33 protein-coding genes (2 of these 33 running past the window's edge) are annotated in these 57671 nt (G+C 36.4%); 8 read left to right on the forward strand and 25 right to left on the reverse strand.

Features of this window, described 5'->3' with window-relative positions:
- The 12 genes from ACFFU9_RS11485 to ACFFU9_RS11540 all read right to left on the reverse strand — a co-directional run.
- A protein-coding gene (locus ACFFU9_RS11485) for a hypothetical protein (protein ID WP_379861585.1) crosses the window boundary here: on the reverse strand, positions 1-882 show its beginning. 1368 nt of this gene lie to the left of the window's left edge; only the first 882 of its 2250 coding nucleotides appear in the window; the start codon lies at positions 880-882; its stop codon lies off the left edge, out of view.
- 49 nt (positions 883-931) lie between these two features.
- Complete coding sequence (locus ACFFU9_RS11490) at positions 932-2347, reverse strand: sulfatase (protein ID WP_379861586.1); 1416 nt, start codon at positions 2345-2347, stop codon at positions 932-934.
- A 47-nt stretch (positions 2348-2394) separates the two neighbouring features.
- The gene (locus ACFFU9_RS11495; protein ID WP_379861587.1) at positions 2395-3996 is read right to left on the reverse strand and encodes a sulfatase; all 1602 of its coding nucleotides are present in this window, start codon (positions 3994-3996) and stop codon (positions 2395-2397) included.
- A gap of 32 nt (positions 3997-4028) precedes the next feature.
- Positions 4029-4946: a glycoside hydrolase family protein gene (locus ACFFU9_RS11500; RefSeq protein ID WP_379861588.1), complete on the reverse strand. Its 918-nt coding sequence runs from the start codon at positions 4944-4946 to the stop codon at positions 4029-4031.
- 49 nt (positions 4947-4995) lie between these two features.
- Entirely contained in the window at positions 4996-6435 is a 1440-nt protein-coding gene (locus ACFFU9_RS11505) for a glycoside hydrolase family protein (RefSeq protein WP_379861589.1), read from the reverse strand.
- A 4-nt stretch (positions 6436-6439) separates the two neighbouring features.
- On the reverse strand, positions 6440-7966 hold the full coding sequence (locus tag ACFFU9_RS11510) for a hypothetical protein (protein ID WP_379861590.1): 1527 nt from the start codon (positions 7964-7966) through the stop codon (positions 6440-6442).
- Positions 7967-8085: 119 nt separating this feature from the next.
- Positions 8086-9210 carry a sulfatase-like hydrolase/transferase gene (locus ACFFU9_RS11515; RefSeq protein ID WP_379861591.1) on the reverse strand — a complete coding sequence of 375 codons (1125 nt, stop codon included), beginning with the start codon at positions 9208-9210 and terminating at the stop codon, positions 8086-8088.
- A gap of 68 nt (positions 9211-9278) precedes the next feature.
- Positions 9279-10637 (reverse strand): sulfatase, encoded by a 1359-nt coding sequence (locus ACFFU9_RS11520; protein WP_379861593.1) that lies wholly within the window; start codon positions 10635-10637, stop codon positions 9279-9281.
- A gap of 84 nt (positions 10638-10721) precedes the next feature.
- The gene (locus ACFFU9_RS11525) at positions 10722-12146 is read right to left on the reverse strand and encodes a sulfatase family protein (protein ID WP_379861594.1); all 1425 of its coding nucleotides are present in this window, start codon (positions 12144-12146) and stop codon (positions 10722-10724) included.
- Between the two features lie 182 nt (positions 12147-12328).
- Positions 12329-13969: a RagB/SusD family nutrient uptake outer membrane protein gene (locus tag ACFFU9_RS11530; protein ID WP_379861595.1), complete on the reverse strand. Its 1641-nt coding sequence runs from the start codon at positions 13967-13969 to the stop codon at positions 12329-12331.
- A 22-nt stretch (positions 13970-13991) separates the two neighbouring features.
- Positions 13992-16931 (reverse strand): SusC/RagA family TonB-linked outer membrane protein, encoded by a 2940-nt coding sequence (locus ACFFU9_RS11535; RefSeq protein ID WP_379861596.1) that lies wholly within the window; start codon positions 16929-16931, stop codon positions 13992-13994.
- Between the two features lie 10 nt (positions 16932-16941).
- Positions 16942-18150, reverse strand: a complete 1209-nt coding sequence (locus ACFFU9_RS11540) for a glycoside hydrolase family protein (protein ID WP_379861597.1) — start codon at positions 18148-18150, stop codon at positions 16942-16944.
- 93 nt (positions 18151-18243) lie between these two features.
- Here ACFFU9_RS11540 and ACFFU9_RS11545 point away from each other — a divergent pair, with 93 nt between their 5' ends.
- Positions 18244-22458, forward strand: a complete 4215-nt coding sequence (locus ACFFU9_RS11545) for a hybrid sensor histidine kinase/response regulator transcription factor (RefSeq protein ID WP_379861598.1) — start codon at positions 18244-18246, stop codon at positions 22456-22458.
- Positions 22459-22487: 29 nt separating this feature from the next.
- Here ACFFU9_RS11545 and ACFFU9_RS11550 read toward each other — a convergent pair whose 3' ends face one another.
- From ACFFU9_RS11550 to ACFFU9_RS11595, 10 genes are all read right to left on the reverse strand, one after another.
- Positions 22488-26510, reverse strand: a complete 4023-nt coding sequence (locus ACFFU9_RS11550) for a hybrid sensor histidine kinase/response regulator transcription factor (RefSeq protein ID WP_379861600.1) — start codon at positions 26508-26510, stop codon at positions 22488-22490.
- Between the two features lie 19 nt (positions 26511-26529).
- Positions 26530-28368: a metallophosphoesterase gene (locus tag ACFFU9_RS11555; protein WP_379861601.1), complete on the reverse strand. Its 1839-nt coding sequence runs from the start codon at positions 28366-28368 to the stop codon at positions 26530-26532.
- Positions 28369-28377: 9 nt separating this feature from the next.
- Positions 28378-30231 carry a Ca2+-dependent phosphoinositide-specific phospholipase C gene (locus ACFFU9_RS11560; RefSeq protein WP_379861602.1) on the reverse strand — a complete coding sequence of 618 codons (1854 nt, stop codon included), beginning with the start codon at positions 30229-30231 and terminating at the stop codon, positions 28378-28380.
- Between the two features lie 50 nt (positions 30232-30281).
- Positions 30282-31697 carry an alpha-L-fucosidase gene (locus ACFFU9_RS11565; RefSeq protein WP_379861603.1) on the reverse strand — a complete coding sequence of 472 codons (1416 nt, stop codon included), beginning with the start codon at positions 31695-31697 and terminating at the stop codon, positions 30282-30284.
- Between the two features lie 115 nt (positions 31698-31812).
- Positions 31813-34353 carry a glycoside hydrolase family 3 protein gene (locus ACFFU9_RS11570; RefSeq protein ID WP_379861604.1) on the reverse strand — a complete coding sequence of 847 codons (2541 nt, stop codon included), beginning with the start codon at positions 34351-34353 and terminating at the stop codon, positions 31813-31815.
- Between the two features lie 41 nt (positions 34354-34394).
- On the reverse strand, positions 34395-35726 hold the full coding sequence (locus tag ACFFU9_RS11575; RefSeq protein ID WP_379861605.1) for an alpha-L-fucosidase: 1332 nt from the start codon (positions 35724-35726) through the stop codon (positions 34395-34397).
- 10 nt (positions 35727-35736) lie between these two features.
- Positions 35737-38055, reverse strand: coding sequence for a GH92 family glycosyl hydrolase (locus ACFFU9_RS11580; protein WP_379861606.1), 2319 nt, complete (start codon positions 38053-38055; stop codon positions 35737-35739).
- A complete protein-coding gene (locus tag ACFFU9_RS11585) occupies positions 38055-40118 on the reverse strand; it encodes a glycosyl hydrolase 115 family protein (RefSeq protein ID WP_379861607.1) in 2064 nt (687 codons plus the stop codon). Before ACFFU9_RS11585 ends, ACFFU9_RS11580 begins: the two co-directional genes overlap by 1 nt.
- 76 nt (positions 40119-40194) lie before the next feature.
- Positions 40195-41829, reverse strand: a complete 1635-nt coding sequence (locus ACFFU9_RS11590) for a RagB/SusD family nutrient uptake outer membrane protein (RefSeq protein WP_379861608.1) — start codon at positions 41827-41829, stop codon at positions 40195-40197.
- A gap of 19 nt (positions 41830-41848) precedes the next feature.
- A complete protein-coding gene (locus ACFFU9_RS11595) occupies positions 41849-44914 on the reverse strand; it encodes a SusC/RagA family TonB-linked outer membrane protein (protein ID WP_379861609.1) in 3066 nt (1021 codons plus the stop codon).
- Positions 44915-45172: 258 nt separating this feature from the next.
- Here ACFFU9_RS11595 and ACFFU9_RS11600 point away from each other — a divergent pair, with 258 nt between their 5' ends.
- From ACFFU9_RS11600 to ACFFU9_RS11615, 4 genes are read left to right on the forward strand one after another with little or no spacing between them, the layout of a single operon-like run.
- Positions 45173-46549: a 3-keto-disaccharide hydrolase gene (locus ACFFU9_RS11600; RefSeq protein WP_379861610.1), complete on the forward strand. Its 1377-nt coding sequence runs from the start codon at positions 45173-45175 to the stop codon at positions 46547-46549.
- Positions 46550-46566: 17 nt separating this feature from the next.
- Positions 46567-47916, forward strand: a complete 1350-nt coding sequence (locus ACFFU9_RS11605; RefSeq protein ID WP_379861611.1) for a Gfo/Idh/MocA family protein — start codon at positions 46567-46569, stop codon at positions 47914-47916.
- 54 nt (positions 47917-47970) lie between these two features.
- The gene (locus ACFFU9_RS11610) at positions 47971-49176 is read left to right on the forward strand and encodes a Gfo/Idh/MocA family protein (protein WP_379861612.1); all 1206 of its coding nucleotides are present in this window, start codon (positions 47971-47973) and stop codon (positions 49174-49176) included.
- Positions 49169-51007, forward strand: coding sequence for an alpha-L-rhamnosidase-related protein (locus ACFFU9_RS11615; RefSeq protein ID WP_379861613.1), 1839 nt, complete (start codon positions 49169-49171; stop codon positions 51005-51007). The genes ACFFU9_RS11610 and ACFFU9_RS11615 overlap by 8 nt, the downstream gene beginning before the upstream one ends.
- Positions 51008-51248: 241 nt before the next feature.
- Here the strand turns inward: ACFFU9_RS11615 and der are convergent, their stop codons facing one another.
- Positions 51249-52553, reverse strand: a complete 1305-nt coding sequence (gene der, locus ACFFU9_RS11620; protein WP_379861614.1) for a ribosome biogenesis GTPase Der — start codon at positions 52551-52553, stop codon at positions 51249-51251.
- A gap of 171 nt (positions 52554-52724) precedes the next feature.
- On the opposite strand from der, the gene ACFFU9_RS11625 reads away from it, so the two are divergent.
- Positions 52725-53231, forward strand: a complete 507-nt coding sequence (locus tag ACFFU9_RS11625) for a GTP-binding protein (RefSeq protein WP_379861615.1) — start codon at positions 52725-52727, stop codon at positions 53229-53231.
- Between the two features lie 110 nt (positions 53232-53341).
- Here ACFFU9_RS11625 and era read toward each other — a convergent pair whose 3' ends face one another.
- Entirely contained in the window at positions 53342-54223 is an 882-nt protein-coding gene (gene era, locus ACFFU9_RS11630) for a GTPase Era (RefSeq protein ID WP_379861616.1), read from the reverse strand.
- Between the two features lie 124 nt (positions 54224-54347).
- Positions 54348-55067: a BamJ family beta-barrel-assembly machinery protein gene (gene bamJ, locus ACFFU9_RS11635; protein ID WP_379861618.1), complete on the reverse strand. Its 720-nt coding sequence runs from the start codon at positions 55065-55067 to the stop codon at positions 54348-54350.
- A gap of 172 nt (positions 55068-55239) precedes the next feature.
- Here bamJ and ACFFU9_RS11640 point away from each other — a divergent pair, with 172 nt between their 5' ends.
- Positions 55240-56136, forward strand: a complete 897-nt coding sequence (locus ACFFU9_RS11640; RefSeq protein WP_379861619.1) for an SMP-30/gluconolactonase/LRE family protein — start codon at positions 55240-55242, stop codon at positions 56134-56136.
- A 147-nt stretch (positions 56137-56283) separates the two neighbouring features.
- Positions 56284-57671: the 5' portion of a DNA primase gene (dnaG, locus tag ACFFU9_RS11645; RefSeq protein ID WP_379861620.1), read on the forward strand. 571 nt of this gene lie beyond the right edge of the window; 1388 of the gene's 1959 nt are visible here — the first part of the coding sequence; its start codon is at positions 56284-56286; the stop codon falls past the right edge of the window.

The raw sequence follows: 57671 nt of genomic DNA on the forward strand, positions 1-57671 counted from the left end.
AGGTGAAAATCGGGCAGCCGAAACAATATTTGGCGATAAAATGATATTCCCTTCCTCGATATCCCATGGTTTTTGGCTTTCTGTATTACGAGAATCACCATATAGCAAAATCCTTCCAAAAGGCGCTACCGCATAGCCATACATAAACTCTTTTAGCCCAACAATTCCTGGGTTTGTGTAATACTCATGATAACCCATATACTCCATGATATCTGGTGTCATATTTTTAACAGCACGTTCAATAGAATTCCACCGTTGTACACAGTAACCATTACCGGCCGGCGACACACCATCATTAGGCATATAATGCTCTGACAACCCGATATCAAATTCTTTTTTAGCCTTTTTAAATTCAGTTTCATCTCCAATATATTTGTAATATAACATGCGCATGGCCCAACCATGAGGATCCCATTTACCTATTACTAGGGCCATACTCTTCGCCTCTAGCCAACTTTCATATTCAGAAAGTACAGCCGCATCCAAATCGTATCGTATAACATCCAGTGCCAAAAGGGCATAAAACAATTCGTGTGAGCGTACAGAAGACGTCGCAGCACCTGTTCCAATCTCCATAGTTCGGATTCTGGTCTCGAATTTATCTTTAATACCCTGAATATATTTACGCTTATTTGCTGGATCAAGAATATAGGCAAGTGCATTGGCTCCCATAACATCTCTAGTTTCACCATCGCCTTGGTTTGCTATAGTAATAGCACTCACTTTCATAGCGCTGAACATCTTTGATGTCTTTGCTAATTTTCTCCAATATGAATAATCTGTTGTATCTATGATGTTTCCAGAAAAGCCCCGTAATGGCAGGAGTGCAAGACAAAAAAGGAACACTAGAACTAATTTGGATTGGACATTGGTTAGTTTCATATTGTTATTATTATATAATTAATCAGCTTTTAAGATTAGAGCTTTGTCTCTATTTGGACTCCTCGTAACCCAATATCACATCAGGTTTCTGAAGCAATCCATGCATGTGTTCGATAATATCTTTATATTTATTATTCGTTGAATGTATCAAGTTGTTCCATTCATTTGGGTCGTTTTCGTGATTGTAAAGCTCTTTAGAGCCATCAAAATATTCTGTAAATCGATAAGAGCCGTATTTCACAGTCGCATATTTCGCTCTTCTGAACGTGTAAGCGGGGTATTCCCATTTAAAATCGGGGTTTTTCATCAGAGGAACTAAGCTATGGCCTTCGATTTCTTTATTTTCAGGAAGGCTGCATAGTTCTAATAATGTGGGGTAAAGGTCTATTAGTTGAACATTAGCTTCAACCGGTTTTGTTGAACCGGATCTTGGATCCTGGATAATAAGTGGAACTTTAGTTGAACGATCCCACGCGGTATGCTTTTGAAACCTGCTTTTTTCTCCCATATGAAACCCGTGATCTGACCATAAAACAACAATGGTATTATCTCTATATGGGCTGTTTTCTAAGGCATCTAATATTTTTCCAATTTGAGTATCTGTAAAAGTAACGCAAGCCATATAGGCCTGAAGCATCTTTCGCCATTGATTATTCTTAATCGCCCAGGGCACATCGGGATAAGAATTCCAAACCGCTTCAGCCGCTTTAGGAATATCATCATAGTCGTCTTCTTTGTAAGGCGGAAGTTCGATATCATCAAGCGGATACATGTCTAAATACTTCTGTTGAATATATAAAGGCGTATGCGGACGTAAGAAACCTGTCATCAAGAAAAACGGTTTGTCGTGGTCCTTTGAAAGTTGATCTACAGCCCATTCAGCAGCTTTATAATCACTCATTTCATTTTCCGGTTTACTTATAGGCCCCCAATCCAGAAGTCCTTTTGAGCCAAACCAGTTTAGCCGCTTCTTTTTCCCATTTTCATCTAGATTTAAATCCCATGAACCACGGCCATGAGACACATCAACTGTTTCTTCAGGAACGTGGTGATGAAGGAGCTTACCAGCAGCCATTGTCTTGTAGCCATAATCTGCAAAATACTCGTAAATAAGAGAGGACCCTTTCTTTTTAACAGCGTTGACAACCTCATCATCCTTCCGCTGTATACTTCCTTCCATTCCAAAGCCCAAGCTGTGGTAATACATTCCCGACATGACGCTCGCCCGTGAAGGACCACAGACCGCATATTGACAATGGGCTGACTTAAAAAATGTTCCTTGTGAGGCCAATCCATCCATATGGGGTGTAATAACCTGGTTATTGCCCATATAACCTGCCCAGTCATTTAAGTCATCAACCGCAATAAAAAGCACGTTTGGCTTTTTATCTGGAGTTGTTTTTTTAGATGAAGAACAGCTTGCAATAAGTCCTAAACTTATAAAAAGCATAAAAATCTGTTTCATAGGGTATCATTCTTTTTTATAATTAATCGATAATTGTATGCTTTTAATTAGCGTAACCAAATAGGAATAGAATTATTAACATTCCATTCTTTCACTATTTCATCTAAGTTATCGCCTTTCCACTCGGTGGATCCAGCTGGTATGGCATCGTGTTTTGGTAACCATTTTTTATGTGCTTCAATAACCTCAGCATATTCGGGTATATTTGCTAAATTTATGTGTTCCCCTGGGTCTGTTTTATGATTATATAATTCCTGTCCACCGTCACGATACTGTATATAACGCCAATCATTACTTCTTACCGCATGATTTTTATAGTACCACGTTGTTAATACAGCCCTATCTAGCTTTGTTTCGGGAGTATTAATAAGTGGCACCAAACTTTCACCTTCCAGTTTTGGTAATTTAGGAAGCTTACAAAGTTCTGTTAATGTTGGATAAATATCCAAAAGACTTACTACTTGACTACTTTTTTGTCCGTTATTTTTATTATTTGGAACTTTAAAATATAAGGGTACTTTGGTGGCTTCCTCCCAAAGGGCTTGCTTTCTAAAATGTCTTTTTTCTCCTAAGTGCTGACCATGATCCGACCATAAAACAATAATGGTGTTTTTACCATTCGGGCTTTTTTCTAAAGCGTCTACCACTTTTCCTATTTGTTCATCTACAAAAGTGACACAGGCTAAATAAGATTGCACTAATTCTGGTAAAATTTCTTTTTTCTGACTCACATCACCCCAACCGCCGCGAGGTGTGTAACCATAAGCAATGGCTTTTCCCATAATGGGAATATCTTCGAATTCATCCTCAGGAACTTCTGGAACAACAATATCTTCAATTGGATATAAATCGAAATACTTTTTTGGTGCAGAATAAGGCACATGCGGCCGAATAAACCCTACTGCCATAAAAAATGGTTTGTCCTGCTTTTGGTTGAGTTTATCAATGGCCCAATTGGCTATTTGCTCGTCGTACATCCCTTTTTCTGGAATATCTTCATCTTCTAAAGGACCACCGCACAAGGAATAAAACCTGTTGGTATCCTTATAATTTTCATTGATGTTGTCTTCGCCATATAATTGTACAAGCTGCCCACCACCTTTTGGAAACGGATAAAACATAGTACCACGATAGCCGAAACCATTTTCTTTAATGTGCGGCTCCATATTCCTCCAGAATTGAGGTGAATACTCTGTCCAGAAATCATCCGTTTTATCTTTGTAATCTGATTCGCCACTGTGAAACACTTTACCAGTAGCATAGGTATTATAGCCATTATTTTTAAAGTGCTCTGGAAGCATTTTATGATCCGCCATAACCGTTTCATAATTCTTTTTCATATTAGCAGTAGAACTATACCAACCTGATGATGTTGGATGAATACCGCTAAGTAAAGAATTTCTAGAAGCCGTACAAACAGGTTGTGAGGCATGGGCATTTGTAAACAAAACACCTTCCGAAAAAAGCTTGTCCATATTGGGGGTTATAGCCTGTGGGTGCCCAAGTAAGGCGCCTTCCCAATCGTTTAAATCATCTACCGAAATAAAAAGCACATTGGGTTGTGTGCCTGCTTGTACCACTTTTTTTTTGGTTGATGGACAATTTGTAAAAAGTAATAGACCAAAAAAAACTATGATGATTTGTTTCATTATCAAATTTATTAAGTGCAATATTTGTCCAATTATTTTTTGAGTTTTGCCACCGCAATTCCGAATTCTCCAGAAACGGAATAATAGAGATATACATCGCCATTATCAATAAAAATAGCAGGATCTCTTAACTCATGTAACGGGTTTCTTGAAAAACCTTTTACGGATTCTTTAATAGGAAGGTTAACTCCTTCGTAATCCATTTCAGGTTTCAATATTTCATTTGGTACGCTGGCTTTCCAACTTTTCCAAGATCCTTCAGAAAGATTTACTTCGCAACCAAGAATCCGTTCAGGGGCATCTCCTTTTTGAGAATAAAATACTACAAGATTATCGCCATGTAAGCTCACGGCTGTATGCCTTGCTTTTGGTAATATTAAAGCGCCTTTTTTAAATGGTTGTAGGCCGTCTTCAGAATGATAAAAAGACCCTTTAACTAAAGCATAATAATCCGATTTGTATTTAAAAACCCGGAAATAGGAAGGCCCTAAAACGGTTTCGGAAGCTATAAAATCCAATCCGTTTTTAGAAGTACTTACAAACGTTTTTTGCCCTGACTTGTCCTGATTGTATCCATGAAAATACATTCTAATGGTTTTAGTGTCTTCATCTATAATAATATCTGGAGAAGCCATATGTCCTTTGGCTGCGGTTTTATCTATATGAAGCACGCCTGGTTTATAAATGGCCCAAGGCCCCGTAGGAGAATTGGCATAAGCCAAACGAATGTATTTACCGTGATGATGCGCAAAGTACATGTAATATTTACCTAAAGGATTTTGAACCCAATCGGGTACTTTTATTACGGAAGGCCCATTAATGTTGCCTCCTAGTTTACCTTCTAAACCTTCCATTTCTGGGTGAATCATTAAATTCTTTTCTGAACGAACAAAAACACCTTCATTCCATTTTGTTATATTTGAAGTAGACTTACAGGCTGTTGCACCCATTAAAACTAGGTAACAACAAAACCAATATAATTTATTTTTAGACATCCAATTATTTTTCATTTGTATCAAAATATTCTATAAGATTATACGTATTTATATTTAATGCTTTCATTTTTTCCATCATGGGTGTCCAAATCTCATACTCATTACTTACAATCCCCTTGTTCGCATCTACATTGGATGGATCGACACCCTTGGCGGTTGGGTCGTTATCTTGGTATTTAAAATAGTGCCAACCCACACAGTTTTTCGATTCGATTAAAGCCAGGTTGTAGTTTTGATAAAATAGCCCGCGGTCCTCTTGGGTTCGTACAATCCAACCTGCACCACTTTTATTTCCCATCCCAGAATCTTCACCTTTAACATAATATTCCGTTATAATAAATGGTTTACCAGACCATTTTTCCCAATTCACCATATCTTCACTATCCGGTGTCCAATGGTTATAATAATTAATTGAAATAACATCCACATAGTTACCAACTGTTTTCATAAACTCAGGATAATTCCTTTCTCTACTGTAAAAACGAGAACCTATATACATGTGATTAGGGTCGTATTTTTTAATAGCTGAGGAAACAATTGAAAAATATTTATCGGCGACAAATGCCATAAATATTTTTCTGTGTTCGTTTGTAATATCCGCTTGGGTTATATCATTATCTTTTAACCATCTATTTGCAGCTAAGTAACCATGATCATCTTTTGGTAATGCCAAATAGTTATCTAAAGCCTTAATTTTAAATGGCATTTCATTGTCTGAAAAATGTCCAAATAGGTTTGGATCATCTTTATAATCTAATAGTTTTTTTGCATGTTCATCACAAAAGGCTTCAAACTCAGGATCAAAAACAAAAATAGCATCCTTTGGATATCCTGTGTGCCCTGGTTGTTGATGTGTACCGCCACGCTTACGCCCATAACCACTCATAAAATTCCAAATAATGGTATATGGTAATGGTTTCTCTAAGGTTTTATTAGCTTCCACAATGGCACCTATATCACTCCAAGAACCTGCACAATTAAAACCATTTTCTTGCAATATTTGAGTGGTTTCATTAATCCAATTTTCTTTAGAGCCAAATTTCTCTATTAAAGCTTCTTTGGTTCTTTTTGATTTTCCTGTAGTGACACCATTTAATGCCATATTAAAATATCTATAGCCTAATGGATCAATTCCCCACCAGCGATCTCCCATTTTTTTTACGTGAAAAAAACCTGTAGCATAATCTGTTTTATGTTCTAACCACCCACCATATTTACTCAGTTTTGGCGAGTTTTTTGCTATTTCAAAACCTTTAACAGACTCCAAGGTTCGGGTTTCAAACGGCTGATACTCTTTGTAACTTCTACTGCCATCTTTATGGTACAGTTTCACTTTAGCGTCTACTAAAAGTAGTCCCTCTGGTGTATTTTTTTGAGCATATCCTTTCGTATAATGGCTTTCAAATAGAATAATTACTATAAAAATGTATCCTATATTTTTCATGTATTTAGTTTTTTGTAATTAAATAATCAGGCCAAATTGTACTAATAACTTTTTCTGCTTCTGAAACGGAAAAATCATTTCGTAAGCCTATCTTTCTTACTTGTTCTATTTTTAACTTTAATCCTTTTTCAGTTTTTTTATGGACATCAGTATGGGTTTTGAATTTTTTAAAATCAGCAAATTCACTTCCATACAGTAGGTTTCCAGAAAAAGAATTGTTATTTGTTTCTCCTAACTTTAAAAAATGGGTCGTGCCTTCATTATAAAAAACATTATCTTTCACTACCGTTTTGTCTGGCCAGATTCCGCCCCAATGTTTATACCACATCATAACATCATCAACCTCAGCATCTGTTACAAAAAGGTTATTCGAGATTTCTGTATTAGTAATGTTCCCAGAAAAACGGATCATATGATGCTTTTCATCCTGAAAAACATTGTAACGAACAATCGTACCATCATTAAACGCATTTTTAACCTTTCCCCAAGAGCAAACCAATAGCCCACCCCAATCATTATGGTGGCTATAATTGTATTGTATAATGGTGTTTTTGCATAAATAATCGCTATCAAACCCACTGGCATCTATGTCGCCTTCGTTATAAACCGTATAACTCGCTTCATTAAATTGCCATAATGCATTATCGCAATTATATGGGTACGATGCATTGCCCGTTGTTTTAGAACCACACCTAACAAACAAGTTGTATTGTACTAAAGGGGATTCTGCAACACGTGTAACCAATCCATTGCCCCCTACGTTTTCAAACTTTGAATTTTCAATAACGATGTTATAGCTCGGGTACCAATTGTTTATTTCACCATCGGCACACAGCTCACCAAACTTAGAATCCATATCTCGTGTGCGCCAAAAAGATTGATTTACAAAACCGCCACGATCCACATCCGAAAAATAGCAGTTATTAACATAAATACCATTAAAGTTTGTAGGTATTCTTTTTTCAGGAATACTATCTGCAATGATATTAAAAAAGAGTCCGCCATTTATTCTTGTCCTTAAAGAGCCATTGACATTACTAATTTTTAAATTTTCAAATTTAAAATCATGCAACGTACCTATATCTTTTGCTAAAACGAGAATACCCGCTTTTTTAGTTGGCTTTATTGGATTTCCTTTCTCAAAATTTCGGACTTCTATATCTCTAATTTCCCAATACTCTTGGTTAAAAAGGATTAAACTAGCCGATAAAAAATCATCTTCCCCCTTTTGCCCTTCAGCATCTATTATGGGCAAATCCCCTTCGCCATAAGACCCAATTAAAATCCTATTACCCACTGTACCATTGCCTTGTGGTTTGCATATCCCCGTCCAATGCCCACCTCTTTTAAAAAGAATAGCGTCTCCTGGATTAAAAAGTTGTTCGTTTATTTTTTCTAAGCTTCTAAAAGGAAGGTTTTCATGTGTTCCTGCATTACGATCATCTCCACCAATATTATCTACATAATATTTAGTTTGAGACTGGCCTATGCACGTGGTCCATAAAAAGACAAAAAGTAGTATGTGCTTCATTTGTTTATCGTTTATTTTATTTATATATGTAGTTCGCTTAGATAATGCATTTCGTTTATCATAGCGCTCCAACAACGTTAAGCCTAGGCCTAATTATTCTCGGACTTGTTTTAATTTTATTATTGAATACGCTCTAGAATTTTTTCCTGTTCTACAACAAAGCTATCGAAGTTATCACCAGCCGGAGTGGTGTGCCATTGGCCTAAGTTATCGATAGTAAGAAACCCACGCTCGCTTAACAGTTTTTTCTTAGCCTCCGGCAACTTGTGGGCTTCAATCAATACTTTATTGAGTCGTTTAATATTTTTAGAAACCGTTGGCGGAGCCTCCGAATGACTAACAAATGCCTCCGACAAAACACGACCAATCGCTAATGCTGGTATCTTTTTATTACTAAGTTCAGCAATGGTTGGCGCAATATCAATAATTTCGCAATACTCAAAGGTTGCCCCTTTCTTTATACCAGAACCAACTATCAAAAGAGGGGTTACACTGGCAAGCGGGCTGTAAGGCTCGTGCCAGCCTTCATTAGCTTGTCCATGGTCACTAGAAATTAAAAGCACCGTGTTCTCCCATTTATTATTATCCTTGAGATATTGCACCAATCGCCCCAATTGACGGTCTGCCTCTGTAATGGCTTTTCGATAGGGAGACTCCTTATGCCAGATATTACGATGATACGATTCGTGCTCGCTCCAGTTTTTTGATATCCTTAGCCCTTCAATTCCTGAACGCTGGAGATGAACACGCATAAACTTAGGATCTGATACCTCCATAATATTCATTGTTAAATCAATGACCAAAGCATCTGGATTGAAGGAGCTTGAAAGATAGCTACCAAAACCTTCGCTTACATCTTGATATGCACGAGCATTTACAATAAAAGCCGTCTCTTTATCTTTGAAGGAATGCTGTATCATAGATTCTCGAATCCCGTTCTTTCCGATAAAAGGACTTCCTGTCATGAGCATAGGATTCGGCATAGAACAAGACCATGGATAGGTATCGCTCTTTTCAGGATGCCCTGGCAACGTTAAATGCATTTCTTTATAATAGCTTCCCTGAGCTTTTAGGGCATTAAAATTGGGCATGTTAATTCTTGTAGGCCCTTCTACAGATAAGCCGTCAATGAAAAACAAAATAACCCGGTCGGGTGGCGATTGTTTTATGGCTGCATTATTGGTATTCACAGCAAAAATCAAAAAGAATACTATAGTAAGGTTTTTAATTTTTAATAGAATCATAGTATTTTATGTGTTATCGTATTTTTAATTTTATCTTTATTCTTTGCCAAATAACGTTTACCACAAGTCTAATGGTTCTCAGATTTCATTTCCATGATATGCTTGGCTAATTCGGCTTTTATTTTTGCAAGCTTAGACTTTCCTGCAAGATTTGTCCATTCATTCGGGTCATTCTTGTGGTCATACAACTCTTCAGTCCCATCGGCATATTGTATATAATGATTGCGCTCATCTTGAACAGCGTAGTTATCTTTACCGTAACCCGTAACGGATGGATATGGCCATATTGTAGATGGCTCCTTTATTAGCGGAACCAGACTCCTCCCTTCATTTTCTAAATTCTTGGGCAAACCACTCATTTCTAACAATGTTGGGTAAATATCAAGCAAACTCACTACCCGGTCGCTACTTTTTCCCTTAGGCACACCATTACCAGCGAACATTAAAGGCACATGTGTAGACCGCTCCCACAACGTTGCTTTTTGGAATGTGTTTTTTTCGCCCATATGATATCCATGGTCTGACCATAAAACAATTATGGTGTTGTCGCTGTATTCACTTGCTTCAAGCGCATCAATAACTTTTCCAATTTGGTGATCTACAAACGTGATTGAAGCCAGATAGGAATGAACAATACTTTTCCTTTGGTCTGTTTCAATGGCCCATTCTGTCCTTGGCATCTGATCCTTGATATTTTTAAGTCCTTGCTTTGGAATGTCATCAAGATCATCTTTTTTATATGGTGGTAAATTTATCTTATCCCGGTCGTACATATCCCACCATTTTTTTGGTACATACCAAGGGTTATGAGGGCGTAAAAAGCCAACCATTAGAAAAAATGGTTTATCATGTTTCTTGCCGAGCTCATTAACGGCCCAATTAGCTGCTTGGTAATCCGACATCTGTTCATCTGTTTCAGGCCCTTTAGCCCAATCTGTCATGGTTCCATTTTGGTGCCAGTTTCTTTGCAGTTTTCCGAGTCCTGAACTAAAGAGCCCACGCCCACCGGAGTCGTCCAGTGTGCCATCGGGCAAATGACCGTGCAAGATTTTGCCCACTGCCAACGTTTTATATCCATTTTTACGAAACCACGTATGCATAAGTTCGGAGCCGAGTGTTTTTGTTGATTCTTGTACAACCTCATCGTCGTTCAAACTTCCAGATAATCTATGGGGATAAAATCCAGACATCACACTGGCTCTTGATGGGCCGCATACCGCATATTGACTATACGCTTTATTAAACACCGTACCTTGATTAGCGAGCTTGTCAAGATTTGGGGTAATGGCTCCTTCGTATCGATTTGCATAAGCTGGAAAATCATTTAGATCATCGACCGATATAAATAAAATATTCGGCTTCTTTTGTGCATAACATAATTGACAAAACGCACCAATGACGAGACATAAAAGTAAGTTCCTTTTCATTTGTTAAAATTATTTAGTTATTAAAGTGCGCATATATTGTGTAAATTTGTTGTCAAAAAATATTAATTTTATGCCGTAATCTGTTTACCATTGGTAATCGTTTCCTTCATTACTCAAGCGCCATGAATCCTTGACTTTTTCTAGTTCGGCTGTCATCTTTTTCAATAATTTTGGATTTTCTTCAGCTAAATTATTTCTTTCTCCTGGATCTTTTTTTAAATTAAAAAGCATCATTTTATCACCTTTATTGGGAATACAAATTTTATAATCACCACTTACAAAAGCATAAATATCCGTACCTCCATACAAGCGTTTATAACCTGCTGTTATGGGCAATGTCCGGTCTTTAGAACTACCATCTAGAATTACCGACTTAAAACTAACCCCATCTAAAGGAATTCCCTTCTTAGCTGGAATATCAAGAATATCTAAAATCGTTGGCAAATAATCTACTGTAGAAGATTGGAAATTAGAAACCAAACCAGATTGGGTGTGTTTTGTCCATAATGCCAATGAAGGCACACGTAAACCACCTTCGTACATGAGGTGTTTATGCCCTCTAAAAGGCCCGGCAGAAGCAATTCCTTTTCTAGTAATTGGACCAGAAGGACCATTATCACTAGTAAAGAAAATAATAGTATTTTCATCTATATTTTTTTCTTTTAAGAAATTACGTAAACGACCAATTTGATCATCCATGGCCGTTATACAACCATATAGATGTTTTTGAGCTTCCGGAAGGTCTGGATATTTAGCCAAATACTCGGGACCAGCAACAACTGGCTCGTGTGGTGCATGAAACCAAATAGTAGCTAAAAATGGTTTATCGTCTGCAATAGATTGCTCCATAAAAGGAATGGCTCTATCCATGATAATACGGCTATCGTCGCCCTCTAAATTATCTGTAACTGGCACGCCATTTTGCACATATATTGAACCTCCCCACGACCCATCATCCATAGCACCCCAACTGTTCCAACCTTTTGGTGTTTTAGTAGGATTCCAAGTTGGAACTGCGCTTTTAGTTGCAAAGGTTTCATCATACCCATGGTGCCATGGTGGCGAATAACTACCTCTAGACTCTACTTTATCTGGCTCTACCCAACCTAAGTGCCATTTACCAAAAAAACCTGTTTGATAACCTTCTTTTTTTAAATACTCTGGAATTGTTATTTCTGCAGGTCGCATAGCCCCAGTGTGCGCAGCGAAAATGCCTTGTCTAAAAGGGCTTCTACCTGTTAAAACACTTGCCCTAGTAGGGGAGCATAGCGGTGCTGCTGCATAAAAATTTGTAAGTGTAACACCTTCTTTGGACATCCTATCCAAATGTGGTGTTATAATTTTTTTATTGCCAGTAAACCCAACATCACCATATCCAAGATCATCGGCCATAATAAGTATAATATTTGGTGTTTGCTTAAAAGCGGTTTTGTTTTGCGCATCACTACTTAATAGCATCAAATTGACTACCAAAACAAGTAATAACCTATTGTAATATGATTTTCTCATATTTTAACTCCTTTTTAAATTATTTTTTTTGATACTAGCAATTTACAAAGCATAATGATTTTGTATTTACGTTAAGGGTCCTTAAAATTTTGAGAGTAGAGACCCTTGATCACATTACGCCCTAATCTGAACAATAGAAAACCACCTCATCTTTAACAAATGAGGTAGTTACTTTATAAGAATCATTTATTATAACCAAAGTTTTGCTCCATTTTCGCTCCTGTATTAGCATCTATAATACCTTGAGGTATTGGAAAATACTCGTTGTACTCATATACTTTAGTTGCATCTAATCTTGGATTGTATTTAATTACTCTATCATAGAAGGTTCCTGTACGGACTAAGGTGTGTTTTCTATACTCTTCAGTTACTAACTCCCTAGAACGTTCTTCAAGAATAAACTCCAATGTTACATCAGAAGCCTCAATTTCTGATGCATTAGATCGTCTTCTTAAATCATTTAAATAACCTGCAGCTAAATCAGGTTTATTGTTTTTCATTAAAGCTTCGGCAGCAATTAGGTATGTTTCTGCCAATCGCATATACATTTGATCATTGTATTGCCCTGATAATGATGCATTATCTAAAACAAAAGGATCGTTATAAGCCCACTTTGTTACATATGGCCAAAGGAAATTATCTTCCAAATCGTCTGGGTCATCATAGTCCATATTGGTAGATCCAATGATTTCAAATGAGGTAGCGGTATCATCTGTTGGATAAATAAAGTGTTTTTTAACGGCATATTCAGAATATCGGTCATCATTCCCTTCTTCGTACCAACCAAAAGCGGAGTCTGTTACAGAAACTCTACCAGCTCCTTTTCCACCGTTATAGGTATATAAAATATCCAAATTCTTTTTCTTAAGTTTTGAGTCTTTTGAATAATAACTGATCCAAATGTTTTTTATAGTTACATAAGAACTACCAACTACATCTGCATATGCGTTATTTAGCACCCACAACACTTCTTTATTTCCATCGTTAGGCATTGGGCTAATAAACAAATCGGTAAACGCCGTTCCTGGTTTTGAAGCAGCAACTCCAAACCTGGAAGTCATTAATTCGTATTCAGGACTATTAATAACTTTAAGCGCCTCGGTTTCGGCTTTCCCGTTCTCTCCCATATCTAAATATAGCTCTGCCAACATAGTACCTGCCACCGCTGCGTTAACCAAGCCCGTTTGCTCTCTCATCTCCAAATTTTTTGTAGCAAAAACTAAATCTATTTCCATTTGGGCATTAATTTCCTCAATAGAATTTCGCTCCCAATCATTTCGGTAAGTGGTTCCATCAATTTCCTCAAGACTTAACGGAACTGCTCCCCACCCATAGCGTAAGTGCCTGTAAGCCCAAGCTCTCATTACTCTTGCTTGCGCTATAACTTTATTTTTGTTTTTTAAATCGTCGGCATCGTTTGTACCCATCCAATCAACAGGCGTATTTTCCGCACGGTTGATAATTAAATTTGAAGAGTTAATGATTCGATACAACCAATTAAAATTGGATGACACCAGGTTGTTTTCAGAATTCAAATCGTTATAATTATTAAATGGATCTGATTGCGATGCGCCGTTATTTACAAATGCATTATCTGTACCCATTTGCCATAAAGAGGCTCGAATAACATTGCTCTGGGTTTCTCTATCCTCTCTTACCAAGGCATACAGCGCATTTAATCCATTTGTAAAACCATCATAATTAAGAAATAAGTTTTCGGCAAAAATATCATCTTTAGGTTCTTCTAATAAAAAGGTATCTTCATTACAAGAACTCATAAAAACAGCACCAACAATTGTTAATAATATCAGTATTTTTTTCATGTTGTTATTTTTAATTTTTTAATTAAATGCTAATTTTTAAACCTAGCAAAAATGAGGTTGTTTGAGGCACTGCCGTTTGCTGAGATGCACTGTTAGAAAATTCTGGATCTAAACCAATCCAATCTGTTTTCGTATATAAGTTTTTAATATTAGCAAAAAGCTCAAGATTTTCAATTTTCAATTTCTTTAATGTCTCTGAAGGAAATTGATAATTAAGCGTAACATCTTGCAACCTTATAAAATCCGTACTCCGATAAAACCCCATACTACGTTGGTTTACACTTGCTGTTCTATCATTTCTTGGATATGTGTTGCTTTTATTTTCTGGAGTCCAAAACGCTACATTATACCTATTTTCTCTTAGGTCATTATCTTGTGTGTATAGCAATGTATTGGATTGGGTTATACCCGAAACCATGTTTAAAAAGAAACTAAAAGACCAGTTTTTATATTTAAACGTATTTGTTAATCCTGCTATAAAATCTGGAATTCGTCTTCCGATGACTTGCTTATCATCTGGATCGATATCCCCGTCGCCATCTACATCTAAATAACGAATATCTCCCGCATCTACATCGCCCTGTGGTGTACCTGCAGTATCTTCTTGGTAAATACCATCAAATACATAGTCGTAATTCACATTTATAGGCTGACCAATAAACCACTTATTACCAACATCATCGATATAGTTTCCTTCCGCATCTGTCAATCCTACATTAACAATTTCTGTGTTATAGTGCGCTATATTAAAATCGGTTTTCCACTGAAAATTGTTGTTTCGCACATTTACCGTCGATATTTGAAATTCAATCCCCTTATTTGAGGTTTCTCCAATATTTTGGGTAATAGAACCTGTTCCATTAACATTTGATATCGATTTTCTTAACAAAAGGTCTGTTGTTTTTGATGAGTACACATCAATTAATCCTTTAACCCTGTTTTTAAACAATCCAAAGTCAAGACCAGCATTAAACGAAACCGTTGTTTCCCAGCCCAATGAAGGGTCTCCTAATCTACTCGGATAGAACCCGAATAATGTTCCGTCATTATCATCCACATAATCAACAGACGACAATGTAGGTAAAGTAGAATAAGCACCTACTGCTTCATTACCACTTTTACCATAAGACAACCTAAGCTTTAAATTGTTTATCGTATTCGAGTTTTTTAAAAAATTTTCATTTGAGATGTTCCAACCTAGCGCTGCCGATGGGAAGACACCAAATTTACTATCTGAACCAAATGCTGAATAACCGTCTCGCCGTGTTGTTAATGTTAACAAATATCTAGAATCGAACACATAATTAGCTCTAAACATTTGGGAGAGATGGGTTCGCTTATTATATACTGCAGTAGGCTCTATAAGACTTGCTTTATTAGCTTGATAATAGGTCATGACATCATTAGGAAACCCTTCTGCACTAACGTCATGATTTTCAAACCATTCACTTTGCGCACTATAGAGTCCAGTTAAAAAGATAGAATGCTTACCAAATGTATTTTTATAACTGATAATGTTTTCAACAAGCCAATCCTCATCGTATTCATTTGCCAAATCTAAAGATCCCCCAACCCTTAATCCTGCTCGGGTATTTCGCCCTCTATAGGTTTGCACTAACCTAGACCGGTAATCATAACCTGTATTTAATTTATACGATAAGCCTTTTACAAAAGGTGCCTCTATTAAAATACTATTATTAGAGGTGAATCGTCTAGTAATATCACTATTATCATAAAGTAATCCCGATAAAGGATTTTCTACAAACACACCATCATCCCAAGTTTCTAGGGTTTGTGTACCATCCTCATTGAAAGCCACTCCTAGAGGGTTCATGCTAAATGCCCTTGAAAAACTCGCATTGTTTCCGCTTCGGTCGTAATACCCGTACTGTGTACTAGTACTATAGGTAATCCAAGGCAATAATTTATGATCTAAATTTAATCGTAAGGTATAACGCTTAAAGTCATCTCCAAGCGAAACACCTTCGGAGTTTAAATAGGATAATGATACATAATATTTTGTTTTTTCAGAGCCTCCTAAAAACGATAGATCATGTTGCAATGTTTGCCCTGTTCGCGTAGCAAGGTCTACCCAATTAGTATTTACACCTGCCGCATAGCTTTCGTCTTCAACAAATGAAGTAGACAAACCTCTATCCACCTTTGCTTCATAAAATGTTTTACCATCCATTAAACGTGGTATGTTTACCGGTTGATTAAATGTGGTAGACACGGAGTAATTCACTTTCATTTGTCCCTCTTTGCCCTTTTTAGAAGTAATTAGAATAACACCATTAGCCCCCCTAGACCCATAAATAGCAGCAGCTGAGGCATCTTTCAAAACCTCAAGAGAACCAACATCTTTAGGATTAATTTCGGATAAATTTCCGGCATAAGGAACACCATCTAAAATAACCAAAGGCCCGTTTGAGGCGGAAATCGAATTTTGTCCACGAATAAGCATGGAGTTGCTCGACCCTTCTGCATTAGATGCATTTACACTAATATTCATGCCTGCCATAGTACCTTGTAACATTTGTTCCAAACTTGTTCTTGGCCTAGACTCTAAAGTTTCTGTACTAACAGAAACAACAGAGCCTGTTACATCACTTTTCTTTTGAGTACCATACCCTACTACTATAACCTCATCCAATCCAATTTGAGATGATTTCAAAGCTATATTTATGGTTGTTTTAGAGCCTACCAAAACCTCTTGAGACTCCATTCCTACGTAGCTAAACACCACTATAGCATTTGGCTTTGCTTTTAAGGAGTAATTTCCGTCAAAATCAGACATTGTTCCTGTTGTTGTCCCTTTAACTAATATAGACACTCCTGGCAGCGGGATACCATCTTCGCCTGTAACATTTCCGGATATGTTTTTGTTTTGAGCATATCCGGTTAAGGTCATAAAAATAAAAGACAGACATGTTATTCTAAATAATAATTGTTTTTTTTTCATGAATTTTAGTTTAGTTGTTTTGAATTTTAATCTTTCTTGAAAGCGCTTCCAAATAATAATAATCAGCATATATTAAAGGGACATCTATTTCTGAACCTCCTGGTTTAGCTCCTGTAGAGTGCCTTAACAAAAACCCTTTATCGGCACCTTGCGTATTAAAATAATTATCTGTAGACAAAGAGGTTACCATGCCGTCGGCTACTTTTAAATACGCCTCTTTATTCTCTTTGTTGGCTGTAAACGTACTTAATTCATATAGTGCCGAAGCCATTACCGCTGCGGCCGAAGCATCTTTTGGTTCATCTGCTACATCTTTTAAGCTAAAATCCCATGTAGGAACAAAGTCTTCAGGAAGCTTAGCCACGTTAATAATATAATTTGCAACTTTTTCCGCTTGCTTTAAAAACTCTGCATCTTGGGTTTCACGATAAGCCATAGTATAGCCATATAATGCCCATGCTTCCCCTCTTGCCCACGAAGAGTCGTCTGCATAACCTTGATGAGTTACCTTAGATTTTGCAACACCTGTAATCGTATCGTAATTAACCACATGATAAGTACTGTAATCACTTCTAAAATGGTTTTTCATAGTCGTTTTGGCATGCGTATTGGCAATGTTATAAAAAACAGAATCACCAGTTTCTTTCCAAGCCCAGTACAACAATTCAAGATTCATCATGTTATCAATAATCACAGGAAACTCCCATTTATCTTTATGGTGGTCCCAAGAACGGATACACCCTACATTTTCATCAAATCTTGTTATTAAAGTTTGTGCAGATTGGATTAGTATGTTTTTATACGCTTCATTTTTAGAATACTTATACCCTAAACCATAACTAGCCATCATTTTAAAACCTATATCGTGGTTTGATGCATTAAACTGTTCGCTCTCTAATAATTCGGTAAACTTAATGGCTTGATTTTTCCACTCTGTATTTCCTGTTAAGTGATATGTAAACCATAAAACGCCTGGATAAAAGCCGCTGGTCCAATCTCGTTTACTTACAAGACCAATAGCTCCTTCTTCTAATGTTCTAGGAAAAATTCTTCTTTTTGAAAGATCAAAGTCTTCTTTGAGTACTGGCGAATATTTTAGTTGACTATCAATTTTTTCAATCAACTTATCTTTATTAAAATCGTCATCTTTTAATACCCCTTTTGATTTACAAGAACATAATACTATGGACAGTATTATAAAAACAGATAGATACCTCATTACTTTTTAAAATTTAATTATTCATTGTTTTAGTCAAAACTACCCGATACAACTTGATTTTTTTCGCACCATTGTCACCAATTATCATAACATATGTCCCATTCTAGAACACATGTTCCAAAAAACAACATACGTGCTAAACTTTATTGGCCATTGCGTTTCGCCCACACCCTATTATTTAGTATTTTGGAGAATCAAATTCCCGATATGAAAAAATGGTTTTATAACATATTACTAATTATAATTTCCCCTTTTATACTTGCTGTAAACAACCCTCACATTTCTATATCTAAAATAACGCCATCTGGAGGGGTAGCCTATTCTCAAGTCACTTCTATATTAGAAGATCATCATGGATTTATATGGTTTGGCACCAATAATGGTCTTTTTTCCTACAACTCTATAGATGTTAAAAGGTATAATCACCTACAGAATGATCTATCTACTATCTCCACCAATAGAATAAACACACTTTATAAAGAAAAAAACGGAAAAATGTGGGTGGCAACCGAAAACGGCTTATGCGCCTATAATGCTAAAAAAGATAATTTCGACAGATACTCTATTAAAGATCAGTTTGATAATTATATTGGTAAAGACATCACCTCTTTTTTTCAAGATGACAAAGACATCTTTTGGTTTTCGGATGAAAAAGGTTTTGGAACAATAAACATCAACACCAGTAGGGCGCTATATCAAAACATAAACAATAACACGAGCCGTGTGAGTTTGGTTTCCATGGATAAAACCATGCGTATTTGGGTTTTTTATGAGAACGGCAACATCTATTACAAGCTTAAGGACTCCAATACATTTCAGTTTTACTCCAAAGGTATTGCCAACCCTGTTCGATCTGTTTTAATTGATAATGAGTTTGTTTGGATTGGTTATGAATCACAAGGTTTGCTGTGTTTGGATATGCATGGTAAAGCCAAACATCACTTTTATTCAAAAAACAGCAATGCTCCTGAGTTGCCCAGTAACGACGTGAGGAGTATAATTAAAGATGAAAACAACCAAATATGGGTTGCAACTTATAATGGAATTGCCGTAATCGATAATTTTAAAGTAACATTTGTAATCGATCAACAAAAATATCCAGAATTACCAAACCACTCCATTTGGTCTCTATACGAAGATTCACGAAAAAACATATGGATAGGCACTTGGATGGGAGGACTTGCTTTTCATAGCGCCTATAATAATTCATTTTTACACTACAATCAATCTACATCAAAAAATGCAATAAGCAACAATATAGTAAGTAGTTTTGTACAGGTGCCACACAAACCAAATATATTAATTGGCACTGATGATGGTGAATTGAATAATTTCAATCCTGAAACCAATATTTTTACCACAGAGCCTATTTATTACAATGGCAAAGTGATTCAAAACATCAAATCACTTGCTTATGATAAATTTAAAACCTTATGGGTTGGGACATATGCACATGGTGTTTTCTACCGAAAAAAAAACCAAAACACCTTTCAGCGTTTAACGCCTCCTTTTAATACTGGTTTTCAAGCTTTAGATATTTTGCCAACAGACGAAGGGGTATGGATTAGCGATTACCCGCAAGGTGTTTATTTCTATAATTTTACATCAAAAAAATTCACACAACACCAGCACAACCCTCTAGATATAAACACCATATCAGACGACAATGTTAGACACATCATTCAAGATAAACAGGGCCATATTTGGTTTGCTACCCAAAACGGACTCAATCTTTTAAGAAAAGGTTCCTCTCAATTTATCCATTTTTTTTATCAAGAAGCCAATAATAATAGTATTGCTACAAATTATATTTATTGCCTCCATGAAGACAATAAAGGCTTTATATGGATTGGTACCAATGGCCAAGGGCTAGACAAATACAATCCTAAAACTGGTACAGCAGAACATTTCACTATAAAAGAAGGGCTTCCTGGAAATGAAATATTTTCCATATTAGAAGATTTCGAACATAATTTATGGATTACAACCGAAAACGGCCTTTCTATGCTCAATCCTACAACAAACACCATTCGGTCTTTTATTAGCAATAAGGGGATACAAAACAATCATTTTCATCCTACTGCAGCCTTATCGCCCTTAAATAACGAGCTGTATTTCGGTGGGTCAGACGGCTTAATACGGTTCTTTCCCCAAGAAATAAAAACAAACCCCATACCCCCTGTTACAACAATAACCCATTTTTTTATAAACAATGAAGAGGTACTACCCGAAAGACCCAACTCTGTTTTAAAAGATATTATTAGTAACACCAAAACCTTAGAATTAACCCATAAACAAAACTCTATAAGTTTTCAATTTATCTCTAACAACTATATAAACCCTCAAAAAAACGAATTTAAATACAGGTTAAAAGGCTTTGATGACCAATGGAACAATTCTGATTTTAATGACAAGGCAAATTTCACAAACGTACCACCTGGGAATTATATTTTTGAAGTAAAGGCCGCCAATAACGATAGTGTTTGGAACGACAACCCTACCCAAGTTTTTATAAATATTAGTCCACCTATATGGCTTACTTGGTATGCCTATTTATTCTATATAATAGTTTTTATTGCTTCTATTTACTTTTTCAGAAAACAGGTAATTCATCGTCAAAGACTTAAATCTGAAATACAATTAGCAAAAATCCAGCAAGAAACTAAAGAACAGCTTCACCAAGGAAAACTTCAATTTTTCACTAATATTTCCCACGAATTTAGAACACCACTAACACTTATTCAAGGCCCTGTAACACGTTTGCTGAAAACGGGATTTGAAAATGAAGCATCCAATAAACAGTTAATACTAATTAAAAACAATACAGATCGCTTACTTCGTTTAATTAATCAATTTTTAGATTTTAGAAGAATTGATCATGGGAAACTAAAACTTAACCCTATAAATGCCGACATTGTGGCTTTTAGCAAAAATGTATTTAATTGTTTTGAAGAACATGCAAGATATAGAGCTTTTAATTTTAATTTTATATCGGATTTGACCAGCTTAAAAATGGATTTTGATACCGATAAATTAGACAAAGTATTGGTTAACATGTTGTCTAATGCCTTTAAGTACTCACCAGACAATGGCACTATTACATTAAAAATACAAAAGAACACTAGACCCAAACTAAAGTCTAACTGGAACACCTACACTATAGGCGAAATTATCGATGGCGATTTTATTAGCATAAGCATATCGGATACAGGCGAAGGCATGTCGGCAGATACGCTCCCTCAAATATTTGAAAGGTTTTTTCAACTCGAAACCAACGCAAATAGAGGAACAGGCATAGGTCTTTCCTTATCTACCAATTATATTACCATGCACCATGGCCAATTAACAGTAAGCAGCTCTGAAGGCAAGGGCTCTGTTTTTTGTATTTATTTACCAGAACGCCAGTTCGCTTTTTTTAACGACACCCCAATAGAAACCACTCCTACCTCTACTTTTGATTTTACATCGGAATCTGCTGCACCTTTAGAAAATAAACCCAAATTAACAGAGCCCCCCGAAAATCAGGAGTCTCTTATATTAATAGCAGAAGACAATCCTGAGTTATTGGATTTCTTGGTAGAGTCATTAGAAAATCATTTTAGAATAGCCAAATCAAAAAATGGAAAAGAAGCTTTAGAGCAAATACATTCTTTATATCCAGATTTAGTCGTTTCGGATATTATGATGCCAGAAATAAATGGTATAGAATTATGTTCTAAAATAAAGACAGATATAAGAACAAGTCATATTCCCGTTATTTTACTTACTGCCCTAGATACCATTCAAGACAAAATAACAGGTATTCATTCTGGTGCCGATGCCTACTTAGCAAAACCTTTTAATGAAGACCTTTTAATTGTTCAAATCAATAATTTATTAAATTCCAGAAAAGGATTGCGCGAATCGTTTGCTTCTAGTCAAGATTCCTGGGAAAACCATTCTGAAATTCATGATCTAGATAAAAAACTACTTTTAAAGGCTATAAATAGTATTGAACAAAACATAACCAATGCTGATTTCAGCGTGGAGGATTTGGCGAAAAACCTACACCTAAGCCGCACACACCTTCACAGAAAACTAAAATCACTTACAGATCAATCTGCTACCGAGTTTATTCGCAGTATAAGACTAAAAAATGCCATCAAATTAATGAAAAAAGGAGATACTACTATTAATGAAATAGGCTATGCTGTTGGGTTCAATTCTCATAACTATTTCACGAAATCCTTTAAAAAACAATATGGAAAAACACCCTCTGATTTTATAAAAGAAAACTCTGATGCAATTGGATCTCTAAATAAAAAATAGGTACAAATCATGCATTTGCATGCTTTTATTTATTTCAACAACGTACTAGGAGGGTATCCAAATTGTTTCTTAAAGCAACGGCTAAAGTATAAGGGGTCGTTAAACCCAATTAAATCGGTAACTTCAGATACGTTATACTTTTTTGTTTTTAGAAGTTGTGCCGATTTTTTTAATCGAATGGTTCTAATAAATTCATTAGGTGCTAAATCTGTTAACTCTTTTATTTTTCTATAAAGTTTTGATGAACTCATGCCCATCTCGTCACACAAAAAACCTGTGGTAAGCCCTGGGCTACCTAAATTTTTATTTATAATATCAGTAATTTTCTCCATTAAATCTTTATCTATGGGAGAATGCGTAAGCAAACCTATTCCGCTTTCGGCATCACCAGAAAATTTGACTTTAAGGTCTAGCCTTGTTTTTATGATATTAATGATTATAGATTTTAGTAAAGAGGGATCAAAAGGTTTTACCAAATATCCATCTGCCCCTACGTTATAGCCTTTCATCTTATCTTCATTTTCAGATAGTGCCGTTAACAAGATTACTGGAATATGACTGATAAATTCATCCTTTTTAAGCATTTCACAAAACTGAAGGCCATCCATAACGGGCATCATAACATCTGCTACGCAGAGCATGGGTTTTATTTGTCTACAAAGCTGCAACCCTTCCTCTCCGTTTTCCGCTTCATAAACCTTGTAATACGCCGATAAATAGTCTACGATATACTTCCTTAGCTCTATATTATCTTCAATAACGAGTATTTTTTCTTTAATTTCTGTATTTGTACTTTTAGGATTAATAGGAATGGCATGTACGATATTCTGCTTCTCCGTATTAATAGCAACTTCAAAAACTTCATTTTCACTATAGAACTTACGCATTATTGGAATTTCCACAGCAAACACACTCCCTTCTTTGGGCGTACTCTGCACTTTAATTGTGCCTTTATGAAGTTCCACTAGCGCCTTCACCAAGGATAGCCCTATGCCCGACCCTGTGTTATTTTCTTTGCTATTTGTCGCTTGATAAAACCTAGTGAATATTTTGTCTTGGCTCTTTTTAGGTATACCGATACCATCATCACTCACCTCTAAAACCAAATAGCCTGCTTCATCTCCTTTTAAACCAATAAATAAATCGACAGAGCCATATTTGTTTGTAAACTTTACAGCATTAGATAGTAAATTATAAAGAATCTTATCATATTTATCTTTATCGATCCATCCCAAAATTGATTCTTCTTCATAATTAAAAGACAACTGTACTTGTTTACTATATGCAAATTCCTTGAATGAATCGAAGGTGTTTTTGGTGTATTCTACAATATCGGTTTTAGATACTTTAAGCTTTAACTCACCGGTTTGTGCTTTTCTGAAATCCAATACCTGGTTTACTAAGTTTAAAAGCCTACTCGCATTTTGGTGTATGAGATTGTACCTGCTTTTTTGATACGCACTACTATAATCTTTACTCTCTTCTATTAATTGCTTTACAGGCCCTAAAATAAGGGTTAAAGGCGTTCTCAACTCATGCGATATATTGGTGAAAAAGCGTAATTTCTCATTATTTAACTTTATATCGCGCTCTCTATTCACTTTTTCTGTTACCAGTTCTTGTTTTAAACGGATTTTGTTTTTAAGCTCTCTCCTAACCAGGTAGTGAATGCCTGCTAATAGCAATAAAAAAACAAAAAGCGCTGGATATGTTAGCCAAAACGGTCTTTTTATTTCTATTTTATAAGATACCACATCGCTCCAATGCCCGTCGCTATTACTAGATTTTATTTTGAAAACATAATCTCCTGGAAATAAATTGGTGTATTGAACGGTTCTCGAATTACTATTGGCTGTAATCCAATTATCATCAAACCCTTCTAACATGTAATCAAATTTATTTAAACGCTCATTAGTATAAGATGGTGTTGAAAATTGTAAGGAAAAATTTCTATTTTTATAATTAAGCGTTATGCTTTTGGATTGGTTAAAATCTTCTTTAAGTGGAACCTCATCATTTATTTTTTTTCCTGGAAAAATTATTTCATTCTGAATTTTTATTTCAGTTATAATAGGTTTGGGCGAGAATTGATTCTCCTTTATGGTGTATGGTGAAAAATACAGGACTCCATTTTTGGCCCCTAAATAAATATTTGATTTTCCGAAATTATAAAACCCTCTGGAGCTAAAATAATCTAATCTATTACCGCTATTAACGTGGTAGATATTATACATACCATTTTCTTTAAGCTTAGCAACACTATTATTGTTTATGTTTAGCCATAAATTACCGTTAGCATCTGTAAGTAAATCTGTAACCCATTTTCCTGCGAGTGCTTCAGGGGCTTTTAGGGCTACAAAATTATTGTTTTTACTATCAAAATAACTCAGTCCTTTTCTGGTCGCCGCCCAAAGCTTATTTTTATCATCAAATGCAATAGCGCTCACATTAATATGCGGTAAGCCTAAACCTCCATTAATAGATGCACCGTAAGTTACCGTAGTTCCTGTATCTAAAATATATTTCACTACTCCCGTTTCTGTAGCAAACCATATATGATTAAAGGCATCCTTAATAACTTTATTGATATCCTGGCCTTCAAGAAGTTTTTTACTTACGGTTTGGGTCTCTACATCCCAGATCATCGCACCTTCCCCAAAGGACCCAATCATCAGTTTGTTGTCCCCTAAGTTTTCGAAGGCTGAAACTGGCGACTGTACGAGACCGAGCTCAATGACTTTAGATTCTTTTTTTTCATAATTATAAAGCAATAATTTGCCATTCCATAGCCCGCAATAAAATATTTTACCATCAATAGAGTAAATACTGGCAATATCGTTTTGATCGTTATGCAATGGAACGAATTGATCATCTTCTAAAATAAAAAGACCGTGATGTCGCGTTGCAACAATAATCTTATCGTTATAGGTTTTAGAAAACCCACGTATCCTTGGCGCTTGGTTTCCTATAAATTGGGAAATATCATTATTCAAATTAAACTGGTTCTCAAATGAGTCGTACTTGTCCAGCCCATCTTCTGTTCCAATCCATAATACGCCAGAAGCATCAAAATATAAAGCAGAAACCAAATTATCCACCAATGATGTTTGGTCTGTTAGTACAGAATAGTACCGTTTAAAAACGCCTTTACTAATATCTTCTAAGCGGTCGCAAACTAAAAGCCCACCCAAAGTACCCACCCAATACTTACCATCCGAAGCCTGTGCAACAGACATAAAATAAGGCCCAAGGGCATCCCTTATTTCGCTATTTTCGATGTATAGATTATCAAATTCGTTTTTTAATTTATTCAGTTTGTACAAGCCTTTTCTCGTCCCTATAAAAACATCATGCTTGTCATCTTCATATATAAAATTCAAATACGAGTTAACCTCTAAGGAATTAGGGATGCTAAGCGTATAACGGGTTACTTGCTGGATAACACCTTTCGGGTCTATATTTATTTTAGCTACGGAAACTGCCCCATAACTACCAATCCAAATGTTTCCCGAAGAATCTTCAAAAATCTCTTTAACATAATCAAACCCTTCTAATGGTACTTTTTCAAATCTGTTCTCTTTTACTTTAAAAAGAAACACACCTTTTTCTTTAGTACCAACCCAAACACGTTTATATTTATCTATATGGATAGCACGTATTTCTTCATCTGGCAAACTATTTGGATTTCCTGTTTCCGTTAAAAAAGTTTTAAATTGATAAGTATTTAAATTTAAGAGCGTTACACCTTTTCTCGTTCCAATCCATAATTGGTTGGTTTCTTGGTCCAACTCTAAAGCTGTTATATCATCATTTTCAATTTTATAATGTTCTTCGGAAGTGCTTAAATACGTTTTAAACTCATACCCGTCGAATCTGTTTAAACCAGAAAAGGTTCCTAACCATAAAAACCCATGATTATCCTGCACGATATGGCGTACGGAATTATGGGACAACCCCCCTTTATCATTATAATGCTCAAACTTAACGGTTTGTGCGTAAACGCTCAAAAAACATGATACTACGTACAACGATAGTATAAAACGGTACTTCATTAAAAAAGGGTTTTACTATTTATGGTGTTATTTTTTTAATACTATTAGATTTTAAATTTATCATAAAATGATCTGAGGGCAGTCCGCTTACAGTTTTATCAAATATTTTAGCCCACAATCTATAGGCAGAATCTGGCGATCTTTTTAGTTGGTTACAAACCAGCTCATATTGTTTTAAACGACTTACCTCCATATCTCGTTTGGCTAATTCGTCTGCACTTCTTAGTTTATAAAAATCATAAATCATATCCAACCCTGTCCAACCCTCAAAATCTTTTAAAGTTAAGTTATTGGCGAACACTACTTGCTCTAATTCATGACTTACCTCTATATTTTGCAACAATAAATCTTTTCCTGTTGATGTTAGAATCTGTTTTAAAAAAGGCTGGGACCAATCTTTTGTTAAAAAACGAAGCCGAACTAATTCCTCTAAATGCCATTGAGTAAAATCTTTATAGTTTTCGGCTTCCAGAATTTCTTTATTCCAAATGGATGCTTTTTCTAAGCCTTGTAAATATGCATATTCCTGTTCGTATAAAGAAAATAAATGATTAAAGTTTTTAACCGTTTTCATGACGACGGTCTCAATTTCAAAATCTGTACTTGAATGAATGGTTAAAATCTTATAAGCTGGTGCATAAGCAGCTAAAGAGGGGGTTTGGATATTAAATAATGAATTGCCCTTTTTACTTGTTCGAACACCCGTATCGTTAATATGCATGTGCCCACCAAAATGAATTTGAATCCCTGCATCTGCAAAAACCTCTGCTACTTTTTCCTTGGGCACGCGGTGCAAATGCATCTTATTCTCACCAAAAAACGCTTTCATTTCTGGTGAGGCATCATCATTAAAATCAACCATTGGATAATGACTAAAGGCAATTAACACCTTTCCTTTTTTTTTGGCCAATTGAGCTACTTTCCTCACCCAATCTACCAAATGGTTCTTTTGTAGAAGCACTTGGTTATACCCAATACTGGCTCCTGAAAAATCTTTTGGATTATGAGACACAGCGGGCAATACTTTATTCGGCATATACACATTGGCATCTATTGCTAAAAGCCATAAGCCTTGGATAGGTTCTACTAAATAACTAGCATCTGGATGTTTATTATAAGCATCTATAGCATACAATCTTTGGTTTAAACCAGACTGCTTTTGGGCCTTTTCGAAGGTATAGTCTTCATAAGTGTATTTAGAAAAAGGGGTTTCCCAATACAAATATTCCTTTATAGGGTAAAAACCAAAAGCAGACATTTCATTTAATACGTCTTTATACCCCCACTTTTTAATCTCGGAGGTTATAATAGGCTTTAAAGATGTGCTAACCTGTGCTTTTAAGTTTTGAACAGAACTGGTAATGATTTGCTCTTGCCCACCCTCGCCTAAAAAATCGGTTTTACCAGCTTCTTCAGCAAAAGGCTTTACGGGATCATGATTGCCAGTAGTGGCAAAAAACAAGATGCCGTGCTTTGCCGTATAGTCGTCTAATATCGTCTTTAGACCTTTTACATGAATGGGCTGCCCATCATCACTAAAATCGCCTGGTAATGCTACAAGTTTTATCCCTTTAGCTACAATATCGTCTAAGGCTTCTAAAAAGGCGAAGTAATTCTCATTGAATATTCTAGTGGATTGTAATTGTGCAGCCATAGTTCTTATATTAACATAGGCTCCAGTTTTTGGGTTCTTTATACCTCTGTAATCCACATCCTCAAAATGAGCATAAATATCTTGAAAATGAGCATCGGCTATAAATGCAATTTGAATACGCTCCTCCTTTTCCCTCTCTATCTTATGGCATGAAAGCAGTACGAATACACTACTAGACAAAACATATTTCCATAGAAATTTCATAATATTATCTTATTCATTTTTAATACGCTCATAAGTGTTATTGCTAAAAATGACTTTAAAATCGGACTCGAATAACGTTGAAGGAATATAGTAATCTGTAGAAATAACCTGCGCTCCAGATGCTTTAGCTTTTTCAAACCTTTCGTAAGTTATATTGCGCGCTTCTGTAGTTCCCGCATCGGCTCGTGTACGTACCATATACCCCTTAGCCACTAATGCTTTTATATATTCAAAGTCTTTGATAGGATTATTGATAATTCTAAAACCTGCCTCTGGTTTCCCCTCTTTACTATTTACAAATAAAACCGGATCTTTTAAGGAGCCAGACGGCTCTAAATATTCTTTTATTTTAGTTTCTTTTTCATCTAAAACGAACAAAAAACGCCCCTTAACCTTATCTAAATCTGGCCAACCTACGGCTAAAACAGCCTGTTCCAGAGTTTCAAAATCTCCACGTACATCTTTGGGTGTGATTAATTTATTAGGAGGAAACACTTTTCTTATTTCAATATCGATGCTATCTAAAGCTGTAGATGAAAAAGGCAAAGGATCTCGCGTGCCAGTCACCTTTTGGTCTTTTGCATTAATCAATATAAAAATAGGGCTATGGTCTGGGTGTTTGTCCGACCAGCTTTTTATTGCCGCTAAACCATCAGAAAATAATAGATGATGGCTCCTAAAGTCTATATCTTGCACATGAAACATCTTTAAGCCCGGCTTTTGCAACGTGTGTAATGCATCATATACCAAGGGCTTTTTTCCTAAAGATTTTATAAGCTCCAATCCTTTTGGGTTGGAGAAATACCCTCCAAGAGGATCATGAAAAACATCTAATTCGATATTACGAAGCCCTAAGTCCAATTGAGCCTCTAAAGACGGATGTCCATATTGTAGCGCATCCATGTTCTGGGGATTTAAGTGATGTAAATAATCGAACAAAGGCGTTTCAATAGGAATTTTATAAGAGTTATGACTTCCTATAACTTGGATATCATTTAATTTAACAGTGGTTTTTAATATGTTTCCCAACCATCTTTCAGCTAAAACAGGCCAGGTTTCGGCAGCGGGATTACCTTTTCGCAATCCATATCCATGGCCTCCATTATTATATAAATGTAATTCTACTGGTGTTTTATTTACACGTAAAGCTTGAGCCATAACCAAACCACTGTTTCCGTAATTATCGTCTGCTGTTCCGAAAATAAAAAAGGGAGGGGTATGTTGGTCAAATTGAAAGTTAGGGTCTACGGTTTTATGCGCTCCTTTATCTAAATACGCTGGATATATAAGCATGGTAAAATCTGGCCTACTGGAAACGTTATCTATATCATCTTGCTTATCATAAAAGCTTTTATTATAGTTTGTGGAGGCCAAAGCTGCCAAATGCCCTCCTGCTGAAAACCCTATTAAACCGATTTTATTTGTCTCTAATTGATATAAGGATGCTTTGTTTCTCACTATTTTTAAAGCCCGTTGAAGGTCTTGTGCAGCAGCGTTTTGTTTTTTAGGTACGCGGTATTGCAATACAAAAGCTGTGTAACCCAATTTATTTAACCATATAGCGATTTCCTCTCCTTCTTTATCAATAGCTAGAATGTTATAACCACCACCGGGACATACTATAATCCCTGCCTTGGAAGCATTCGGTTTTTTTGGAGCATATACCGTTAATATCGGGTTAGTAACATCTGTTAATCGCGTGGTATTGCCCGAAGTATTCGCTGTTTTTCTTGCTGGAAGTTTTGCTTCGGTTTCTCCAGGCACCTCCAAAGGCCAAACCTCAATCGTCGTTTTATTTTGAGCTAATAGCATCAAAGTGGTGAAAAAGAAAAACAGGACGGCTTGTGGCTTTAAAGACTTCATATAATAGTTCTATGCTTTATTAAATACATACCATTATTTAGCTTATCAATTTACTCAAAAATTATTTTAAAACCGGTGATAGGGATTTCATTTTTAGAATATTTTGGAAGCTTTAATTTTAGACCTGCTTTGGTTTGTTTCCACACCACTTTTTTAGAAGAACCTAGTTGGGCTACCGTTTTTATTTTGGACTGTTTTTTTGTTGAAAGTGCTTTAATAATAATCTTGCTTCGTTGCGCACTACAAACATAGGCGTAAAGCGCTCCATTTTTTGTAGTGAACCGCACTTCTGGAAAAACAGCTTTTGAGGTGGCATCGTTTACAGCATCTTTCATAGTGTTTTCATGCTCTAAAATCTTAGGATTATCTATAAAATCTTGTTTTTCACCCAATAACTCTCCTTGGATTTCCCATGGTTTAGACCCGTAAATACCTTCTGAATGAAGCGTGATCCAATCCCCCATAATCTGTAAGCGATCTTGGGCCTCCTTTCTAATCTCCCCTGCTGCAGTAGGCCCGTTATTTAGCAGTAAATTCCCGCCTTTACTTACAATTTCCAACAATTGCCGTGTCATTAATTCTGGCGTTTTATAAATGGTATCATATTCAATATATCCCCAATTTTTGCTCATGGTAATACAAGCCTCCCATGGCTGTACTTCTAAACCTTTTACTATTTCTTGTTCTTTAACCTTATAATCGCCAAAATCATTTCCTATTCGGCTATTAATGATGCAATCTGGCTGAATATTTAAAATCAAATCTCGCAGCTCCTTACTTTCTTCTGGACTTATAAGCTCTGGCGTATCAAACCAAATAACATCTATTTTACCATATTGAGTAAGCAGTTCTTTTATTTGCGGTTTCACTTTTCGCTCAAAATATTTACTAAAAACTTTTATATCTTCATTTGGATAATCCACCAAATTACTTCGTCCTCCTTTATAGGGCCAATTGGTTGCCACATCTGGATCTTCCCAATCTCGACCTAAAGAGTAATAAAACCCAAATTTCATATCATGTTTATGGCAAGCCTCGACTAAAGCTTTCATGGGATCCTGTGCATAAGGTGTTTGTTTTTTTATATTGTAATCATTAGAAGGCGAATCAAACATGGCAAAACCATCGTGATGCTTCGATGTTATGATGATGTATTGCATACCTGCTCGTTTTGCCGTAAGCACCCATTGCTCTGCATCATAATTTATGGGGTTAAAATCTTTAGCAATCGCAGCATAGTCTTTTAATGAGATTTTTTCATGGATCATAAAGTGCTCATTCCCTTTTGCTTTATGCCCATTCCAATAGCCCGCGGTTTGAGAATATAAGCCCCAATGCATAAACATGCCAAACTTGGCATCACTCCACCAGTCCATTTTATCTAGGGATTGTGCAAAACTATTCGATACAAAACCGCATGTCAATACTAAAGCCATTACACTGCTTCTTTTAATACTTAAGTTCATGGTAAGATATGTTTTATGAGTTATTAAGTGTACTCTATTATAGACTTACAAATTACCCCGCTACATTCCTTAATTATAGCAGGTGTTATAATGTAAGAGCAATTATTAGCGACACCTATTCTAATATGATGACTTTCTTTAAAAGCACATCTTTTGAAGATGTCCCTAACATAAATTCATATGTTCCTGGTTTAAAAAGCCATGTTTTAGTTTCCTGATCCCAATATTCTAAATCTTTTTTAGAGATTTCAAATGTTATTGTATCTGAATGACCTTTCCGCAAGGTGATTCTTTCAAACCCTATCAGCTTTTTTAAAGGCTTTTGGTCTATGGCCTCCTTTGTATTATAATACAGTTGAACAACCTCATCTCCTTTATATTTACCTGTATTTTTTAAGATAGCCGACAGTTTAATTTTATCATCTTTTGTTTCCACTTTAAAATGACTGTACTTAAACGTTGTATAACTTAAACCATGCCCGAAAGGATATAGCACATCGTCTTTAAAATACATATAAGTTCGTCCATTTGAGACTTCATAATCATCCATGGCAGGCAAATCGTTCACCTCTTTATAAAAAGTAAAAGGCAATCTTCCAGCCGGGTTATAATCGCCAAACAACACATCGGCAATAGCCGACCCTCCTGCTTCTCCAGGATACCAAGCATCCACAATGGCGGGTATATTCTCATCCATCCAGTTAATAGCTAACGAACTACCTGCAACCAATACTACAATAATATTTTTATTCTCGGCATACATCTCTTTTAAATAATGAACCTGATCTTCAGGTAAATTAAGAGACGTTCTGTCTTTTCCTTCTTTTTCAATAGATTTATTAATACCCATTACAGCAATTACATAGTCGCTTGTTTTGGCTGCTAACTTATCCTCTTTATATAAGTCGTTAGTATTATTGGGCACTTCCCAGAGCAATTGGCAAATGGCATCGCCTCCATTATCAAAATACTCCAATTTTACGGCATATTTCTCGCCTGCCTTCATCGCAATTTCAAACTGATCGGTGGTCATGCCCCGATTATACCATGCATCGACAACCAACGTATCGTTTAACCACAAACGAACACCATCATCTGAATTGACACCTATTTTATAATTCCCCGAGAAATTAGGCGTAATATACCCTGTCCATCGTATAGATTTATGTCTGTAATTGGTATACGGGTCGGGAGGATTGTTTACGGGGTCGAAATTCACTACTTTATCCACACGTGTTTGTGGTGTCCCTTCTAAATATTTATCATCATAATATTCGCCATACAACCCTGGTTCATCATTAAAATCATTGTACAAATTCTCAGCTTCAATAAGGTTTAGATTTTTTGCAGCCGTTTTCCATTTCACATAAGTAACCTCTACTTTATCACGCAATTTATTTTTTATGCCTTCAAGTGGCGAAATGGGTTTTATAACAGGCAACCCGCTATAATCACCAAAAACAACTTGATTGGCATTAAAGCCAACCACTGCTATCTTTTTTATTTTATCGGAGTTTAAAGGCAGTATGTTTTTTTTATTTTTAAGAAGCACGATAGATTGCCTAGACGTTTCAAGAGCCAAATCTTGATGCTTTTTAGAACCAATAACATCGGGTGAGATTTTAGTATAAGGATTATTCTCAGGGCTATCAAAAACACCCAATTTAAAGCGTGCCGTTAAAACCCTTGAGGCAGCTTTATCTATATCTGCCTTAGAAACCAATCCTTTTTCGTAAGCCATTAATAAATGTCTGGCATAAATATCATTACCGCACTCTAAATCTAAACCTGCCTGGAGCGCTGCTTTTGCAGCCTCTTCCTTAGTCCCCACAAACTTATGGGATTTTACTAAATATGTAGGAGCTCCACAATCGCTTACAACATAACCTAAAAACCCCCACTCGTCTCGCAACACCGTATTTAAAAGCCAATCATTAGCCGTGCTAGGCACACCATTTACAGCATTATAAGCACTCATAATAGATGCCGCTTTACCTTCTTGAACACTCGCTTTATAAGCAGGAAAATAATATTCTCTTAATGCCTTCTCGGATATTTTAGCATTATAAGCAAACCTGTTTTCCTCTTGATTATTGGCTACAAAATGTTTTGGCGTAGACACCACTTTTAAATATTTATCATGATTGCCCTGCAAACCTTTAACAAAAGACACTCCCATTCTACTGGTTAAAAAAGGGTCTTCACCATACGTTTCTGGTGTTCGGCCCCATCTGGGATCTCTTGCCATATTAATAGTGGGCGACCAAAAAGTCAATAGATCACTATACACATTTTTTTGGTCTTTGCCTTGATTGTAAAAATTCCATTTTGCTCTAGCTTCATCTGAAATGGCTGTGGACACTTCTTGAATTAAATTGGGGTTCCAAGTAGCGGCCAAGGCAATGGCTTGTGGAAAAACAGTAAAACGCCCTCCTTTAACGACCCCATGCAAAGCCTCGTTGCCATGGTAATATTTCTCTACTCCTAACCTAGGAATAGCCTCTGCCGTAGACACCAATAACGATACTTTTTCTTCCATAGTTAAACGCTCTAACAAATCGTCTACCCTTGTTTGTACCGGTAAACTTTCGTTTTGAAAAAGATACGATGTTTGCGACATTGCCAAGATGGGCAACCAACATGTAAAATATAACATTAGTTTATTTAGCTTCATAACGCTCGTATTATATTCTATATTTATTTTTTAACAAACTCTACATTAGTAATCTTAACCACAACAGGATTGGGCCACACTTTATCATTATACAGCCTGTGTGCCCTACTTACAGACACTTCTAACAGCTCATCATGTTGTATATATCGTGTAGTTGGTGTGTTTTCAGGCCAATACTCTACAACCAAATCATTTTGGCCCAAAACAGACACCTTTGTCTTTTTCGTAGCCCTCATGTTTTTTAGTAAAAAATTCCGTCTAAAACCTTTAAACCAATCTTTTTGTCTCGTAATAAACACATAAGCCGTATTTTCATCCTTAGCCATTGTAAACCACATATCGCCATCTTTAATTATGGTAGGTACGGTTCTTACATTTTTAACCCCTTCATTATTCACATACATCCAAAGTGCTACTTCACGCAAACGTTCTTCTTGCTCTATAGGAATCTCCCCATTAGGCTTTGGCCCTATGTTTAAAAGAAAATTACCGCCTTTAGCCCTTATTTCTATTAACTTCTCTATGAGTTCTGTACCGCTTTTATAAGTTTCGTTGGTAGGTTTGTACTGCCACTGTGTCCCCATAGTCATACAGGTTTCCCAAGGCCCTGGCAAGGCACCTCCCGGTATTGTTTGTTCTGGCGTGCTCATTTCGCCACGTGTAACCACAATATTAGGGTCTATTTTATGTACAAATTGGGCCATAGGCTTGGCCTGGAACGCATCAAAAAACATGACATCAATAGGGCCATAATTTGCAATTAACTCTTTAACTTGAATTTTATCATATTCAAAAAGCTCCTTATTGGCTGTAATTTGAGTCATTTTACCTTTTCTCGAAATTAAATGCCCTTGTTTATGAATAAAACTAAAATCTTCTGGTGAAAAATAGATACCCACTTTCAATCCTTGCTTTCGTAAGGCTTTTACAAGTTCGCCCGTAATATCCTTACCATAGGGCGTGTTCATGATATTAAAATCGGTGGTTTTAGTATCCCACATACAGAAACCATTATGGTGTTTTGCCGTAAAGACCACATACTCGGCTCCTGCTATTTTAAACAATCGCGCCCATTCGTCTGCATCAAATTTATTAGGATAAAATGTTTTGGGAAGTTCGTTAAAATACCTATTAACATAATCGTCTGAAGCCCCCACCAAAGAATGGCTGATAACGCTTCCCAATTGAGAATCAAGGCTCCAATGCACAAAAATACCAAACCCCATATCCATAAAACCCTCTTCCAAATCAGGCTTGTTTTTTAATTGCCCAAAACTTAAAAAACTGATAGCAAAAACGAAAGCAAAAACGAGTTTAAATTTAGGATTTATCGAGATAGCTGTTAGCGTATTCATAATATTATTTTTAGTTTGTTTTATCAGACATTTCTAGAAGTAACTCCCCCCCCTTTACAATATCGCTCTGTAATATTTTGTAACCTTTAATAACTTGCTTATTAAACGCCACTTTGTTTACGTATACATTTGATGTACTGTGATTTTTTGTTTTTATTTTGAATGTATTATTTGAATAATAATCGGGGTGAAGTTGGATGGTGATTTCTTCAAAAACAGGACTTCCTATTTGATATTCAGGATTGTTTTCTGTACCCCCATTCATTTGGAACAGTCCCATTTTCATAAGTACGGCCAAACTCCCCATTAAACCTTGATCTTCATCGCCATTATACCCTGTAGCAGGCGATAAACCACTAAAAGCTTTGTTTATCACTTTTCTAGACCAGTATTGTGTTAAATCAAATCGCCCTAATTTATGAAACACAAAAGCTGTTTGAATGGACGGTTGATTACCATAGTTAACGGGGATACGCCTATATTCAGGATGTAATTCTTGTGCATGCGAATTTCCAGCCGTAAAGTTTAAAGTCTCGGCTGTTATGAATTGGTTGTTTAGCTTTTCAATAGCCTTATCCGCTCCACCCATTAATCCTGCTAAGACTTGTAAATCGTGTGGAACAAACCATGTAGACTGTGCACCGTTCGCTTCAATAAATCCGTTTTCCGACTCATAAGGATCATAATTTTTTTTCCAAATGCCATCTACATTTTTTGGTCGCATCCAGCCAGATTCTTTATCGAACACGTTTTTATAGTTTTTTGAACGCTTCAAGAAATAATTATAATCCTCTGTATGGTTCAACTTTTTGGCCAGTTGTGCCAACGTCCAGTCTTGATATGCATATTCCATGGTAAGACTCGCTCCATCTTGATGGCCGCCAAAATCACCTTCTGGAATAGGATATGGCACATAGCCTTTGTTTATATAATATTTTAAGCCTCCTCCTAGAGTGGTTTTATGTTCGTAGCCCGCTTTTTCCATAATCCCTCCAGGCATATGATTCTTCTTTAACGCCTGATATATAGGTTCTAAATCATTTTTTATTATACCCTTTTGAATGGCACTTACTATAAATGGTGTAGACGAGGCTCCTGTCATAACATAAGTATAATTTCCGCCAGAAGGCCCTCTAGGCACTAAACCACCATCTTGGTGATACTGCATTAACGAGTGCACAAATTCCTCCATAATATCTGGATAAACAAGTCCCCACAATGTATTTAAAGTCCATTGAGCGCCCCAAAAAGAATCGGAATTAAAATGATTAAATTTAGGCACACCGTTTAAATCTAAAGGCAATTGGCCTATTCTAAATGTTGCACCCGTATTATCTGGATAAGCACCATTAACATCGTTAATTATTCTTCTACCTTGAAGCGCATGCCATAAATCGGTATAAAACCGTCTTTGTTCTTGTTCTGAACCTCCTTTAATGGTTATTCTACCAAGCAAATGGTTCCACGCTTCTTTAGAGCGCGCTACTGTGCCCTCAAAATCCCAACCGGGCAACTCTACTTCAATATTGTTCTTAGCATTTTCTGTTGACGTATAAGATATTCCCACTTTCATGAGCACCTTATCTATTGGCTTTTTAAAAGTGATCAAATAATTACCCGTGGTATCATCTTTCTCCAAAGCAGCTATATCTGTATTCAATTTCACACTAAAATAAACCGTTAAAGGTTTAGGCCGTCTATGCGTGGGTTCCATTGTTACATTTCCAGAAAGCTCATTATCACTAATTTGTTCTAATTGTCCTGCAACGTTTTTACAAGGCCCCAATATTGTATTCAAATTAAAAAGCACGCCTGCATCTTCATTTTCAGGAAACACATATTGATGCAATCCAACTCTTTTTGAACTGGTTAGGGCTACTTTAATGTTATATCGTTCTAATTCCAATGCATGGAATCCTGGCGCTATTTGCTCGTTACTATGACTGAATTTAGAATAGAAATCGTTATAAATATATGCTTTATTTGTTGCCGACACCGTTACTGGCATTACAGAGACGCCAGACATTTGCCACGCATGAATATGGCTAAACCCTTTAATAGTATCGGTTTTGTAGCGATAACCACTTCCCCAAGCACCACCTATTTGGGTGTCTGGACTTAAGTTTACCATCCCAAAGGGCCTACTGGCCGATGAGAAAAAAAACCATCTGGAATTTTCCGTATCTAACTGTGGATATACTTTTGCCGTATAATCTAGAGCTTCTAATTTTTCCTCTTTAGCACTAGCGTTTTCTTTTTTACAGGCTACAAGTGCTAAAAACACTAAACCCATACAGATGCTGCTTTTAAAAATATGATATAGCTTCATTATTTTTTGTTTAAAGGAGTCAATTTTTCTAAGTTTTCCTGAATCGCCATCAACATATCCTGCGTTGGAAACCCATTATTTTGTCTTCGGTTTTTAACAGCATACCAATCCTTCCATTTGTCATCTAAATCCCCTTCTGCTCTACGCTTGTATATGTGTTCTAGTTGTTGCTCTGCTTCGGGAATCATTTTTTTAGCACGTTCTAAAACCTGAATGTTTTTTGAGATTTCGAATTCGCGCTTTAATTTTGACATCGCATGCAGAGTGGTTTCAAAAGCAATCAAATCGGCATATAACTGTACTGGCAAGAGGATATAGGCATGGTAGAAATCGGTCTCTTCTTTTTCATATCCTTTTTCAGCTTCCGATAAGGCTTTTTGTATGTTTTCCCAGCATTGAGCCGTGTTTTCATAATCCCCCTTAACACGCATATAATCATACGGAATAGGCGTTTTCCCGGGTCTTCTAATAGGGGCATTCGACAAATAAGATACGGCCTCACGAATTTCCCATAAGTGCTCCACATAGCCCTTTCTACCTTTTTGAGCATCGTGCAACCACTTCATCGAAGCTACTGCATGTGGTGCTGCATCTTCAGAGAAATAGCGAGTTGTCCAGGTTTTATAAAAACTATCGCCATTAAAGCTATCCGGATTATCACAAACGGCGCTATAAGCTTCAAGGTTTAATAAAAAAGGTCTAAAGTTTTGCCCGTTTACCAAACAATATTTATCGGCATCAAATTGTTGAAACATTTCTTTCATAACTGTTTCTACTTTATTTGGATAAGGATTGTGAACTGTGTGGTTTAACCAATATCCGGCGTGCATGTAAGTACCAAAATCATAGCCACGCGTTGCCTCTGGCATGTATTGAAAATCTCCAAAACCATGATCAGACCATACCACAGTCCAGTCTTTCGGAGGATTAAAACCATTGTTATACATGTCCATACCATCTGAATAACAAATGGCTACTTTTATTGCCTCACTATTATAAGAGTCTACCAAGTCTCCAAAAACCTTATAAACATCGTTAAACACGTCGATTTTAGATTCTCCACAAGTACTTTTATATTCCCAATCCCAAACTTGGTTTCTAGGTCTTAGTACAAAAATATCGGTTTTACTTAGTGGTGTTTTTTCTAAATAATAACGCCAAGCAGCTATCCAATCTTCCTTATAGGTTGTCCAGCATTCCGCTTTGGTTTCATCCATGGGGTGAATTTGATAGCCCAATTCAAAATCTATCTGTATTTTCATCCCCTTCAACTTCGCATAGTCGATCATTTTATCCAGATACTCTATATCAATCTGATAATCTGGTTTTAACTTTTTGTATTCCGGCCTGACATAAAATTCGGGACGCCCCAGCATATCAAAAAACTGAATTGCGTTATATTTTAAACGGACTAAAGAATTAATCATCTCGGTATAGCTTTCCCAATCGTACTCTAATAATTTACCTCTGTAGTTTGCCAATTCATCCACATCATTTTCAAAGTACACTAAAAGAGGAACTTTTGGTGGGGCTATGGTTTTTGCCGTAAAATCAAACACCGCCTCTTTCGTTTTTTTTGATGGCATTTTACCAGTCCAGTATTCCAAAGGGTCTATTCCTAAAACCTCTTTTGAGTAATCGTAAATAGCATATTGGAGCCCCTGTAGGTCTGATCCGCCAAGCACGATAGCTTTTTGCTTATTTTTAAGGCTTGTTTTAAACCACACACCGCCTCTTGCACCAGGCACTGCAACAGATAACGCTATTTGTTCTTGTGATGCCAATTCTTTTATCAAGGTATTGGACGTTGTGGTACCTAAAACCAAAAACAGCCCTGCTTTTGGTAATCTTTCTTTTTCAGATATGATGCTCACTGGCATTCCAATAACTTTATCTAAGTCGTCTTTTAAATCGGTAACTGTACTTAATTCAACATTAGACACAGATTCCCCTACCACAAGATAGATGGTGTCCCTTTTAGTATTTGAACATGAAAACAGAAAAAAAAGCCCTGCTATAAGACTGCACAACAATATTTCTTTCTTAATATATTTTTTTGACATTGAAAACAATCTTTTATTTAAAAAAATAGGCAGACATATACTCGCCTGCCTATACAAACTAACTAAATCTCAGCTATTAATATTTAGGGTTTTGTGTCATAGTACTTGGAGAAATTTCTATTTCTTTTATTGGAATGGGACGCAACAAATGCTTAGAAGCATCAAACGCACCGTGATCTGCATAATGAGGATTGTAAATTAAACGTTGCTCCAATTTCCCCATACGCTTTAATACAGCCCATCTATTCGCTTCGCCAATTAACTCTAAAGCCCGCTCTACCAATATCACATCTAAGTCTATAGACGTATAATGGTTTGCAACCCCTGTTGCGCGTTCTCTCACTCTATTTAAGTGAAACAGAGCTTGCGCAGTATTTCCTGCACCTAAGAAAGCTTCTGCGGCGATTAGGTGGGTTTCGGCAATCCTGAAAATAAAGGTGTCTCGAGCGCCACTCCCTTCTGCAGAAAAAATCTCATCATCAAATTTTTTCATGATTGGAAAGTTTGTAAATGCAGGGTTTAAAGAATATTTATAATTAACACCTGCAATATCATCCGGCACTCCATATAAATATTGATCGGGTTGATACACCCAATAACGCTCTAATCGTTCTTTTAATTCTGTCGCATCTAAAGCGTTTTTCGGAAAGTAAATCAAGGTATCACCAGGGTTGATAACATCTGTACCCAAAGCACTTTTTTCATCGGCCATAATGGTTCTGTGTATGGTCACATCTTCTCTGGAATCGTTATCGGCAAACAAGGAATAAAAATAAGGCGTTGGCATTAAGCTATTCCCTTTGGTGCCATAAGGATTTGATCGACTTACACCGGGCAAATCGAAAACTTGATACATAAATAGCGAGTGCTTGGTATTGCCTCTATCTTCTGAGAAACCAGTATTACCCCATTGTGCTGCAAAAAGAACCTCGTCATTGACTTGATTATCGTAAGCAAAAACCTTTTCAAAAGACTGACTTCTTATGTCGTAAGATCCTATAGCTGCTATGGCTAAATCGGCAGACGTTTGAAAGTCTGTGTTTTTCGCATAGTCTTTATACGCTCTGGTTAAATAGACTTCAGATAAAATGTGCTGTGCTGCACGTTTAGATAAGCGCCCTGTTTCTGGAGTATCCTTCAAATCGGGTATGGCAGCTTCTAATTCTTCAATAATTAAAGCATAAGTAGCTTCTTCTGTCGATCTTTTATAATCATTTCGAATACTTTGTGGTTCCTCTAAGTTAAGTACAACGCCTCCAAATTGTTGTGCTAAATTAAAAAACGCCAAAGCTCTTAACGCTCTTGCTTGAGCAACACCATAGGCTTTCTCGGCCATTTTCCCTGCACTCCAACCAATTTGATTTTGATACCTATTAAGAGCCGTATTTGCTTTTGATATTACGGAATAATTAGCATTCCACACACCATTAGTTTCCGAGGCATTAAAGCTCACGTAATCATTGGAACTGGAGGTAGAAAATATTTCGTTTTGAGTGGTAAAAATATCAGTCCCTTCAAATTTATAGCCATAATTTTTATAGACACTTCTATTGGCTGCATAAAGCCCCACAATTAATTGGTCGGCATTACTTTCATCAAGAAAGTTCTCACTGGTTATTTGTGTATATATTTCCTCTTCTAAATAGCTATTACAGCTACTGAACAGGAGTGTAACACCCACTGCCGCTATTATATTTTTTATAGTTTTCATCTTTAGTATAATTTAAAAATTAGTAAGATAACTTAAGCCCAAATAAAACGGTTTTAGTTAAGTAACTTGCGTTATAAGAATTTTGCAATCCTGTTTCTGGGTCTGGCCCTTTATAATCGGTAAATGTGAATGGATTTTGTATATCTAAAGACAGTCTCAAACTAGACATCTTTAACTTTTCCAATATACTATCAGGAAATTGATAACCTAAACCTATATTGCCAATTTTAACAAAACTTAAATCTTCGTAGTACCATTCTCCTGGATGCCCATATTCTGGAGCAGGATATTTTGCATCTGGGTTATTTGGTGTCCAATAATCTAATTTTATTTTATTGAATGTAGCATCATCTCCGTTATACGGTGCAAAATGAGAGTAAAACTCGGAGTGCCCATAAACGCCTTGTCTGGTATACACTTGAATGGAAAGGTCTAAATTTTTATAAGTAAACGTATTCGTCATTCCACCAATCCAATCAGGAGAAACAGAGCCTAAAACTTTTTTATCTTCAGCGCCTATCGTGCCACTGTTGTCCACATCTGCATATTTGTATTGCCCAGGAAAGGCTCCATAAACAGCTGCCTCCGCAACCTCATCCAGCTGCCAAATACCTTCAACTTCATAACTATAAATAGCATCAACGGGTTGCCCTACCTGTAATACCCCATGGGTTCCATATGTTTCTTTATCCAAATCGCCATCTAATTTTAAAATCTGGTTTTTATTTTTAGCGAAGTTGATGCTGGTTGCCCATTTAAAATCTTCAGTTTGAACATTTACAGTGTTTAAAGTCACCTCAATTCCCTTGTTCTCCACAGATCCATAATTTCCTATTGCAGAGCTATAGCCAGAAATATTGGATAAGGTTCTCTCTAATATAGCGCCTTCCGTTTTCTTTCTATACAGTTCTAAATTTAATCGAATTCTATTTTTTAAAACCCCTAGATCTAAACCAACATTAACTTCTTTTGAGCGCTCCCATGTTAAGCTGTAATTTGGCAAGCCGTTTACATCTACTCCATTGGTATGAATGTTTCCAAATACATAATCGGCACCTCCTAGAAAGGCCAATGTATCATAAGCACTTACAGAACTATCGCTCCCAGACTCGCCATAACTCAAGCGCAGTTTTAAATTACTTAACCAATCGGCCTCTTGCAAAAAAGTTTCATCACTTGCTTTCCATGCAAATGCAGCCGAAGGGAAAAAGGCCCATTTATTATTTACGGCCAGTCTTGACGATCCATCATACCTACCCGTAAACGTAAATAAGTACTTATCTAAAATACTATAGTTTACACGCGCCGCAAAAGACGACAAGGTTTCTTTTATATAGTTTGTGCTATATTGCCTTACATCTAAGCCCGCAGATGTATTGTAATACAAGTAAGCATCCGTATCAAAATCCCTTGTTTCTATATCACTCCATTCCAATTGATTGTAATATATTGAAGAAATCAATGTTGCTTTTAAATTTTGATCTTCAGTAATATCGAAATCAAAATCTAATATATTGTCCCAGGTATAAGATGTTTTAAAAGAAGCATCGTAGTGTGACTGAATTCGCTCTGGCTCATTTCGAGAAGATTTTGTGTATAGCCCTCGGAACTCTCCAAATCTGGTGTTTTTCAAGTTAGGAGCAAATTGTGTTTTAAAACTCATCCATTCTGTAGCCTTGAAATTTAAAAACACATTGGCTATAACGTCCAAAGATTTAGTGTTTGTTTTCCAAGCCCCATCTGCATCATAATAGGGGTTTGTAAAACGTTTATCTTGGTCGTCTGGAAACAATATAACGTTTCCATCAGAATCGAAAGAATTAACGGTTGGCGCTAAACGCAAGGTACTTCTAAACAATTCTCTACTGCCTTCTTCGCGTTCTGATAACGCTAAATATGTTTTAAGCCCCACAGTAAACTTATCGGAAACTTTTTTAGATAATGATGCACTTAAATTATAACGCTCATATCCTTCTATGCCCACAACCCCTTCATCACTTAAATACCCCACTCCACCGTTATAGGTTAATCCGTCACTGCCTCCAGACATGCCCACATTGTGGCTCGTTTGGATTCCAGCATGTTGATAATCTCCAGCCCAATCTGTATAACGTCTATTAGCCACATTATCAGCCTCTTCATTACTGCTTTTTATCTCTCTTGAAATATCAACCGCTAAATTATTATAATCTTCAACGGTAGGTGTATAACCATTGTTAAAAAGCCCTTTCCAAGCGGTGCTTCTTAAAGCCTTATCAACAAAATCTACATACTCGTCCCCATTGTACACATCTGGCGCATTGGTTGCAGATCGCACCCCCAATGTAGCTTCATAAGTAAATACCGTTTTTCCTTCAATACCATTTTTAGTGGTAATAATAACCACACCATTTGCTCCTCTAGATCCATAAATGGCTGTTGCAGAAGCATCCTTCAATATATCCATTTGTTGAATATCTGCTGGATTTAAAATGTTTATGTCATCAAAAAACACACCATCCACCACATATAAAGGTTTTGAAAGATCATCGTCTGTACTATCACTAATACCGTCGCGTCCAGCATCTGTGTTTTTTATAACCGTATTTCCTCTAATGTCTATAGATAATGGCGCTCCTGGCTTATTGCTTAAAGCTCGAACATCAACACCGGCAATTCGGCCTTGTAAGGCTTGGCCAATATCGGTTTTCTTTTGTTCGGTAAGCGCTTTAGCATCTAAAGACTCAACTGCCCCTGTTAAGTCTGTTCTTTTTACAGAGCCATACCCTATCACGACCACTTCGTCAAGTTCAGAAGCATCTTCCTTTAGTTTTACATTAAAAGGCAATTGTCCTTTATAAGTAATCTCCATGGTTTGATACCCAAGATAAGAGAATACTAAAACATCCCCTTGCTTGGTGGCAATCTGATAATTTCCGTCAAAATCTGTAGCGGCCCCAATGGAGGTTCCTTTAACAAGAACATTCACTCCTGGAATCGGCATATTCTGGCTATCTGTAACCATACCCGAAACCTTGGCTTGCGCCCAAGAGGTATTTGCATAACCTATTAAAAAGGCTATTAGTAAGAGTTTAATTTTTTCCATATCGTTATATGTTTAGTTAATGACTTGCAAGCTATCCTTAAAGTTTTGTTAAAGGATGGACGATTTAATTCAAAAGATGGATAAAATCATCAATTAACAATCTTCCTCAAAAAAAACAAAAAGGAAACGAACAGACAAACGACACAGACATTATTCAAAAAAAAGCAACCGAAAAGTCCATGTGTTTGCATAACTTGTCCATTCAAAAAAATAAATAAAATTTTATCTTAGCGAATCATAAACTAAAACTAAACCCACATGACGAAATCTATTTTACGACGCAACACCCTTTTAACCCTTATCGTTTTGTCGTTTTTAAACTGTAAAGAAGTTCCTAAAGACACCACACCATGGGAACCTTTATTTGATGGTAAAACCCTTAATGGGTGGCATCAATTAGGAGGCGAAGCCCATTACACGGTTAAAGAAGACGCTATTGTAGGGAGCACGGTACATAATACTCCAAACTCTTTTTTAACAACAGACCAAGTGTACAGTGATTTTATTTTAGAGTTAGACTATAAAGTGGATTCTACTATGAATTCTGGTATCCAAATCCGTAGCAATAGCCTTCCTCATTATAGAGATGGCAGAGTCCATGGCTATCAAATAGAAATCGACCCTTCTAAAAGAGCTTGGAGCGGGGGGATTTATGATGAATCCAGACGTGGTTGGCTAAACACTTTAGATAATAACCCAGAGGCGCAAAAGGCTTTTAAACAAAACGATTGGAACCATTATCGCATTGAAGCGATTGGAGACACTATTAAAACTTGGGTAAATGGCGTGCCAGCTTCCCATTTAATAGATGCCGAAACTGCCAGTGGTTTTATCTGTTTACAGGTGCACAGTATCCATGCGGATAAAAAAGAAGGTACCGAAATTATTTGGAAAAACATAAGAATAGTAACAGATAGTGTTTCTAAATATTCTACAAAAACACCTATAGCACCTATTATAACCAAAAACCAACTCACTATAGATGAAAAGAAAAACGGTTGGAAACTGTTATGGGATGGAAAAACCACGAATGGCTGGCGTGGTGCTAAGCTTGAAGAATTTCCAGAAAAGGGATGGCAAATTGAAGACGGTGTATTAAGTGTTCTTTCTTCAGGTGGTGCAGAGTCTAATGCTGGAGGTGATATTGTTACCAAAGCACAATATGGTGATTTTGAGCTAAAAGTTGACTTTAAATTAACGCCTGGTGCCAATAGTGGCATTAAATATTATGTAGATACCAACCTTAATAAAGGCGCCGGATCTTCTATTGGTTTAGAATATCAGATTTTAGATGATGATTTACATCCAGACGCAAAATTGGGGAATCATGAAGGCAGCAGAACGGTTAGTTCTTTGTATGATTTGATTCAAGCAGATGTAAACAAGCCAATAAAACCTATTGGTGAATGGAATACTGCCCACATTATTTCAAAAAACAATCATGTTGAACATTGGTTAAATGGTGTAAAGGTTTTGGAGTACGAAAGAAAAAGTGCAGACTACAAGAAATTAGTGTCTGAAAGCAAATATGCACAATGGCCAAATTTTGGAGAACTGGACAAAGGAGAGATTCTACTTCAAGATCATGGCGACTTCGTGTCCTTTAAAAATATAAAAATCCGTCCTATTAACTAATACCAAAGACTAATATTATGAGTTCAAACAGAAGAGATTTTTTAAAAAAAACAGCATTAGGTACAGTGGGAGCTACATTAGCAGCGAGTAGCCTTAATGCGATGTCGGCCAAAAGCTACTCCAGGATAATAGGATCAAACGACAGAATAAATGTTGCACTCCAGGGCTTAGGTAGACGTTACGGTGCGTTTATATCGGCCATAGCAGATAAAAACAACAACATCGAACTTAGTTATTTATGCGATGTTATGAAAAGTCAGCGCGACAATGCCGCCAATGCTGTATCTAAAAGAATAAACAATAAGCCTAAACTGGAAAACGACATCAGGAAGATTCTAAATGATAAAAATGTTGATGCTATATTTATGGCTACACCAGACCATTGGCATGCCCCAGGCGCTTGCATGGCCATGCAAGCCGGGAAACATGTCTATTTAGAAAAACCTTGCAGCCATAATCCAAAAGAAGGCGAATTGGTAGTTGCTTATCAAAAAAAATATAACAAAGTAGTACAAATGGGGAACCAACAGCGTTCTTCATTGCAATCACAAGAAATTATAAAAGCCATCCATGAAGGAGCCATTGGCGATGTTTATAATGCTATTGCATTTTACACCAGTAAACGTGGGCCAGTGCCACATCAAACAAAAACAGCTCCACCAGCGGGTTTAGATTGGGATTTGTTTCAAGGGCCAGCACCCAGAAGAGCTTATACTGATGATACCTGGAATTATAACTGGCACTGGTATGGTTGGGATTATGGAACCGCCGAAATGGGAAATAATGCCACTCACGAGCTAGATATCGCACGTTGGGCCTTAGACGTTAAATACCCTGAGCATGTAGAAGTTAAATCGGGGAAATTCCATTATAAAGATGATGGTTGGGAAATGTACGATACCATGGAAGCCACTTTCCGCTTTGCGGGCAATCGAACCATACAATGGGACGGGCGCAGTAGAAACGGCTATGACAAGTATGGTTCTGGTCGTGGCACTATAATATACGGCTCTAACGGCTCAGCATTTATTAACCGTGATGGCTATAAACTGTTTGATATAAAAGGAAAGGAAGTGAAACAAAATGTGGTTCCAGGTATTGAAGATGGCAACGCACTAGGTGGTGGCGGACAACTTTCCCATGCACACACCGTTAATTTTTTCGATGCTATTAGAGGTAAAGCAGCACTAACGTCTCCTATAGACGAAGGGGCGATTAGCCAAATGCTAACACATTATGCCAATATAGCTTCTAGAATCGATTCTTCTTTTGAAGTTGATGAAATTTCAGGTCGTATCTACAACAGAGAAGCCATGACGTTATGGTCTAGAGCTTATGAACCAGGTTGGGAAATAAAACCTGTATAATCGTTAACTCTAGCACATACTATAATAATTTTATGTCTTAAAAATCAAAACACATTGAAAAGAAGAGATTTTATTATCAAAAGTTCCATGGCTTCTGTAGCGGTTACAACTTCTGCTATAGCCATGTCCAATGGCTATCATTTTAAAAGTGCCAATGATATCGTAAACATCGGTATTATTGGCACTGGAGATAGAGGTACTGGACTTTCCGCCAATATAAATAGTATCGCTAATTTTAATATTATAGCCTGTTGCGATACCTTGCCCTTTAAATTAGAAAACGGATTAAAAGCTGCAAATGGAAAAGCCAAAGGCTACAGCGACTACCGCAAATTATTAGATAATAAGGATATTGATGCCATTTTGGTTGCCACACCTTTTAACACACACTCGCAAATTGCGATAGATGCTTTAGACGCCGGAAAACATGTGTATTGCGAAAAGACTATGGCCAAAGGTTACAGCAGTATTCAAAACCTTGTAAATAAAGTAGACCAATCGGATCGTATTTTTCAAACAGGACATCAATATCACAGCTCTAAACTATATACCCATGTAGTCGATTTAATTAAAAAAGGCAAAATAGGTAAAGTAACAGCTTTTGAGTGCCAATGGAACCGACATGGCAATTGGAGACGAAACGTTCCTAGTCCTGAATTAGAAAGGTTGATTAACTGGCGGATGTACCGGGAATACTCTGGAGGCTTGGTTGCAGAGCTTAGCTCTCATCAAATCGACTTTGCCAACTGGGTTTTAAACGAAACTCCAAATCAAGTAATGGGCGTTGGCGGTGTAGATTATTACAAAGACGGCCGAGAAACCTATGATAACATTCACTTAATTTACAGTTATCCTAGTGGTGTAAAAGCAAAATTTACCTGCTTAACAAGCAACGCTAAAGATGGGTATCAAATAAAAGTGATGGGCGATAAAGGAACAATCCATTTAAGCTATACCAAGGCATGGTTTTTCCCTGAAGGCGTAAATGAAAATAAAATATTAGGCCTTGTAGATGGCGTTTCTGGTGCCACGGTAAAATGGGATAAAGGGCTAGGCCTTCCTATTGAAATAGACCATAAGGAACCAAGTCTCCAAGCTCTAATGGATTTTAAAGACAGTATCACAAATAACAGTAAACCCATTTCGGATATTAAAACAGGAGCTAATACGGCCATTTGCGTTCAAATGGGGCTAGATGCGATGTATTCTAACACAATAATTACGGAAGAAGCCGTTAAAGACCTTAAGTTTTATGACTAAATACGCTTCACTTATATTTTTTCTGATTGTTTTTTTCAATTTAAATGCCCAAAATCTAGATGAGCAATTTGATTTAAAAAACACTTTTATTCAACCAGAAAATATTATACAAATTAATGATGGCCATTATTTTATAGACTTCGGAAAAGCATATTTCGGTACTATTGAAATCACTTCAAAAGAATCTCAATCCGATTCTTTAATTGTTCATTTGGGTGAAAAATTAAATGGTGTATCCCACATCGACAGAAATCCAGGAGCCACTATTCGTTATAAAAGGGCGAAGTTAAATGCCTTAACCGCAAATATACCCACTTCACCAAAGCTGGAACCTTATAAAAGAAATACAACCGGTGCTGCTATTAGGCTGCCCGATAGTGTTGGGGTTATCATTCCATTTCGTTATTGTGAAATTGAAAACTTGAAAGTCCCGATTGAATCTATTACTATTAGACAAAAAGCGCTTCATAATAAATTTAATGATAAAGCTAGTTCTTTTTCTTCTTCTAATAAAACAATGGACGCTATCTGGGAAATGTGTAAACACACCATAAAAGCGACAAGTTTTACTGGATATTATGTAGATGGTGATCGAGAACGCATTCCTTACGAGGCCGATGCCTACATCAATCAACTTAGCCATTACAGCGTTGATAACGAGTATGCGATGGCACGACGCACCAATGCTTATTTTATAGACAATCCAACTTGGCCAACCGAATGGTTATTGCACACAGTCCTGATGTTTTACACAGATTACATGTACACGGGCGACATTGTACCTCTAAAAGAACATTATGAAAATTTAAAACTTAAAACCCTTATGGATCTTGAGCGACCAGACGGCTTAATAAGTTCACAATCGCCCAACCTAACCAAAGCATTAGTTTTAAAATTAGGTTTTAAAAAAGCAGACACCAAGATAAAAGATATTATAGATTGGCCACCAGCACAAAAAGATACAGGTTGGAAACTCGCTACCGCAGAAGGCGAGCGTGATGGATATGATATTGTACCTGTAAACACCGTTATTAATTCCTTTTACTATTACAATTTGAAGCTAATGAGCGAAATTGCTGGATTTATTGATAATAAAGAAGATGTTATTTTTTTTAACAAGAAGGCGAAAAAAGTAAAGGAAACGATTAATACTATATTATTTGATAGCGAAAAAGGAATTTACATAGATGGCGAGGGGTCTACCCACTCTGCTTTACATGCCAACATGTTGCCACTTGCTTTCGATTTGGTTCCCGAAGAACATATTGCTTCTGTTACAAAATTTATAAAATCCCGGGGTATGGCTTGTAGCGTTTATGGCGCACAGTATTTATTAGAGGGGCTTTATAAAAACGGTGAAGCACAATATGCAGCCCGTTTAATAACCGATACTACGGGCGACAGAAACTGGTGGAATATGATAAAATCCGGCTCCACCATGGCTATGGAAGCTTGGGACGTAAAATACAAACCTAACACCGATTGGAACCATGCTTGGGGAACAGCACCATTAAATGTAATTACAAGATATATGTGGGGTATAACACCCAAAACCGCAGGTTTTAGCGTGGCCCAAATTAAACCTCAATTGGGAGATTTGTCTTTTTCATCAATAAAAGTCCCCACTAAAGTGGGTTTTATTAATGCTGATTTTAAGAAGAACAAAAACAACACTGCTACATATTACATCACAATACCGAATCAAATGACTGCGGAATTTATAGTGCCCGAAAAATCAAAAAAAGTGTTTTTAAACAAGAAAAGAATAAAAGGAAATAAGGCTTCTTTCATTCTCGAAGGCGGAACCACTAGTATTGAAATAATCTATTAAAACACCTCTATTGAACGGAAGTGCTTAGGTGCTACGGGGAACTGCGAACATCCGTTTTAGGCGCATATACTTCCTATAATAGCTTTAGAAAGCATTAAAACAAGTATTATAAAAATAACACAAGCTAAAAAGCATGAGTACAATTTTTCAGCCTACTGATGGTATTTCAATAAGCTGAAAAATTGCGCTTTTATCATCCAAACACATATTAAATCTCAAGCTTTTTAGAAAGAAAATAAAATTACTTCTTCCGCATATAGACACTAATCGGCACACCTGTAAAATCAAAGTGTTCACGAAGTTTGTTTTCTAAAAAGCGTTTATAAGGTTCCTTTACATACTGGGGGAGGTTACAGAAAAAAGCAAATTGCGGTTGCGGTGTTGGCAACTGCATGATGTATTTAATCTTAACATATTTAGCTTTATATGCTGGAGGAGGATAGTTTTCAATAATAGGCAAAAACACCTCATTAAGCTTACTCGTTTTTATTTTTTTAGTACGGTTTTGGTAAACAGTAACAGCGGTTTCAATAGCTTTAAAAATACGTTGCTTTGTTAAAACAGACATAAAAATAATAGGCACATCTACAAACGGCTCCATCTCTTCTCGAATTCCCTGCTCATATTCCTTCATCGATTTATGGTCTTTTTCAACTAAATCCCATTTATTAACAAGAATTACAATACCTTTTCTATTGCGTTCTGCCAGCCAAAATATGTTCTGTACTTGGCCATCAAATCCTCGGGTAGCGTCCATAACAATTAAACAAACATCGCTATGCTCTATGGCACGCACACTTCGCATAACCGAATAAAACTCTAAATCTTCTTTAACCTTGGCTTTTCTTCTAATACCTGCTGTATCCACCAAATTAAATTCAAATCCAAAACGGTTATATTTTGTATCAATGGAATCTCTAGTCGTTCCCGCAATATCGGTAACAATATATCGATCTTCACCTATTAGGGCGTTTATAAAAGAGGATTTTCCTGCGTTTGGGCGTCCTACAACAGCGAAGCGAGGCAGTTCTGCCTCTACAACGTTTTCCTTAACAGGCAGAGCCTCTACCAAAGCATCTAACAAATCTCCTGTACCACTACCGCTAATGCTGGCAATAGTATAATATTCACCCAATCCTAATGAATAAAACTCTACAGCATCTTCATTACGCTTAGCATTATCCACTTTATTGACCACTAAAAAAACAGGTTTATTTACTTTACGCAACAGTTTAGCAACATCTTCATCCATTCCCGTAACACCTGCTTCCACATCCACCATAAAAATAATGGCATCGGCTTCATCTATAGCCAGCTCTACCTGCTTATCTATTTCAGCTTCAAAAACATCATCGCTTCCCAACACATAACCACCAGTATCAATAACCGAAAACTCTCTACCGTTCCAATCACTTTTACCATAATGGCGGTCTCTTGTTACGCCACTAATAGCATCGACAATAGCTTCCCGCCGTTGAATTAAACGATTGAAAAAGGTTGACTTTCCTACATTGGGGCGTCCTACTATTGCTACTATATTGCTCATGGTCTTAAAATTTTTGGTATCAGGCTATAACCGATTTTATTACAAGTGTCCTGAAAACTTTTGCAAAAATATGAAATATACTCGATGCATAACTCTTTTTTATCAAAGATTGAAATTATTTAAAGTTTAAATAAAAAAATAGTAATTTCCCATTTACAAAAAACAAGTTACATGGCATTATCTAATGATATCGTTTTACGTCCGCGTTTTAAGTTTGAAATTCCACGAACTCATGCATCGGTTTTAAGGGATTTCGAAAAAACAAGCTCGACTCAAACCGACTTTATAGTAAGCAGAGTAGACGACCATGTGTTTATCAAACTGCCAAAAGCCCAACAACTTTTTTGGTCGCCACAATTGCATCTGGAAATTAATGAAGTTAATAAAGATACCTGTATGCTACACGGTCTTTTCGGTCCTAACCCAACCGTTTGGACACTTTTTATGTTTCTCCACTTTATGGTAGCAGGGTTATTTATTGCCTTTGGTATTTGGGGTTATACCAACTGGACCCTAAACCAAACATTTGCAATACAAACCAGTCTTATGGTATTAATGGTCGTGATTTGGATTGCTCTTTATTTTGCAGGAAGCATAGGGAAAGTCTCTAATAAGAAAGAAATGCATGCCCTTAATGATTTTATGTACCATGTTCTAAAGCAAGAAAAAAAAACATAACCGCTAGGTGCCATAACGTTTTAAAAAAACAGATTTAATATGAGTTCATTTCATCTTGAACCTCTATAAAATGCTTTAAAACTTTAAGACCACCAAATCCATATGTTTTATTAGTTATTATAACCAAAACGTTTTAGCTGATTCTGGTTACTACGCCAATTTTTATTGACTTTTACATACAACTCTAAATGAATTTGTTTTCCGAAAAACTTCTCTAAGTCCTTTCTCGCTTCTACTCCAACACGTTTTAAAGCTGAGCCTTTATGTCCGATAATGATTCCTTTTTGGGTTTCACGCTCCACCATAATCACCGATCGTACTCTTATAATATGATCTTCTTCAAAAAACTCTTCGGTATCTACTTCAACCGCATATGGAATCTCCTTCTTGTAATGAATAAGGATTTTTTCACGAATGGTTTCATTTATAAAAAAACGTTCAGGCTTATCGGTCAATTGATCTTTAGGGTAAAATGGCGGCGACTCTGGAAGCAATTCAATAATGCGATCAAAAACCTCTTTAACCTGAAAACCTGTTAAGGCCGAAATGGGGATAATCTCTGCATTAGGAACTTTATTCGCCCAAAGCTGTACTTGCGTTTCCAATTGTTCTTGATCGGAGGTATCAATCTTGTTTAAAAGCAAAAGAACAGGGATTTTAGAATTTGTAATTTTATTAAAAAACGCTTCATCCTTAAGCTCTTGTTCGCCAATCTCAACCATATATATTAGAATATCTGCATCCTCAAAAGCCGATTTAACAAATCCCATCATGGATGCTTGTAATTCATAAGCTGGTTTTATAATACCTGGTGTATCACTTAAAACCACTTGAAAATCTTCTCCATTTACAATACCTAAAATACGGTGTCGTGTTGTTTGTGCTTTAGAGGTAATTATAGACAGTTTCTCGCCTACAAAGGCATTCATTAATGTAGACTTCCCTACGTTTGGGTTTCCTATAATATTTACAAATCCTGCTTTATGGCTCATCTATTATGTTTTTATAACATGCAAAGTTACAACCTTGTACCGTTAATTGCATTATTAAATTCATGAAACAAAAAAAAACAGGAAGCATACGCCTCCTGTTTTTAATACTATATATAAGTGTAAATTACTTTACCTCCAATAATTCTACTTCAAAAACCAATGCTGAGAAAGGTTTAATGGTACCGCCTCTTGGTGTAGCACCATAAGCTAAATCTTGAGGGATAAAAAACTTATATTTAGCACCTTCAGACATCAACTGTAAGCCTTCTGTCCAACCTGGGATCACTTGTCCTACTCCAAATTCTGCTGGTTCGCCTCTATCCACTGAACTATCAAAAACAGTTCCGTCTGTTAGAGTGCCGTGATAATTTACTTTTACTGTAGATGCTGCAGTTGGTTTTGCTCCATTACCTTCTTTTAACACCTGATATTGTAATCCGGTTTCGGTTACCATTACGCCTTCTTTAGCTTTATTTTCTTCTAAAAACTTTTCACCTTCCACTTTAACGTCTGCAAATTCTTCTTCAGCTTTTTTGGTAGCCTCTTCTTGTTGCTTCAGCATCGCTTCTTGTTGTTTCTTTTGGAAAAACGCTTGTAAGATAGGACCAACTTCATTTTCTTCAATTAAAATATTCGTTGAGTCGATACCATTTCTGTACCCTTGGATAAAAAGATCAGTATTGATTTCTTCAAAACTTGATTTCACATTTTTAGCTACGTCCAGTCCAATGGCATAACTAACAGAGTCCACTTGTGTATCTAAAGATTTATTAGTAACGCCTTTATCACAAGAAGATACTACTGATGCCAATACTATAACACCTAAAAACTTAACTAATTTCATTTTTTATCGATTTTATAAATTCGCTGGTAAAAGTAGCGAATTTCTAATTAAAAATCCAAATAGTTGTTTATTCTATTTTTTTCTATAAATACATGCTATTAAAAACAAAAAATATTAAAAAGACTTCTTTATCTTTAAAAATTGTTCACTTTGCATTTCTAAATTTCACCTCATGAAAAAACAATTTCACATTTTATTTATTCTAGTTGCAACATTATGCTCATTCACTAATAACGCCCAAAAAAAGAACCCAATTGTTGCTAGTAAAGCTGAAGTAAAATTGGCTGCCACAGGATTTAAATTTACTGAGGGCCCCGCCGTAGCTCTTGATGGTCGTGTTTATTTTACAGACCAACCTAATGATAAGATTTATATTTGGGATGAAAAAAAAGGCTTGTCATTATATCTAGAAGGTACGGGGCGCTCTAATGGTATGTATTTTAATAAACAAGGTTTATTAGTAACCTGTGCAGATGAAAAAAACCAACTTGGATATTTTAACGAAAATAAAAAACTGATCATAATACATGAAGGCTATGAAAACAAACATTTAAATGGCCCTAATGATTTATGGATAGACCCCCAAGGAGGTATCTATTTCACAGATCCATACTATAAACGTAGTTGGTGGGGAAAAGATCATAAAGAAATACAAGATACCCAGGCCGTATATTACCTAAGCCCTGAAAAAGAAATTAAACAGGTTATTAAAGATTTCCAAAAACCTAATGGGTTAATAGGCACACCCGACGGCAAAACTTTATATGTAGCAGATATTAAAGCAGACAAAACATGGAAATACACCATGGAGCCTGATGGTACTTTAAGCCAAAAAACATTTTTCGCACCCCATGGCAGCGATGGAATGACCATAGACCACAAAGGCAATATTTACTTAACCTCCGATAAAATATGGGTTTACAACCCTAAAGGAGCGTTAATTAAAGAAATTGAGACTCCAGAAAAACCTGCCAACATTTGTTTTGGAGGTAAAAAAAGAAATGTCCTTTTTATTACAGCACGCACATCGGTTTACACCTTGAAAATGAAAGTGAAAGGCGTTAATTAAATTTCCTAAAACAAAATATGCTTAAACATTCAAGTTTTAAATATCATTAGTTTGTGTTACATTTACATCCTCTTTTCTGATAAAAAAAACAAACTTTTAATTCGTTCTTGTTTCACACAGGTTAAAACAAGATAAACACCAAAACATTTGATATCACCAGCTTCTATAGAACAAGTATTTGAAACCGCCCGCGTTGAGGAGGTAATTGGCGATTTTGTAAATCTGAAAAAAGCGGGAAGTAACTTTAAAGGCTTGAGCCCTTTTAGCGACGAACGCTCTCCTAGCTTTATGGTATCGCCAGTAAAACAAATCTGGAAAGATTTTTCAACTGGAAAAGGAGGCACTGCAGTTTCTTTTTTAATGGAGCATGAGCATTTTACTTACCCTGAAGCTATTAAATATCTTGCCAAAAAATATAATATAGAAATAGAAGAAACCGAGCAAAGTAATGAGCAAAAAGAAGCAGCAGATACTCGAGAAAGCCTTTATTTAGTAAGTGAATTTGCCAATACTTACTTTCAAAAGATCATGCACAAAACCGACCAAGGGAAATCTATCGGGTTAAGTTATTTTAAAGAGCGTGGCTTTACAGATGAAACCATTAAGAAATTTGATTTAGGATATGCCTTAAATGAATGGCAAGCTTTTACAGATGAGGCCTTAAAGAAAGGATATCAATTAGAGTTTTTAGAAAAAACAGGGCTAACTATTGTAAAAGAAGACAAGCGGTTCGACCGGTTTAAAGGGCGTGTCCTGTTTCCTATAAAAAGCATGAGCGGACGCGTTCTGGGATTTGGTGGCCGCATTCTTATAAACGATAAAAAAGCTGCCAAATACGTCAATTCACCCGAAAGTGATATCTATCATAAAAGCAAAGTGTTGTACGGAATATACCATGCCAAACAAAGCATCGCTAAAGAAGATAATTGTTTTTTGGTTGAGGGGTACACCGATGTTATCCAATTCCATCAAACGGGTATTACAAACGTAGTGGCATCTTCTGGAACGGCCTTAACACCCGACCAAATTAGACTTATAAATCGATTGACCAAAAACATTACCGTGTTATTTGACGGGGACGCGGCAGGCATGCGAGCATCTTTACGAGGCATCGATTTAATATTGGAACAAGGCATGAATGTTAAGATATGTTCGTTTCCTGGTGGAGAAGATCCAGACAGTTTTGCTAAAAAAAACACACTCGAGGAACTTACTTTGTATCTAGAGGAAAACTCTAAAGATTTTATCCAATATAAGGCGTCTATTCTATTTGAAGAATCTAAGAACGACCCTATAAAGAAAGCAGATACCATTCGCGAAATCATTAATAGTATTTCTAAAATTCCAGATACCATTAAAAGAGAAATCTATATTCAAGAATGTTCTAAAATAATGGATATTAGTGAAGCTGTATTGTTTACCACATTGGCACAAATCAACAAAAAAGAGTCTGCCGACCTAAACAAACACCATAAAAATGAACAACAAGCATTTGATGTTATTAGGCACGAACAGCCCGAACATAAAGTTGATGT

Source organism: Mariniflexile ostreae (assembly GCF_042427585.1).
Classification (GTDB): Bacteria; Bacteroidota; Bacteroidia; order Flavobacteriales; family Flavobacteriaceae; genus Pseudalgibacter; species Pseudalgibacter ostreae.

Excerpts from the sequence above, each read along its gene's own strand:
- ACFFU9_RS11570 (WP_379861604.1), bottom strand. The coding sequence starts at position 34,353 with ATGTTATATTTTACATGTTGGTTGCCCATCTTGGCAATGTCGCAAACA.
- ACFFU9_RS11555 (WP_379861601.1), bottom strand. The coding sequence starts at position 28,368 with ATGAAATTTCTATGGAAATATGTTTTGTCTAGTAGTGTATTCGTACTG.
- era (WP_379861616.1), bottom strand. The coding sequence starts at position 54,223 with ATGAGCCATAAAGCAGGATTTGTAAATATTATAGGAAACCCAAACGTA.
- ACFFU9_RS11585 (WP_379861607.1), bottom strand. The coding sequence starts at position 40,118 with ATGTCAAAAAAATATATTAAGAAAGAAATATTGTTGTGCAGTCTTATA.
- ACFFU9_RS11535 (WP_379861596.1), bottom strand. The coding sequence starts at position 16,931 with ATGAAAAAAAAACAATTATTATTTAGAATAACATGTCTGTCTTTTATT.
- ACFFU9_RS11550 (WP_379861600.1), bottom strand. The coding sequence starts at position 26,510 with ATGAAGTACCGTTTTATACTATCGTTGTACGTAGTATCATGTTTTTTG.
- ACFFU9_RS11580 (WP_379861606.1), bottom strand. The coding sequence starts at position 38,055 with ATGAAGCTATATCATATTTTTAAAAGCAGCATCTGTATGGGTTTAGTG.
- ACFFU9_RS11600 (WP_379861610.1), top strand. The coding sequence starts at position 45,173 with ATGACGAAATCTATTTTACGACGCAACACCCTTTTAACCCTTATCGTT.
- ACFFU9_RS11590 (WP_379861608.1), bottom strand. The coding sequence starts at position 41,829 with ATGAAAACTATAAAAAATATAATAGCGGCAGTGGGTGTTACACTCCTG.
- ACFFU9_RS11640 (WP_379861619.1), top strand. The coding sequence starts at position 55,240 with ATGAAAAAACAATTTCACATTTTATTTATTCTAGTTGCAACATTATGC.
- ACFFU9_RS11545 (WP_379861598.1), top strand. The coding sequence starts at position 18,244 with ATGTCCCATTCTAGAACACATGTTCCAAAAAACAACATACGTGCTAAA.
- ACFFU9_RS11615 (WP_379861613.1), top strand. The coding sequence starts at position 49,169 with ATGACTAAATACGCTTCACTTATATTTTTTCTGATTGTTTTTTTCAAT.
- ACFFU9_RS11565 (WP_379861603.1), bottom strand. The coding sequence starts at position 31,697 with ATGAACTTAAGTATTAAAAGAAGCAGTGTAATGGCTTTAGTATTGACA.
- ACFFU9_RS11495 (WP_379861587.1), bottom strand. The coding sequence starts at position 3,996 with ATGAAACAAATCATCATAGTTTTTTTTGGTCTATTACTTTTTACAAAT.
- ACFFU9_RS11525 (WP_379861594.1), bottom strand. The coding sequence starts at position 12,146 with ATGAGAAAATCATATTACAATAGGTTATTACTTGTTTTGGTAGTCAAT.
- ACFFU9_RS11530 (WP_379861595.1), bottom strand. The coding sequence starts at position 13,969 with ATGAAAAAAATACTGATATTATTAACAATTGTTGGTGCTGTTTTTATG.
- ACFFU9_RS11490 (WP_379861586.1), bottom strand. The coding sequence starts at position 2,347 with ATGAAACAGATTTTTATGCTTTTTATAAGTTTAGGACTTATTGCAAGC.
- ACFFU9_RS11500 (WP_379861588.1), bottom strand. The coding sequence starts at position 4,946 with ATGGGTGCAACAGCCTGTAAGTCTACTTCAAATATAACAAAATGGAAT.
- ACFFU9_RS11560 (WP_379861602.1), bottom strand. The coding sequence starts at position 30,231 with ATGAAGTCTTTAAAGCCACAAGCCGTCCTGTTTTTCTTTTTCACCACT.
- ACFFU9_RS11515 (WP_379861591.1), bottom strand. The coding sequence starts at position 9,210 with ATGATTCTATTAAAAATTAAAAACCTTACTATAGTATTCTTTTTGATT.
- ACFFU9_RS11575 (WP_379861605.1), bottom strand. The coding sequence starts at position 35,726 with ATGAATACGCTAACAGCTATCTCGATAAATCCTAAATTTAAACTCGTT.
- ACFFU9_RS11505 (WP_379861589.1), bottom strand. The coding sequence starts at position 6,435 with ATGAAAAATATAGGATACATTTTTATAGTAATTATTCTATTTGAAAGC.
- bamJ (WP_379861618.1), bottom strand. The coding sequence starts at position 55,067 with ATGAAATTAGTTAAGTTTTTAGGTGTTATAGTATTGGCATCAGTAGTA.
- ACFFU9_RS11520 (WP_379861593.1), bottom strand. The coding sequence starts at position 10,637 with ATGAAAAGGAACTTACTTTTATGTCTCGTCATTGGTGCGTTTTGTCAA.
- der (WP_379861614.1), bottom strand. The coding sequence starts at position 52,553 with ATGAGCAATATAGTAGCAATAGTAGGACGCCCCAATGTAGGAAAGTCA.
- ACFFU9_RS11595 (WP_379861609.1), bottom strand. The coding sequence starts at position 44,914 with ATGGAAAAAATTAAACTCTTACTAATAGCCTTTTTAATAGGTTATGCA.
- ACFFU9_RS11540 (WP_379861597.1), bottom strand. The coding sequence starts at position 18,150 with ATGAGGTATCTATCTGTTTTTATAATACTGTCCATAGTATTATGTTCT.
- ACFFU9_RS11510 (WP_379861590.1), bottom strand. The coding sequence starts at position 7,966 with ATGAAGCACATACTACTTTTTGTCTTTTTATGGACCACGTGCATAGGC.
- ACFFU9_RS11605 (WP_379861611.1), top strand. The coding sequence starts at position 46,567 with ATGAGTTCAAACAGAAGAGATTTTTTAAAAAAAACAGCATTAGGTACA.
- ACFFU9_RS11625 (WP_379861615.1), top strand. The coding sequence starts at position 52,725 with ATGGCATTATCTAATGATATCGTTTTACGTCCGCGTTTTAAGTTTGAA.